Origin of the sequence: Pseudonocardia nantongensis (genome assembly GCF_046546495.1) — a bacterium.
GTDB lineage: Bacteria > Actinomycetota > Actinomycetes > Mycobacteriales > Pseudonocardiaceae > Pseudonocardia > Pseudonocardia nantongensis.
The window spans coordinates 113644-168459 of record NZ_JBKGXT010000012.1 but is presented as its reverse complement, the minus strand read 5'-3'; the positions used below and the strand labels follow the sequence as shown (position 1 = coordinate 168459).

At 72.9% G+C, this 54816-nt stretch carries 58 protein-coding genes, 1 other RNA gene and 3 pseudogenes (1 of these 62 only partly in view); 43 read left to right on the top strand and 19 right to left on the bottom strand.

All coding sequences use genetic code 11. The features are described from left to right. Positions 1-12: 12 nt before the first annotated feature. On the bottom strand, positions 13-1152 hold the full coding sequence (locus ACLFMI_RS15100) for a glutathione-independent formaldehyde dehydrogenase (protein ID WP_410948474.1): 1140 nt from the start codon (positions 1150-1152) through the stop codon (positions 13-15). Positions 1153-1182: 30 nt separating this feature from the next. Beyond that, positions 1183-1752: a type 1 glutamine amidotransferase domain-containing protein gene (locus ACLFMI_RS15095; protein ID WP_410948501.1), complete on the bottom strand. Its 570-nt coding sequence runs from the start codon at positions 1750-1752 to the stop codon at positions 1183-1185. Positions 1753-2229: 477 nt separating this feature from the next. Here ACLFMI_RS15095 and ACLFMI_RS15090 point away from each other — a divergent pair, with 477 nt between their 5' ends. The 3 genes from ACLFMI_RS15090 (at position 2230) to tatC (ending at position 4386) form a co-directional block, all read left to right on the top strand. Beyond that, complete coding sequence (locus ACLFMI_RS15090; RefSeq protein ID WP_410948473.1) at positions 2230-3345, top strand: L-dopachrome tautomerase-related protein; 1116 nt, start codon at positions 2230-2232, stop codon at positions 3343-3345. A 318-nt stretch (positions 3346-3663) separates the two neighbouring features. Continuing rightward, the gene (locus ACLFMI_RS15085) at positions 3664-3789 is read left to right on the top strand and encodes a hypothetical protein (RefSeq protein WP_410948472.1); all 126 of its coding nucleotides are present in this window, start codon (positions 3664-3666) and stop codon (positions 3787-3789) included. A gap of 3 nt (positions 3790-3792) precedes the next feature. Beyond that, entirely contained in the window at positions 3793-4386 is a 594-nt protein-coding gene (gene tatC / locus ACLFMI_RS15080; RefSeq protein WP_410948471.1) for a twin-arginine translocase subunit TatC, read from the top strand. Positions 4387-4809: 423 nt separating this feature from the next. Here the strand turns inward: tatC and ACLFMI_RS15075 are convergent, their stop codons facing one another. Further along, positions 4810-5358: a helix-turn-helix transcriptional regulator gene (locus ACLFMI_RS15075; RefSeq protein WP_410948470.1), complete on the bottom strand. Its 549-nt coding sequence runs from the start codon at positions 5356-5358 to the stop codon at positions 4810-4812. 195 nt (positions 5359-5553) lie between these two features. Between ACLFMI_RS15075 and ACLFMI_RS15070 the strand changes: the two genes are divergently transcribed. After that, positions 5554-5721 carry a hypothetical protein gene (locus ACLFMI_RS15070; protein WP_410948469.1) on the top strand — a complete coding sequence of 56 codons (168 nt, stop codon included), beginning with the start codon at positions 5554-5556 and terminating at the stop codon, positions 5719-5721. 438 nt (positions 5722-6159) lie between these two features. Next, a complete protein-coding gene (locus ACLFMI_RS15065) occupies positions 6160-6360 on the top strand; it encodes a hypothetical protein (RefSeq protein ID WP_075315372.1) in 201 nt (66 codons plus the stop codon). 75 nt (positions 6361-6435) lie between these two features. On the opposite strand, the gene ACLFMI_RS15060 is transcribed toward ACLFMI_RS15065, so the two are convergent. Genes ACLFMI_RS15060 through ACLFMI_RS15050 form a run of 3 tightly spaced genes read right to left on the bottom strand, consistent with a single transcriptional unit; the run spans position 6436 to position 8466 of the window. Next, entirely contained in the window at positions 6436-7446 is a 1011-nt protein-coding gene (locus ACLFMI_RS15060; RefSeq protein WP_410948468.1) for a tyrosine-type recombinase/integrase, read from the bottom strand. Then, positions 7443-7805: a hypothetical protein gene (locus ACLFMI_RS15055; RefSeq protein ID WP_410948467.1), complete on the bottom strand. Its 363-nt coding sequence runs from the start codon at positions 7803-7805 to the stop codon at positions 7443-7445. Before ACLFMI_RS15055 ends, ACLFMI_RS15060 begins: the two co-directional genes overlap by 4 nt. Continuing rightward, entirely contained in the window at positions 7798-8466 is a 669-nt protein-coding gene (locus tag ACLFMI_RS15050) for a hypothetical protein (protein ID WP_410948466.1), read from the bottom strand. The genes ACLFMI_RS15055 and ACLFMI_RS15050 overlap by 8 nt, the downstream gene beginning before the upstream one ends. 172 nt (positions 8467-8638) lie before the next feature. Here ACLFMI_RS15050 and ACLFMI_RS15045 point away from each other — a divergent pair, with 172 nt between their 5' ends. Beyond that, positions 8639-9973 (top strand): coiled-coil domain-containing protein, encoded by a 1335-nt coding sequence (locus tag ACLFMI_RS15045; protein WP_410948465.1) that lies wholly within the window; start codon positions 8639-8641, stop codon positions 9971-9973. Positions 9974-9975: 2 nt separating this feature from the next. Beyond that, a complete protein-coding gene (locus ACLFMI_RS15040) occupies positions 9976-10374 on the top strand; it encodes a hypothetical protein (RefSeq protein ID WP_410948464.1) in 399 nt (132 codons plus the stop codon). A gap of 36 nt (positions 10375-10410) precedes the next feature. Here ACLFMI_RS15040 and ACLFMI_RS15035 read toward each other — a convergent pair. Further along, positions 10411-10836, bottom strand: a pseudogene (locus ACLFMI_RS15035) (response regulator); the annotation flags it as partial. 161 nt (positions 10837-10997) lie between these two features. Here ACLFMI_RS15035 and ACLFMI_RS15030 point away from each other — a divergent pair. Beyond that, positions 10998-12215, top strand: a complete 1218-nt coding sequence (locus ACLFMI_RS15030; protein ID WP_410948463.1) for a threonine synthase — start codon at positions 10998-11000, stop codon at positions 12213-12215. Further along, positions 12212-13753 (top strand): AbgT family transporter, encoded by a 1542-nt coding sequence (locus tag ACLFMI_RS15025; RefSeq protein WP_410948462.1) that lies wholly within the window; start codon positions 12212-12214, stop codon positions 13751-13753. The genes ACLFMI_RS15030 and ACLFMI_RS15025 overlap by 4 nt, the downstream gene beginning before the upstream one ends. 247 nt (positions 13754-14000) lie before the next feature. On the opposite strand, the gene ACLFMI_RS15020 is transcribed toward ACLFMI_RS15025, so the two are convergent. From ACLFMI_RS15020 to ACLFMI_RS15005, 4 genes are all read right to left on the bottom strand, one after another. Next, positions 14001-14891, bottom strand: a complete 891-nt coding sequence (locus ACLFMI_RS15020) for a hypothetical protein (protein WP_410948461.1) — start codon at positions 14889-14891, stop codon at positions 14001-14003. A gap of 187 nt (positions 14892-15078) precedes the next feature. After that, positions 15079-17157, bottom strand: a complete 2079-nt coding sequence (locus ACLFMI_RS15015; protein ID WP_410948460.1) for a type IV secretory system conjugative DNA transfer family protein — start codon at positions 17155-17157, stop codon at positions 15079-15081. After that, positions 17154-18116 (bottom strand): hypothetical protein, encoded by a 963-nt coding sequence (locus ACLFMI_RS15010; protein ID WP_410948459.1) that lies wholly within the window; start codon positions 18114-18116, stop codon positions 17154-17156. The genes ACLFMI_RS15015 and ACLFMI_RS15010 overlap by 4 nt, the downstream gene beginning before the upstream one ends. A 13-nt stretch (positions 18117-18129) precedes the next feature. Next, complete coding sequence (locus ACLFMI_RS15005; protein ID WP_410948458.1) at positions 18130-18432, bottom strand: hypothetical protein; 303 nt, start codon at positions 18430-18432, stop codon at positions 18130-18132. 404 nt (positions 18433-18836) lie between these two features. Between ACLFMI_RS15005 and ACLFMI_RS15000 the strand changes: the two genes are divergently transcribed. From ACLFMI_RS15000 to ACLFMI_RS14990, 3 genes are read left to right on the top strand one after another with little or no spacing between them, the layout of a single operon-like run. Then, on the top strand, positions 18837-19154 hold the full coding sequence (locus tag ACLFMI_RS15000; RefSeq protein ID WP_410948457.1) for a hypothetical protein: 318 nt from the start codon (positions 18837-18839) through the stop codon (positions 19152-19154). Continuing rightward, a complete protein-coding gene (locus ACLFMI_RS14995; protein WP_410948456.1) occupies positions 19151-19732 on the top strand; it encodes a DUF6879 family protein in 582 nt (193 codons plus the stop codon). Before ACLFMI_RS15000 ends, ACLFMI_RS14995 begins: the two co-directional genes overlap by 4 nt. Positions 19733-19751: 19 nt before the next feature. Further along, entirely contained in the window at positions 19752-20615 is an 864-nt protein-coding gene (locus ACLFMI_RS14990; protein WP_410948455.1) for a helix-turn-helix domain-containing protein, read from the top strand. A gap of 90 nt (positions 20616-20705) precedes the next feature. Here ACLFMI_RS14990 and ACLFMI_RS14985 read toward each other — a convergent pair whose 3' ends face one another. Beyond that, the gene (locus ACLFMI_RS14985) at positions 20706-21005 is read right to left on the bottom strand and encodes a hypothetical protein (RefSeq protein WP_410948454.1); all 300 of its coding nucleotides are present in this window, start codon (positions 21003-21005) and stop codon (positions 20706-20708) included. Next, entirely contained in the window at positions 21005-21289 is a 285-nt protein-coding gene (locus ACLFMI_RS14980) for a hypothetical protein (RefSeq protein WP_410948453.1), read from the bottom strand. Before ACLFMI_RS14980 ends, ACLFMI_RS14985 begins: the two co-directional genes overlap by 1 nt. A 404-nt stretch (positions 21290-21693) precedes the next feature. On the opposite strand from ACLFMI_RS14980, the gene ACLFMI_RS14975 reads away from it, so the two are divergent. The 22 genes and pseudogenes from ACLFMI_RS14975 to ACLFMI_RS14870 all read left to right on the top strand — a co-directional run bounded on the left by ACLFMI_RS14975 (position 21694) and on the right by ACLFMI_RS14870 (position 39269). Continuing rightward, complete coding sequence (locus ACLFMI_RS14975; protein ID WP_410948452.1) at positions 21694-22608, top strand: DUF4192 domain-containing protein; 915 nt, start codon at positions 21694-21696, stop codon at positions 22606-22608. Between the two features lie 373 nt (positions 22609-22981). Beyond that, positions 22982-24106 carry a hypothetical protein gene (locus tag ACLFMI_RS14970; protein WP_410948451.1) on the top strand — a complete coding sequence of 375 codons (1125 nt, stop codon included), beginning with the start codon at positions 22982-22984 and terminating at the stop codon, positions 24104-24106. Continuing rightward, positions 24103-24864, top strand: a complete 762-nt coding sequence (locus ACLFMI_RS14965) for a hypothetical protein (RefSeq protein WP_410948450.1) — start codon at positions 24103-24105, stop codon at positions 24862-24864. The genes ACLFMI_RS14970 and ACLFMI_RS14965 overlap by 4 nt, the downstream gene beginning before the upstream one ends. A gap of 92 nt (positions 24865-24956) precedes the next feature. Continuing rightward, complete coding sequence (locus ACLFMI_RS14960) at positions 24957-25733, top strand: hypothetical protein (RefSeq protein ID WP_410948449.1); 777 nt, start codon at positions 24957-24959, stop codon at positions 25731-25733. Continuing rightward, entirely contained in the window at positions 25730-26497 is a 768-nt protein-coding gene (locus tag ACLFMI_RS14955; RefSeq protein ID WP_410948448.1) for a hypothetical protein, read from the top strand. The genes ACLFMI_RS14960 and ACLFMI_RS14955 overlap by 4 nt, the downstream gene beginning before the upstream one ends. Positions 26498-26796: 299 nt before the next feature. Continuing rightward, positions 26797-28512, top strand: coding sequence for a ParB/RepB/Spo0J family partition protein (locus tag ACLFMI_RS14950; RefSeq protein ID WP_410948447.1), 1716 nt, complete (start codon positions 26797-26799; stop codon positions 28510-28512). An 81-nt stretch (positions 28513-28593) separates the two neighbouring features. Continuing rightward, a complete protein-coding gene (locus ACLFMI_RS14945; RefSeq protein WP_410948446.1) occupies positions 28594-29118 on the top strand; it encodes a hypothetical protein in 525 nt (174 codons plus the stop codon). Between the two features lie 58 nt (positions 29119-29176). Next, complete coding sequence (locus ACLFMI_RS14940) at positions 29177-29755, top strand: hypothetical protein (protein ID WP_410948445.1); 579 nt, start codon at positions 29177-29179, stop codon at positions 29753-29755. 71 nt (positions 29756-29826) lie between these two features. Continuing rightward, positions 29827-30447, top strand: a complete 621-nt coding sequence (locus ACLFMI_RS14935) for a hypothetical protein (protein WP_410948444.1) — start codon at positions 29827-29829, stop codon at positions 30445-30447. A gap of 310 nt (positions 30448-30757) precedes the next feature. Next, positions 30758-31180 (top strand): single-stranded DNA-binding protein, encoded by a 423-nt coding sequence (locus ACLFMI_RS14930; protein WP_410948443.1) that lies wholly within the window; start codon positions 30758-30760, stop codon positions 31178-31180. A 125-nt stretch (positions 31181-31305) separates the two neighbouring features. Next, positions 31306-31527, top strand: a pseudogene (locus ACLFMI_RS14925) (WhiB family transcriptional regulator); the annotation flags it as partial. Then, complete coding sequence (locus tag ACLFMI_RS14920) at positions 31516-31683, top strand: helix-turn-helix domain-containing protein (protein WP_458788588.1); 168 nt, start codon at positions 31516-31518, stop codon at positions 31681-31683. The pseudogene ACLFMI_RS14925 and the gene ACLFMI_RS14920, both read left to right, overlap by 12 nt. Before the next feature lie 66 nt (positions 31684-31749). After that, an RNA gene (locus ACLFMI_RS14915) (hammerhead ribozyme type II) lies at positions 31750-31818 on the top strand. 20 nt (positions 31819-31838) lie between these two features. After that, on the top strand, positions 31839-32429 hold the full coding sequence (locus ACLFMI_RS14910) for a hypothetical protein (protein WP_410948442.1): 591 nt from the start codon (positions 31839-31841) through the stop codon (positions 32427-32429). Between the two features lie 338 nt (positions 32430-32767). Next, on the top strand, positions 32768-32869 hold the full coding sequence (locus ACLFMI_RS14905) for an albusnodin family lasso peptide (RefSeq protein WP_410948441.1): 102 nt from the start codon (positions 32768-32770) through the stop codon (positions 32867-32869). 135 nt (positions 32870-33004) lie between these two features. Further along, entirely contained in the window at positions 33005-34705 is a 1701-nt protein-coding gene (locus ACLFMI_RS14900) for an albusnodin/ikarugamycin family macrolactam cyclase (RefSeq protein ID WP_410948440.1), read from the top strand. Beyond that, the gene (locus ACLFMI_RS14895) at positions 34702-35451 is read left to right on the top strand and encodes a lasso peptide biosynthesis B2 protein (RefSeq protein WP_410948439.1); all 750 of its coding nucleotides are present in this window, start codon (positions 34702-34704) and stop codon (positions 35449-35451) included. The genes ACLFMI_RS14900 and ACLFMI_RS14895 overlap by 4 nt, the downstream gene beginning before the upstream one ends. Further along, on the top strand, positions 35448-36062 hold the full coding sequence (locus ACLFMI_RS14890) for a GNAT family N-acetyltransferase (protein WP_410948438.1): 615 nt from the start codon (positions 35448-35450) through the stop codon (positions 36060-36062). The genes ACLFMI_RS14895 and ACLFMI_RS14890 overlap by 4 nt, the downstream gene beginning before the upstream one ends. A 436-nt stretch (positions 36063-36498) precedes the next feature. After that, a complete protein-coding gene (locus ACLFMI_RS14885) occupies positions 36499-37530 on the top strand; it encodes a bifunctional DNA primase/polymerase (protein WP_410948437.1) in 1032 nt (343 codons plus the stop codon). After that, positions 37527-37748, top strand: coding sequence for a hypothetical protein (locus ACLFMI_RS14880; RefSeq protein ID WP_410948436.1), 222 nt, complete (start codon positions 37527-37529; stop codon positions 37746-37748). Before ACLFMI_RS14885 ends, ACLFMI_RS14880 begins: the two co-directional genes overlap by 4 nt. 257 nt (positions 37749-38005) lie before the next feature. After that, the gene (locus tag ACLFMI_RS14875; protein ID WP_410948435.1) at positions 38006-38776 is read left to right on the top strand and encodes a hypothetical protein; all 771 of its coding nucleotides are present in this window, start codon (positions 38006-38008) and stop codon (positions 38774-38776) included. Positions 38777-38813: 37 nt separating this feature from the next. Continuing rightward, positions 38814-39269: a heme-binding protein gene (locus ACLFMI_RS14870; protein WP_410948434.1), complete on the top strand. Its 456-nt coding sequence runs from the start codon at positions 38814-38816 to the stop codon at positions 39267-39269. Here the strand turns inward: ACLFMI_RS14870 and ACLFMI_RS14865 are convergent. Continuing rightward, positions 39242-40357 (bottom strand): alkene reductase, encoded by a 1116-nt coding sequence (locus tag ACLFMI_RS14865; RefSeq protein WP_410948433.1) that lies wholly within the window; start codon positions 40355-40357, stop codon positions 39242-39244. The genes ACLFMI_RS14870 and ACLFMI_RS14865 overlap by 28 nt on opposite strands. Before the next feature lie 191 nt (positions 40358-40548). Here ACLFMI_RS14865 and ACLFMI_RS14860 point away from each other — a divergent pair, with 191 nt between their 5' ends. Beyond that, entirely contained in the window at positions 40549-41277 is a 729-nt protein-coding gene (locus ACLFMI_RS14860) for an SDR family oxidoreductase (RefSeq protein ID WP_410948432.1), read from the top strand. Between the two features lie 93 nt (positions 41278-41370). On the opposite strand, the gene ACLFMI_RS14855 is transcribed toward ACLFMI_RS14860, so the two are convergent. Beyond that, complete coding sequence (locus tag ACLFMI_RS14855; RefSeq protein WP_410948431.1) at positions 41371-41727, bottom strand: hypothetical protein; 357 nt, start codon at positions 41725-41727, stop codon at positions 41371-41373. A 53-nt stretch (positions 41728-41780) separates the two neighbouring features. Between ACLFMI_RS14855 and ACLFMI_RS14850 the strand changes: the two genes are divergently transcribed. Further along, a complete protein-coding gene (locus tag ACLFMI_RS14850; protein WP_410948430.1) occupies positions 41781-42311 on the top strand; it encodes an SDR family oxidoreductase in 531 nt (176 codons plus the stop codon). A gap of 93 nt (positions 42312-42404) precedes the next feature. Here the strand turns inward: ACLFMI_RS14850 and ACLFMI_RS14845 are convergent, their stop codons facing one another. The 3 genes and pseudogenes from ACLFMI_RS14845 to ACLFMI_RS14835 form a co-directional block, all read right to left on the bottom strand. Then, on the bottom strand, positions 42405-44045 hold the full coding sequence (locus ACLFMI_RS14845; protein ID WP_410948429.1) for a Na+/H+ antiporter: 1641 nt from the start codon (positions 44043-44045) through the stop codon (positions 42405-42407). After that, positions 44045-44952: pseudogene (locus ACLFMI_RS14840) on the bottom strand (sulfite oxidase). Before ACLFMI_RS14840 ends, ACLFMI_RS14845 begins: the two are co-directional and overlap by 1 nt. A gap of 204 nt (positions 44953-45156) precedes the next feature. Next, a complete protein-coding gene (locus ACLFMI_RS14835; RefSeq protein ID WP_410948428.1) occupies positions 45157-45702 on the bottom strand; it encodes a hypothetical protein in 546 nt (181 codons plus the stop codon). A gap of 22 nt (positions 45703-45724) precedes the next feature. Here ACLFMI_RS14835 and ACLFMI_RS14830 point away from each other — a divergent pair, with 22 nt between their 5' ends. From ACLFMI_RS14830 to ACLFMI_RS14805, 6 genes are all read left to right on the top strand, one after another. Next, entirely contained in the window at positions 45725-46633 is a 909-nt protein-coding gene (locus ACLFMI_RS14830; protein ID WP_410948427.1) for a hypothetical protein, read from the top strand. 423 nt (positions 46634-47056) lie between these two features. Further along, positions 47057-47305 (top strand): hypothetical protein, encoded by a 249-nt coding sequence (locus ACLFMI_RS14825; protein WP_410948426.1) that lies wholly within the window; start codon positions 47057-47059, stop codon positions 47303-47305. Between the two features lie 92 nt (positions 47306-47397). After that, positions 47398-47913: a hypothetical protein gene (locus ACLFMI_RS14820; RefSeq protein WP_410948425.1), complete on the top strand. Its 516-nt coding sequence runs from the start codon at positions 47398-47400 to the stop codon at positions 47911-47913. A 94-nt stretch (positions 47914-48007) separates the two neighbouring features. Then, positions 48008-48982, top strand: a complete 975-nt coding sequence (locus tag ACLFMI_RS14815) for a DNA-processing protein DprA (RefSeq protein WP_410948424.1) — start codon at positions 48008-48010, stop codon at positions 48980-48982. A 555-nt stretch (positions 48983-49537) separates the two neighbouring features. After that, the gene (locus ACLFMI_RS14810; RefSeq protein ID WP_410948423.1) at positions 49538-49690 is read left to right on the top strand and encodes a hypothetical protein; all 153 of its coding nucleotides are present in this window, start codon (positions 49538-49540) and stop codon (positions 49688-49690) included. A gap of 435 nt (positions 49691-50125) precedes the next feature. Continuing rightward, the gene (locus tag ACLFMI_RS14805; RefSeq protein ID WP_410948422.1) at positions 50126-50944 is read left to right on the top strand and encodes a hypothetical protein; all 819 of its coding nucleotides are present in this window, start codon (positions 50126-50128) and stop codon (positions 50942-50944) included. Positions 50945-51198: 254 nt separating this feature from the next. Here ACLFMI_RS14805 and ACLFMI_RS14800 read toward each other — a convergent pair whose 3' ends face one another. Beyond that, on the bottom strand, positions 51199-51717 hold the full coding sequence (locus ACLFMI_RS14800; protein ID WP_410948421.1) for a translation initiation factor IF-2: 519 nt from the start codon (positions 51715-51717) through the stop codon (positions 51199-51201). A gap of 410 nt (positions 51718-52127) precedes the next feature. Between ACLFMI_RS14800 and mobF the strand changes: the two genes are divergently transcribed. Then, positions 52128-54816, top strand: the 5' portion of a protein-coding gene (gene mobF / locus ACLFMI_RS14795) for a MobF family relaxase (protein WP_410948420.1). It continues 1976 nt past the right edge of the window; the window shows 2689 of its 4665 coding nt (coding positions 1-2689); its start codon is at positions 52128-52130; its stop codon lies beyond the right edge, outside the window.

Below are 54816 nucleotides of genomic sequence, written 5' to 3'. Positions count from 1 at the left end.
CGGCGCGGTGGTTCAGGCGGGGTTGAGCACGACCTTGGTCCAGCCGTCGTCGCGGGCGTCGAAGTGCTGGTAGGCCTCCGGTGCCTGGTCGAGGGTCAGGTTGTGGGACACGATCCAGGACGGTGTGATCTTGTTTTCGGCGATGAGGTCGCGCAGGTGGCGGTTGTAGCGTTTCACCGGGGCCTGCCCGCAGCCCATCTGCTGACCCTTGAACCAGAAGGAGCCGAAGTCGAACCGGGCCTTGCCCTGCTGGGCCAACTCGTCCGGCGCGCCGGGGTCCTGGGGGACGAACACGCCGACGGTGCCGATGCCGCCGGTGAACTTCACCGAGGCGACCAGGTTGTTGAGGGTCAGCGCGTTGTCCTCGTTGCCTTGGGGGTCGTGGGCCTGGTAGCCGACGCACTCGGCGCCGCGGTCGGCGCCGCGGCCGCCTGTCTGCTCCATGACCTGGTCGACCGGGGAGCCCTTCGAGTCGTCGATCGGGATCGCGCCGACCTGCTCGGCGAGCTTGAGCCGGTCGGGGTGGCGGTCGACGACCATCACCTTCGCCGCACCCTTCACCGACGCGGACAGCGCGGCCATCAGACCGACCGGACCGGCGCCGTAGATCACGATGGTCTCGCCGGGCACCAGACCCGACATCTCCACCGCGTGCCAGCCGGTGGGCAGGATGTCGGAGAGCATCGTGTAGTCGTTCTGCTTGTCCTTGGCGTCCTCGGGCAGGCGCAGGCACTGGAAATCGCCCCACGGGATGCGCAGGTACTCGGCCTGCCCCCCGGCCCAGCCGCCCATGTCGGCGAACCCGTAGGCGCCACCGGCCATGTCGGGTTCGTTGGCGGCCAGGCAGTAGTTGGTCAGTCCGTGTTCGCAGTTGCGGCAGTGCCCGCAGCTGACGTTGAACGGGACCGACACCATGTCCCCGACCCGGATCTTGTCGATCCCGTCGCCGACCTCGATGACCTCGCCGAGGTTCTCGTGGCCGAAGATACGCCCCTGATCGAAGTCGGTCCGCCCTTCGTACATGTGCAGGTCCGACCCGCAAATGTTCGTCGCCGTGATCTTGACCAGGACGTCGGTGGGCCGCTCGATACGCGCGTCGGGAACCTCGGAGACGCTGACGTCGCGGGGGCCGTTGTAGACCAGTGCCTTCATGCTCTTCTCCTCTGGCGGACGGGGTTCGACTCAGGTCTGGGTGGGGGCCCGGTGGCGGCCTTCGGCGAACTCTTCGACGATCTTGGAGCAGAACGCGGGCAGGTCGTTCGGGTCGCGGCTGGTGACCAGGCCCTGGTCGGTGACGACTTCCTGGTCGACGACGTTGCCGCCGGCGTTGCGGATGTCGGTGCGGATGCTGCGGAACGAGGTCAACGTGCGGCCGCGGACCACGTCGGCCTCGACCAACGTCCACGGGCCGTGACACAGCGAGCCGACCGGCTTACCGGAGCCCACGAACTCCCGCACAAAACCCACCGCGTCCGGGTTCACCCGCAGCCCGTCAGGGTTGACCGTCCCGCCGGGCAGGATCAGGGCGTCGAAGTCGTCGCCGGAGACGTCGGAGACCAACCGGTCGACGGTGAAGGTGTCGCCTTTGTCGATGTCTGCGTTCATCGATTGAATCTGTCCGGTGTGGATCGACAGCAGCGTCACCTGTGCCCCGGCCTGCTCCACCGCGTGGCGGGGCTGGGTGAGTTCGACCTGCTCGACACCGTCGGTGGCCAAGATCGCGACCCGCCGGCCGCGCAGCTCATCTGCCATGAAATCGCGCTCCTCGAAGTGTGGCGAGAACCAGAGTGAAAGGCCTGCCCGGTCAGTCCGGGACGAAACCGCCCGCCGAGTGGTGGTCAACACGGATCGGCGGGCGGTGCGGACGGTGGCCCGCACCGGCCCGGGCCCACGGTTGCTCGTCCCCTTGCCTGGCAGCGCCGGTGGGATGCGCCGCGCGCCCGGCGGGAGCGCGCTCGGCGGCGCCGAGCAACCCGTCGACCAATTGCAGGTGCAACTGCTCTCAATGGTCATCGGTGATCGTTCTCCCGGAGGCGGACTGTGGGGTGCCACCCTGCGAAGACCCATAGGTGGGCGGCCGCAACCACGGTGTGCCCGTACGCGTCGCCGCCAGGGAGGAAACCAGCCTGTGGCTGCGCCGATTCTGCACTCCTGGCACCCGTGACGGATTGGTGCCGGGCCCATCCGGGTATACGACGGCTCCACATGCGCGCCTGCCGAGGAGCTCCCATGAACACTGCCGCCGCCGATCAGCCGCTGGGCACCCTGGAGACCGTCGCGACCTTCGAAGGGCCGATGCCGACCGGGGTCACGGTGTCGCACACCGGGAGGGTCTTCGTGAACTTCCCGAAATGGGGCGACGACGTCACCGCAACGGTGATGGAGGTCCGCGACGGCGGGTGCGTGCCGTATCCGGACCAGGCGACCAACGATCCCGCCCACGACGCCGACGACCGGGCCCTGGTGTCGGTGCAGAGCGTGGTGGTGGACCCGCTCGACCGGCTCTGGGCGCTGGACACCGGCAGCCCGCAGTTCCAGCGCACGCAGGTGGGTGGACCCAAGCTGGTGTGCATCGACCTGGCCACCGACACCGTGGTACAGACGATCGTCCCGCCGCGCGAGGTGGCGCTCGAGGCCACCTACCTCAACGACATCCGGTTCGACCTGCGCCGCGGCGAGGCAGGCACGGCGTTCATCACGGACTCCTCCGACGGCGGCGCGAACGGGATCATCGTGGTCGACCTGGCGTCCGGGCGGAGCCTGCGGCGGTTGCACGACCACCCGTCAACTAAGCCCGAGGGCCTCGACACGTTCCGCCCGGTGATCGAGGGACGCCCGTGGATGGTGCGCCCGCCGGACGGGCCGCCCCGTCCGGTTGCGCTCGGTTCCGACGGCATCGCGATCTCCTCCGACGGCGCGCGGCTCTACTACTGCCCGTTCGCCTCCCGGCGGCTCTGGAGCGTCTCGGTCGACGCGCTGCTGGACCCCTCCCTCGACGACGACGCGGTGGCCGCCACCGTGATCGCCGAAGGTGACAAGGGCAGCGCGTCGGACGGCCTCGAGACCGACGATGCCGGGAGGCTCTACGCCACGGCCTACGAGCACAACGCGATCCTGCGCCGGCTGGCCGACGGCCAGTGGGAGACGGTGGTGCACGATCCCCGGCTGTTGTTCCCCGACACCCTGTCGGTGGGCGCCGACCGATACCTCTACGTCACCGCCAACCAGCTGCACCGGCAAGCCGCCTACCAGGGCGGCCAGGATCTCCGCGAACGGCCGTACCACGTGTTCCGGACCCCGATCGACGCCGGCCCGGTGCTGCTGCGACCGGCCGCCGGCAGCTGAGCCGGTGCCGCGCGCAGAGGGGCTGCCCGCTCCCCGCACCGTTCCACGGTCGGCACGGTCACGCTGTGCGCCGCGGGCGGAGCATCTCCCTTCTTCGCCGCACGGTGACCGTGCGGCAGCTCGCGCAGGAGGGTCGTCTCCTCGAGGTCGAGTTCGCGCTGCACCTGCCGGAACACCTCGTCCTCCAGCTCCCTCTCGTCCCGCATCCGGACGATCTCCTGCCGAGCGGCGGCGAGCATCTCCCGGCGCACCCCTGCGGTACGCCTGCGTCAGTGACTCCCCGTAACCGTTCCGGGCGAAGGAGGCGAGGGGGGCGCGTTGTTCGGCCTGCCCAGCCTGGGCGACCTGCTCATGGCGCCGTACTGCTCGTTGCCGGCCTCGGCGCGGGCCAGTTTCACCGCCGACGGATCGTGCACGCTGCTCGGTACCGGACCGTTCGACTAGTTCATGCTCCGGCTCAAGGTCGGTGCGACCGCCGGGGTGGTGTTGGCCGCGCCGGTGTGGCTGTGGCAGGTGTGGCGATTCGTCGTACCGGCGCTGCGCCGGGGCGAGCGCCGCTACGCGGTCGCGTTCGTGACCGTGTCGACGCTGCTGTTCGTCGCCGGTGCCTATCTTGCCTCCACGATCGCGCCGCAGGGGCTGGGATTCCTGCTCACCATCGGCGACGAGGTCCAGACCACCGCCCTGACCGGGCAGTCCTACTTCGCTTTCGTCCTCGCTCTACTGCTGGTGTTCGGAATCAGCTTCGAGCTGCCGCTGCTCGTGGTGGCGCTCAACCTCGTCGGCGTGCTCCCGCACGCCACGCTGACCCGCTGCCGGCGCGGGATCGTGTTCGGACTGTTCATCTTCGCCGCGATCGCCACCCCCGGCCAGGACCCGATCTCGATGCTCGCCCTGGCCGCAGCCCTGGTGCTGCTGTTCGAGCTGGCGGTGCTGGTCGCCCGCGTCCATGACGCACGGGTCCGGCGGCGCACTGCACCGACGCCTGAGGACCTCGACACCTCGTCCGAGATCGACACCACACCGAGCCCGCTTCCCTGACCCGCATCACCCCGGGCGGACCTGCCCTGGCGTGCGGGTCGGCTCACCGTGCCCGATCGCGGTTGTTCGCGCCCCGAGGCATACTGCATCCGGGCCGGATCCAGCCCGGATCCAGGAGGCGAGGCTGGGTGCGCGGCGGGCGCGCGGAGAAGGAGACCAGCTCGTCCTCGATGGTTCCGGCGCTGGGGGTGCCGGAAACCAGAACGATCACGCGTCAGCCGTGGCCACCACTATGCCGCGGGGCCCGGGTGCTCGGCCCGGACCGTGCACAGCTCGGGCGGGTGGCGCTCGGCGTCATCGACTGTTCGAGCAGGACCAGCGCGCCTGCTCAGGGGCGGCGATCAGGGGCATTCGCTGAAGGTCGTGGTGGCGGAGTTTTCGTGTGGTCCAGGCGCGGGTCGTGGTGACGCGGCGGTACCTGGGTTACTGGCTGGATTGCTGTGGCGGCTCGGTTGCCGGCTCGGCCACGGCCGGTAGCGCCCCGAGCAGGTCGGTGCGGTTGTCGATCCCGAGCTTGGCGTAGGCGTGTGCGAGGTGGGTTTCCACGGTCCGCACCGACACCATCAGTTGCCGGGCTGTTTCGGCGTTGCTCGCGCCGTGGGCGGCGAGCTCGGCGATCTCGCGCTCCCGCTGTGTCAGCCGTGGCCGGACCAGCCGGTCCAGTGCGGGTGTGCGGGCGCCGCGGGGACCAGCCAGGTCGCTCGCGTGGGCCGCGGAGGCGGCCGATCGGCGTCGTTGCCCGGCCCGGTGGTGCGCGTCGGCGGCGGCCGCGGCGACGTCGGCGGCGTCGAGGCGGGCTCCGGCGGCGGCGAGGTCGGCGGCGACGCGGTCGAGTCGTGTTCCCGTGTCGGGTGTCGTGGCGGTCCTCGCGGCGGCGTGCGCGGCGAAGTGTTGCAGCAGCGGTGCCCGGCTCCGCGCTGCGGCGGTGGCGAGCCGGTCGGCGACCCGATCCGGGCGGCCCAGTCGGGCCACGTCGTGGAGCAGTGTGACCTCGGTGATCAGGTCGCCGCGCGAGGCCGCCGCGCGCGCCTCGGTCAGCAGCGCGTTGATCGGGGCGGCCGTGGTGGTGCGGCTGGCCTGTAGCCAGCTCCGGGCCCGGGTGATGGTGGCTCGCGCCGCGTGGGGGGTCGGTTCGGGCAGTTGGTCGAGCAGCGATTGTGCGTGGGCATGGTCGCCGGAGAGTACGTGTACCAGCGCAAGTGTCGCGGTGCAGTCGGTGTTCAGGGCGAGCGGGTCGCGCCGTGCTGTGCCGGCGCGGGCCTCGGCCAGCCACCGGCCGGCGGCGGCGAGGTCGCCGCGGGCGAGCGCGGCCCGGCCGCGGTGGGGTCCCGGTAGCGCCGGCGGCAGAATCGACGGATTACCAGGTCAGCTCCGTCGGAGACAGCACTGGTGGGCCGCCCTCGTATACCGCGCTGACCTGCATATTCGTCGTTTTCTCGGCCGTTACTGCCGCAACTCCAGGTTGCCGGCGATGGCCACAGCGATGGCCGTGCTCTGCGCAGGCGGTCCCGTCGGTACCGCCGCCGGACAGTTCCTCGCCGGCCTGCTCGTCGACGTTCGCGGGTCGACCGCGGCGTTCGTCATCGCCCCGTTAGCTGCGGTGGTCGGGGGCTCGCAGCGTTCCTGCTCAACGACCTGGTGGCACCCGCCGCGCGGGAGACGACGCTACGGGGTCGACAGCACGGCCGAACGTCACCAGTCGCGCCCCTACAGGAGATAACTGATGCCGCCCGCCGGCGCCGCAGTCGGGACCGGGGTGAGAGGATCGCCGTCGTGGCCACCACCTTCGCCGATCTCGAAGCCAGAGTGCGCGGACTTGAGTCCCGCGCCCAGCGGACCGAGGAGGATGTCACCGCGATCGTGACCACGGTGATCGAGACCCGCGAGGACGTGCGGTGGCTCAAACGCGCCGTACAGGCGCTGCTCGACCAGGCCGGAATCACGCTTGAGCCAGACGAGCACGAAGACGGCTGACCAAAGGGGGCGAGGCAGCCGCCCCCGGCCGGGGGGCCGCCGCGCGGAGCCCCCCGGCAAGTTCGCAGCCGACGGTCAGCTGTCCCGGCGACCGGTCGTCTCGGTGGACCGGCCGGCGGCGTAGAAGGTGGATACGGCGTAGCTGGGGTGGCGGTCGAGGTTGTGCCGGGAGTTGTCGTAGCGGCGTGTCGTTCTCGGGTCGCGGTGTCCGGCTCCATCTTGGACATCGCGCAGTGATACTCCGGCGTCGAGGGCGGCGGTGACGAAGGTGTGGCGCAGGCTGTGCGGGTTGATCCGGTCGGCCTGCGGTAGCCCGGCGCGGTGGGCGAGGCGTCGGATGAGTCGCCAGGCGGCGGGCTCGTCGACCCGGCGCCCGGTGCGGGTGCAAAACAGCGGGCCGCTGGTGCGCCCGGCCAGGTAGACGGTCAGGGCGTGGATCACCGGTGGGGCCAGCGGGGCGGTCGCGGTGTGGCCGCCCTTGCGGCGTAGCCGCAGCACTTGGTGTCCGCGTTCGGTCTGCAGGTGTTCGACGTCGCGGGACAGGGCTTCGTCGATGCGCAGCCCGTTGTGGGCCAGCAGGCTGATCAGGGCGTGGGCGCGCGGGCCGTCGGCGGCCGCGGCTGCGAGCAGCGCGGCGACCTCGTCGCGGTCTAGGCCGGTGGACACCGAGTCGTGCGTGGTCCGGGGGCGGATCACGCCGGTCAGCGGGGACCGGTCCAGGACGTCCTCGGCGACGCCGTAGGCATAGAGCCCGGCCAGTGTGGAGAGCTTGCGCGCGATCGTCGACTCGGCGGCCGGGCGTCCGGTGCGGGGTTGGGGCCCGGCGAGCTCGTGGGCGTAGGCGTCGATGTGCACCCGGCGGGCGTGCAGTGGATTTAGGTCGGCCTGGGCGCACCAGGTGTAGAAGTCGCGGATGTCGCGGGCGTAGGCGCGGCGGGTGTGCGGTGAGCGCCGGGAGAGCACGAACGCCGTGGCCAGCCGCCAGGCCGCATCGTCACGTCGGTCCCCTGGGGCCGTGCCCGGCGCGGGCGGCGCGGCTGCGACGCTGAGCGCGGCGGGAAACTCGGCCGGGCGCGGGCTACTCATCCGAGCTGGCCGTGGTAGACGCAGGTGTCGGTGTCGGTGTCGGCCAGCCAGGCCAGGACCTCGTCGTGGGCGGCGAGGGCGGTCTGCAGCGCCGTCGCGGTGGCCGCGTCGGCCGCGGTGGCCGAGCCCTCGGCCGTCCGGCGGGTGTGCCCGTCGAGTTGTTCGCGGATCCGCGAGGCGAGGGTGTCGATGTCATCGACGCTGAACCCGTCCAGGCTCGCGCGGGTCCGGGCGGCCAGCTTGTCCGTCGCGCGCGGATCGGCCCCGCGCCGGGCGGGCGGTCGGGCCGCCGCGCTGCGCTGCTCGACGGCCGGGCCGGTCGCCGAAGGGACCAGGCGCAGGTGAGAGTGTCTACCCATCGTGGGGTGCTCCGTCGGTGTCGGTGTCGGTGTCCGGGCCGGGGGCCGTGGGTAGGGCCGCAGCGGCGGGCTGGCGGGGCGCGCGCAGCAGTTCCCACGGCGACCCCGCCGTCGGGAGGTACTGCTGGTGCAGGTAAGAGGCTTCGAGTTCGGCCGGTAGCGCCGCGGTCTCGAACCGGATCAGCGCGCCCACCCGCGGGTGCGGGGTCCAGCCCCGGACCGAGCGGGCGGCGACCACGAACCCGGATACCGCGCCCAGGATCGGCAGCGCCAGCCCGACGCACAGATCGGCCACCGCCGGCCCGGTGCGCCACCAGCCCACCCACGCCGCATCGGGGGGCGGGCTCGCGGCATCCCAGCCGGCCATCGCGCGCTGGTTGTCTGGATCGGGGTCCGGGGCGGCCGGGCGCAGGCCCACCGCCAGTGCGACCGGTTCGGTGCCCGGGCCCTGCGGGTGCTGGGGTAGCCGCGGGCGGGCGGCCAGGGCGGCCAGCGCGGCGGGGTCGAGCAGCAGCGTGGCGCCGCGGCCGCGGCCGTGCACCCCGGCGGGCAGCACGTTGGCGTCGATCAGCTTGCGGACCTGATAGGCGCTGCGGCCCAGCGCGCGCCGCGCCTCCGGGGTCGTCGCAAACGCCGGAGAGGTCGCGGCCGCTGGCGTCATAGAACGAAGCTAGCACTCCTGCTCTACTCAGTGAGCAGCTGGCGAAGACATGCTTGTTCAGTGAGCACATAGCAGGATAAGAGGCATAATCCTGTTGCTGATTCGTAGCGTTGTGCAATAACGCAATCAAACGTTGTTGACACAACGTAACGCATGAGCTAGTTTGTTCGGCATGAGCGAGGGCGAGCAGACACGCGACTACGGCATCGGCGAGGGCGGCGGCGCTGTCGCCGCCGCCGGGCTGGAGCGGATCGCCTGCCAGATGCCCGGGCTTCCGGGCGGCTGCCCGAACGTGATGGAGCAGTACGCCGGCACCGGCGGGCGCAAGCCCAAGTACTGCGGCCGGACCGTGGACGGGGTCCCGCACACCCGCTACACCGCCCTGCGAGTGCGCGAGGGCAAGCTGACCCTGCCCACCCCCGGCGCATACCCCGACCGCGACCCTGAGGCGGCCCCGGTCCGGCCGGTGTCCTACGCCCGCGCCTCGATCGAGGCCCTCGGCGGCGAGCTGCGCGACCAGCTCGCCGCGCACCAGGCCTGGGCCGCCGACTTCGCCGCCCGGCTCGAGCAGCAGCTGGCCACCGCCACCGACCCCGACGCCGCCGCCGCCGAAATCAGTGCCGCGCACCGCGACGCCCGCACCCGCATCGACGCCGCCGAGGCCGCCCGCGACGACGCCCACACCCGCGCCCGGGCCGCCGAGAACGCGGCCACCGCCGCGGCCACCGCCCAATCCGAAGCCGAAGCCGCCGCCGAGACCGCGCTGGCCGAGGCCGACGACGCCGCCGCCGACCGCGAGCAGGCCCAGGCCGAGCGCGACCAGGCCCGCCAGCAGCGCGACCACGCCCAGGCCGAGCGCGACGAGCTGCAGCAGCAGCTCGACCAGACCCACACCCGGCTGGCCACCGCCGAACGCACCCGCGACGAGGTCGAAACCGCCCGGGCCCGGCTGACCGACCACCTCGAGCAGGCCCGCACCGAGCTCGAACAGCTACGCGCCGCACACGAACAGGTCACCGCCGAACGCGACCAGGCCCGCACCGAGGCCGCGACCGCGCGCGAGGAGGCCGAGAGCCAGCAGCGTCGGGCCGAGACCGCCGAACACGACCACGACACCGCCGCCGTGGCCCGCGAGGAGCTGCGCGCCGAACGCGACCAGGCCCGCGACCGCGCCGAGCAGGCGGCGCGCGAGGCCGGCGACGCCCGCACCGCCCAGGCCGTCGCCGAGGCCCAGAACGAGGCCGCGGCCCGCCAACTCGCCCACGACATCGCCACCGAACGCGCCCACGCCCAGCAACGCCTCGACGACCAGGCCGCCCGCTACGACCACCAGATCACCGAACTGCGCACCCAACTCGCCACCGATCCCGATCGGCCACCCCGGGGCGAGGCCTCCCCTACCCCGCCGGCCCCCACGAAGAGCCCGCCGCGGCGCACCCGCCGCCGCGGCGCCACCACCCCCGACACGCGCACCGACCAGCGCCACGAACGCGGTGACCAGGAGTGACGGTGACGACTTTCCCCACCCGCCCCGGCCGCGACCCCGGCCGCCCGGCGCCCCACCGCCCCGACGAGCCGCTGCGCTGCAGCTCGTGCGCCCGGGCGGCGACCAACCCCGTCGAACGCGCCGAGCTGGCCACCGACTGGCTCGTCACCACCGACACCGGGCCCCAACGCCGCCGGTTCTGCCGCGACTGCGTCCCGGCCGGGCCGATCACCGACCTGACCTGCATCCGCTGCGGCGACGGCCCGCTGCTGGTCGGAGACCTCGCCCACGAGCACGACGGCGACACCACCGACATCACCGGCGATCTGCCCGGCACCACGCGCGGCTGGCTCACCGGCGCCGGCTGGCAGCTCACTGGCCCGATCTGCCCGGACTGCATCCACGAGCTCCGCCGCCGATGACCATCCGCAACGACGGCGCCCACCGGCTATCAGCGGAGCCATGCGCGTGCGGCCTTCGGCCATCAGCGCCAGCACGGAGTATTCGCGTTCGGTGAGGGACTCGAGGGGGTCCCGGGCCCGGCGTCGGGTGAGGAGCTGGGAGATCACCTCGGGGGCCATGGCGGTGCCGCCGCCGGCGACGTGGTCGACGGCGTCGAGGAACTGCTCGACGTCCATGACACGGTCTTTGAGCAGGTAGCCGACCGCGCCCGCGCCGTCGGCGAGCAGCTCGCGGGCGTAGAGCTGCTCGACGTTTTGGGACAGGATCAACACCGGCAGGCCCTCGTCGGTGAACGTCGGAGGGAGGCGGACGTCGACGACGGCGATGTCGGGGTGGTGGTGGTCCCTGGGCGTCGACGGTGCTCGATGAGCTCCGGGCCCTGATCCGCGCCCTGCAGGCCGGACCCGCGCGGTGCTGGTCAGGGTGGCGGCCCAGGACCGCTCCGCTCGCCAGCGGTCCGGCCAGCGACCTGACGAAACGCCGTTGCAGTATCAGGTTAGGCGGCGTGCGCGGACTCGCGCGTGCGTCACCTGGGCCCGCGTTCCGACTTGCGAGACGACACGGGCCGGGATCATCTGTGCGGGTGCACGACTCGTTCTCGACGCTGTCCCATCTCGAGTGCTCCCGCGAGGCCACCCTGCACGACGCGGACGTCGTGCAGGGCACCTCGCCCACCGGTGCCCCGTTGCTCGCCCGCTACGATCTCGAACGCGCCCGGGACACCGTGACCCGGGACGAGATCGCGGCCCGGCCGCCGACCCTGTGGCGCTACCACGAGGTGCTGCCGGTCCGGGATCCCGCGCACGTGGTGACGATGGGCGAGGGCATGACCCCGCTGCTACCGCTCCCCCGCGCCGGTGGGCGGTTGGGCCTGCCGAACCTGTTGCTGAAGGACGAGGGCCTGGTCCCGACCGGCGCGTTCAAGGCCCGCGGCGCCGCGGTCGGCGTCTCCCGGGCCGCCGAGCTGGGCGTGCGGGCGGTCGCGATGCCGACCAACGGCAACGCCGGGGCCGCGTGGGCCTGCTACGCCGCCCGGGCCGGGATCGGCGCGCTGATCGCGATGCCGGTGGACGCCCCGGAGATCACCCGCCGCGAGTGCGTCGTCTCCGGCGCGGAGCTGTACCTGGTCGACGGCCTCATCGGTGACGCCGGCCGGCTGGTCGCCGACGCCGTCTCCCGCCGCGACGGCTACCAGGACACCTCGACGCTCAAGGAGCCCTACCGGATCGAGGGCAAGAAGACGATGGGCTACGAGATCGCCGAGCAGCTGGGCTGGCGGTCTCCGGACGTCATCCTCTACCCGACCGGCGGTGGCGTCGGGATCATTGCGATCCACAAGGCGCTGCGCGAGATGCACGAGCTGGGCTGGCTGACCGGGCCGATGCCGCGGCTGGTCGCGGTGCAGGCCGCAGGCTGCGCGCCGATCGTCGACGCGTTCGACGCCGGTCTGCGGGAGTCCGTCGCGCCCGCCGACCCGCGAACCGTCGCGTTCGGGATCACGGTGCCGAAGGCGCTCGGCGACTTCCTCGTGCTCGACGCCGTGTACGAGACCGGCGGCACCGCCGTCGCCGTCACCAACGACGAGCTGCTCGCCGCCGAGCACGCCCTGGCCCGGGACGAGGGCACCTGGATCTGCCCGGAGGGCGCGGCCTGCGTGGCCGCGGCCGGCCGGTTGCGGGAGAGCGGCTGGTTGGACGGCTCGGAGGAGGTCGTCGTGCTGAACACCGGGACCGGGCTGATCTACCCGGACACCGTGCGGGCCGACCCGCCGGTGCTCGCGGCCGGCGGGCGCATTCCGTGACCGCGGCGGGGACCCAGCGGCCCGGGCCGGTGATCCGGGCGATCGAGCGGGTCGGGAACCGGGTGCCGCACCCGTTCTATCTGTTCTGGATCCTGCTGCTGGTACTTGGCGTGGGCAGCGCGATCCTGGCCGCGAACGGGGCCACCGCGCAGCTGCCCGGCGCGCCGGAGGCACAGCCGGTCCGCAACATCCTGTCCACCGCGGGCCTGCAGGAGCTGCTGACCGGGCTGGTCGACAACTTCATCGGTTTCCCGCCGCTGGGTGTGGTGCTGACGGTGCTGCTCGGCGTCGGCATCTGCGAGCGGACCGGGCTGCTGCGGACGCTGGTGAACGCCGCGCTGGCGCGGGTCCCCGCCCGCTGGATGCCCTACGCGGTGGTCTACCTGTGCGGGCAGGGCCACTTCATGGGCGACGCGGCGATGGTCATCCTGCCGCCGCTGGCCGCGCTGGCGTTCCGCTCGGTCGGCCGGCACCCGGTGGCCGGGGCGCTCGGCGCCTTCGCCGCGACGGCCGTCGGCTACGGCTCGGGCGTGATCGTCGGGTCGCTGGACGCGAACCTGTCAGCGCTGTCGGAGTCGGTGCTGCCGCCCGGGACGCCGCCGGGCGTCGAGACCTCGGTGCTGATGAACTACTGGATCCAGGCGGTGTCGGCGTTCGTACTGCCCGGCGTCGTCGGGTGGATCCTGGTGCACCGGGTCGAGCCCGGGCTGCCGCCGGTGAACCCGCCGGACCCGGACGACGGCGGCGCCGACGACGAGCCGGACACCACCGTGATGCCGCGGCAGCGCCGGGCAATGGCGATCGCTGGGCTGGCGCTGGCCGGCTGGCTGGCGCTGGCGTTCGCCGCGTGGCTGGTGCCCGGCGGGCCGCTGCGGGGCGCGGACGGGGCACTGATCGACTCGCCGTTCCTGGACGGCGTGGTCGCGCTGATCACGATTAGCTTCCTGGTGCCGGGGATCGCCTACGGCATCGCCGCCGGGACGATCAACACGCCGTCCGACGTGCCCGAGATGATGGCCCGGTCGTTGCAGGGGATGCTCGGCTTCGTCGTCATCGCGTTCTCGGCGGGCCAGTTCATCGCCATGTTCACCTGGAGCCGGGTCGGGACCTGGCTCGCCGTCGAGGGCTCGGCGGGGCTGCGCGCGATCGGGCTGACCGGTTTCGGCGCGCTGCTGCTCGCCCTGGTGCTGTGCTCGGTCCTGGCAATGGTGATCTTCTCGGGGTCGTCGCTGTGGGCGGTGCTCGCTCCGGTGCTGGTCCCGGTGTTCGTCGGGCTCGGCCTGCACCCGGCCGTCATCCAGGCGACGTATCGGATCGGCGACGCGATCACCAACCCGATCTCGCCGCTGAACCCGTACCTGTACGTCCTGCAGCTGACCTGTCAACGCTATGACCGGGAGTTCTCGCTCGGGATGGTGTTCTCCCGGATGGCGATGTTCGTGCTGCCGACCTTCGTGCTGTGGGTGGCGATCCTGGGCGCGTTCTACTTCCTGAACGTCCCGGTGGGGCCGGGCACCACCATCCGGATCGGCGGCTGAGCGAAGCGAGTTACGAGATGGCAGGCTCCCCGTCCGCCATCTCGCAACACTCGACGGGTCCACCGCTTGGTACGGCCGAGTGAGTCCAGGACACGGGCGTAGATGTCCTCCAGGCGCTCGACCAGCTCACCAGCCGCGGCGCCGGGTCGGCGCACAGACACCAGCCACACCCGTCGGTGACCTTGGTCTGCTCGACCAGCCCGCGATACGCGGCCGGGCGGGCGCCCTCGACCGTGCCTCACCGCACTTACCTGTCCTGGCTCGGGTCGCGGCCGTCGGAGTCGGGCCCTATGTCGGCCCGGCGGGCCTCGAGGAAGTACTCCCACCAGCAGTCCCGGCTGCTTGCCGGTGCCGGGGTGGCCTCGTCGAGCAGCAGCGGACCGTTGCCGGCGGCACCGAGGTGAGCATCCTGGTCGTAGCTGCGCCGCGGCGGGAACCGATCGGGCAGATACCGCGGCCGATCGCTACCGCTCTCGCTGGTCAGCGGCGGAGCCACCTCACCGCGGCGTTCCGCCTCGGCGAGCTGCTCGTGATACTGGCGGCGTTCCTCCTCAGTGAGCCGGTGCTTACCCGGGGCGCACTCACGTCCGTCGATCGCCGCGGCCAGGTTCGTCAGTGCCGCGGGCAGCCACCGCACATGCCACTCCGCGACCAGATCCGGGCGGGTATCGGGGGCGCTGGAGTCGACATGCAGGGTGCGCAGCCACGCCAGCTCCCGCACCGCCCGCGGATGCACCGGCCAACAGTCCGGCAGCTCCGCGCGCGAGAGTCGGTAGTCGCGGTTGAGGACCTCGGCCACGAAGCCGCCCAGCGCATCCCACGCCGCATGCTTGTCGCCCGGCTCGAGCTGCGACCAGCGCAGCGCCGGCGTCAGCGACAACGCCTCATCCTCCGGCTCTCCATCACCGGCGCCGGTGGCCTCGACCGCCCCGGCCAGCGACGCCACGCTGATCTCGAGCTCGTCGACCCGCGGGCTCAGCCGCGAGAGGTGATCGGCGACCTCAGCGACGTTCCCCGAGGTCTGCCCGACCTCCCGGCGCAGCTCGCGCAACTCCTGCCCGACCTGCACCGCGAACGGGCGCCCCCGACCGGCTCCACTGGCTCCGGTCGGGGGCGGGCCCGGTCCGTCACTGGTCACCGGCTCGTTCCCTTCTCATCCGATTCTCCGATCTGAGGTGCTCGCTCCAGGTAGATGGACCTGGAGTTCGTGCGGTTCACAGGGGGCCAGGGGGCGGCACGACGACTGGTCGCGTGTGGACACCCGTTCACCTTGCCACCGCGGTGGCGGGGGTGGAACCGGTCACCGAACGGGGTGATCACGGGGCTCACGCGGCGGCCTGCCCTGTGTCGTCCACGACGGCGGGCCCGGCAGCGTGCGGGACGGGTACGGCAGGAGGCGGCAACAGATCCGTGCGCGACCACACCGGGGTGATCCGCACGACCGTCGCCGGGGTCGCGCGATGGATCAGCACCGCGTGCCACTGCGGTAGGCGACGCACCCGATCCGGCGGGCACACCCGCACCCGGGTGTAATTCTCGGTCCCGTCGCCGGTCGGGGCTGGTTCCCACCGGTCCCCACACAGTTTGGAGACCTTCTCCAGGTCCTCGTCCAACGTCAGTCCGCCATAGACCAGCTTGGCGTTGGTGGCGTTCCAGATCGTGTCCGCGCCGCGGGCGCCCCAGCGCTGGGCCAGCTGTGAAGGCGACTGCACCGCCCACTCGATGTGCACACCGCGGCCACCGGCATCGGCCACCCAGCGATCCAGCGGCACCGGCGTGATCAGCGCGGCTTCGTCGAGGAACAGCCCCAGCGGGGGGTCCAGGCGGCCCTTCGGGCGGGTGGCCGCGACCCGCTTTGCGGTCTCGAACACGTGCCCGGTCAACGCCGCCAGCAGCGGCGCCACCGTGGCATGCGCGCGGTCCGAGCCCACCAGGAACACCGCGCCCTGGCCGGTTACGAATTCCTCCGCGTCGAACTCCACCGCTCCCGGAGTCGGTGCCGCCAGCGCAGCGATCTGCGGATCGGTCATGAACTGCACCGCCCGCGAGAGCGTCATGAAGATCGAATCGCGGGTCTTGCGGGCATCGGTGGACAGCACTTGGCGTAGCGACTCCACCGTGCCCGACGGCACGCGGCCGGCCGGGGCCCGCTGCAACAGCGCCAGGGCTTCGGCTGCGCCGCCCTGGCGGGCGTCGCTGGTCGGGTAGAACACCCAGTTCGCCACCGTGGTCATGTCCCGGCCGCCCAGGTCCGCGGCCATCAGCAGTGCGGCCAGCACGCTGGCCGACCAGTCGTCCCACCGGTCACCGTCCTCATCAGAGGTGGTCGCTCCGACCATGTGCCCGGCCCGCTCGGTCGCGGTCTGCGGGTGCGCACAGCCGGCGACCGGGGACCACCACACCGACGACCCCAGATCCCCGAGGCCCTCCGGGTTGAACAACCACACCGGCCCGCGCTGCGCGCGGCCCCCGGCGCAGTGCTCGAACAGATCGACCTTGGTCGAGGTCGCCAGCACCGGCCCGCAGTGATCCAGGATGTGGTGCCCCATCAGGGCGGTCTTCCCGGTCTGCGGGGGCGCGACCTGCCCGATCACGTCCCGGTGCGCGGCATAGCAGTCGGTGCCCAGCACCGGGCCGACCACCGAGCGGCCGAGCCAGGTGCCGCACCGCGCCAGCGCCAACCGCTCCATCCGACCCGGGGACGGTCGACCATCCTCGTCCGATGCGCGGACCTCCGCTGCCACGCTCGGTCGCGTGGCGACCGCCGCGGCCCGCACCGCGTGCGCGGAGAGGTGCCGGTACAGATCCCACCAGCCCGCCCAACCGTCGGCGCCGAACCCGGTCCGGACCCGCCCCCGCATGCTGTGTGGATACGCCAGCCGCGCGATCGGCACCGCCAGCACCGCGACGGCGAGCACGATCTGCAGAGCGCCGACGATCGTCGTGGCCCACGGCGGCAGGCACCACAGGCACACACCGACCACTAGGCCCGCGGCCGCCACAGCACCGCCGATGCCGCGCATTCCCAGCACCGCACCGCACGCGAGCAGGACACCACCCAGCACGATCGCCGTCACCGACGGCCAGCACACCAGCCCGATCCCCATCGTCAGCCAGACGAGCGCGCCGAACTGTGCCCGGCCCCGGCACAGCACCGGTACGGCTCGTTGGACCAAGTGCGCCCAGCCGGCCGAGGACACCATCGCGCGCAGCACCGGCAACGCCGCCCACCACCACGCCGACGACGACCATCGACCGGCAATCGCCCGGACCTGCGCCCCGGCCACCCGGCCACGGCCGGTGCTGGTCCCGGTATCCGGGGCGGGGGCGGGTGTGTCCTGCTCGGATCCGGTGGCCGCAGGGGACCCGGCCGGGTCCACACTGCGCAGCTCCGCCTTGGTCATGCTCCCACCTCCAGCCGGCGCTCCGCGCTGAGTAGCACCAGTGCGCCGCCCGAGGTCGACACGACGTCGTCGTCGACCTCGCCCGGGCTGGCGGGAAGCTGCCCGAGCCGGCGGCGCGCCTCCTGCAGATCACGACGGCCCTGCCGCTGGGACTGCCCGAAGATCACCCCGACCTGCTCGCCGGTGAGATCCTGAGCGGGCACCAAGCCCGCCCGGATCAGATCCAGAACCTGCGTCACACGGGCCTCCGGCCCGGCATCCAGGAGCTCCGTGCGCTCCCACCGTCGCGCGGCCCGCGCGCCGGGAACGTTCCCCGCATCCAGGTGCTCGGCCGGGGCGGTGGCTGGTTCCTGACCGACCTCAACGAGCTCCGCGGCCGGTTCCTCCAGTTGCTCGGTTGCGGCCACTGCCTCCCCCACCGTGACCGGTGCGGTGCGCAGCGCCGGATCCGCCGCGGCCGCGGCATACACCGCGGCGGTCAGCCGATCCCGTAGTCCCGGGGCAGCCTCCGAGGCGACAAACACCACCAGCGGCGGCACCGAGTGCAGCACGATCAGCGCCGGATTCGCCTGCGACCACGCCTCCCAGGTGTTCATCGCATAGGTCGCACCCAGCGTGGCCCAGCGCGTCCGCCGGGCCCACGCCGTGCTGGCCACCTGCCAGCGCGCGGTCACCTGCTCGGCGCGGATCACCGCGATCAGCACCAACGACACCATCGGATCCAGCAGCCACGCCGCCAACCACGGCAGCGACCACGGCAACGACTCCCCCGCGGCGAAGTCCTGCACATTGGTCATGCAGAACGCCATCCCGAGGATGATCCCGGACCACATCAGCCAGTCCACCTGCGTTCGGACCCGCTCGACCTGCAGCGCAATCACATCAGGATTGGTGGCCAGCGCCCGCACCCGGGCCGCCTGCTGCGCCTCGAGCGCGAGCTGCTCGGCCTGCCCGCGCACCTTCTCCGCTGACCTACGCGGCGACATCGCCAGGCTCCACCATGCGCCCCGTCAGATCCCGCCGGGCCGTACGGGCACGTAGCCCCCGCAGCCACGACGCCGCCGCCCGGCGCGAGCGCCGCGCATCCGCTGCCACCGGCTCCGGGCCGGGGGCAACCTCCACCGCGCAGCTCCGGCACGGCACGCCAGCCGGCACCGTCAACGCCACCGGGTCGATCACCACGCCACACAACGCCCGATACCGGCCAAACACGCTGCCAGCGCGCAGATCCTCGGCAGCGACCTCGTGCTCCATCCCGTCCTCGACCGCCGTCATCGGCGCGGTGTCACCCGCTGCGGTCGTACTGGGCAGCGCCCGCCGCGAGGAACCAGCCTCAAGCGGGGCCGAAGGCCCCGCAGCGCTGGGCGCAGCGACCGTCAGCTGCAGTCGCGACGGCGGGGGGAAGCCGGGCCGCGGAGGGCCCCCTGGAATCCTGGACATGGGTCGTACTCCTCGGAACTCGAAGGCTGGGTTGTGCGATCCACGCCTCGGCCGGTGCAGCAACACCGGCCGAGGCTCCTTCAGGCTAGCGAATATTCCGAATATTCGCTAGCCTTCGGACTGCACTCACGACCTTGAAGACGCGAGCGGCCAGCCACGGGGCCGTTTCGCGGCGCTGCTGGGCCAGCTACCCTCCACCGTGCGTCTGGAATATTCGGCATGAGGCACGTGGAGGCGGAATGCTGGTGCAGAGGATCGCGAACCTGACCTGCGAGGGCGGCAACTGCCCGAACACTTACGCGACCGACCGCGGGACCGTGGTCGTACAAGGAGACCTCGTGAAGGACAACTCCCACGCGGTTGTCGTCCCGAGCGAACTGCTGCGGCGGCACGCGGCGGCGATCGGCCGCGAGAGCTGGTCCGGGCCAACAGAGCAGCTTCCTGGCGATCGCGTTCTCGTGCGTGGCCGTCAGGTGACCGACTCAGACGTGCTGCGTGCGATCGGTGCGCCTGCGCACGAGAACCTGATCGAGATCGGTGAGGTGGTCGCAGCATGAGCACTGAGGAGCTCGGCCGGATGTACGGCCGCTTCACCGACTACGCGTGGCGCTACGAAGGTCGCGACGTCTACACCGTCGACGGCGAGCAGGAGCGCATCGATGCGTTTCTGCGTAGCGGGGTAGTACCTCGCAAGACGCGGGACAACAACGGCTGGATCCGGATCGTCGAAGACGTGTGTGCTCGCGGCGCCTCGATCGGCCGGGTCCGCGCCGTCGGCCGCCCCGTTACCGACTACACGCGGTTCGAGTTCGCCGCCTACCCCGACAACATCGCCGCAGGGGAAGACGTGCAGGTGATCGAGCGCCAGCAGCTCGATCGTGCCTGGGACTCTGTCCCCGACTTCTGGCTCTTCGACGACACGACGGCATTCGTTCAACACTTTGACGAGGCCGGGCGCTTCCTCGGTGCCGAGCGCGTGGACAACGTCGCGCCGTTCCTGGAGATCCGCAGGATGCTCACCGAACCTGGTCGTACCGTCGGCGCTGAGCACTACGCCCTGGACTCCGTCCCCCAGCAGCGCCGGAGCCACGTGCCCGCGCCACCGGCGCTGCACGTGCCCTCACTGAGCCACTAGCCGAGAAGGGAACCCGGGATTGCAGAAGGCCAAGCAGCAGCTCGGTGCGCGGTTGCGCTCGCGGCGGAAGGCCGCGGGCCTGACCGGCACCGAGCTTGGTCAGCTGCTCGGGATCTCTCAGGCCACCGTCTCGAAGTTGGAGAACGGACAGGCTCGCGTCGACGAGGAACTCGTACGCGCATGGATCAAACACAGCGCGGACACGGAGGGCGCGGACGCGGAGTCTGTGCTCGCAGCGGCCGTCGACTCCGCCGGGATGGTCGATTGGCCGACGTTGCATGGCACTGGCTGGCGTGAGCACCAGCAACGCTACGACGAGCTCGAACGCAAGGCTGCGCTCATCAAGGTGTTCCAGAACGCGCTGATACCCGGTCTGTTCCAGACTGCCCGCTACGCGCGTTTCCTCATGAGGGAAATCGTCGGGCTCGACGCAGAGTCCGCCGACGCGGCCGTCATGGCCCGAGTCAGTCGGCAAGACCTGCTGTACCGGCCCTCAACCCGATTGGAGGCCGTCGTTACCGAGGCGGTTCTTCGTCACCGCCTCGGCGGGCCGGCCGTGATGGCTGAGCAGCTGCTCTACCTCGCCGACGTCGCTGACCTGCCCACAGTCTCGTTCCGGGTCATTCCCATCGACACGGATATGTCGAGCCGGTATGGAGCCAGCTTCGATCTATTCGAGTCGGGCGCGGACGATGATCGGGCAACCGTCATCGTCGAGCTCGAGGCCAGCGAGTACCGCGAGGATGACCCCGATCGCGTCGAGCGCTACCGCCGCCGCCATCACATCTATCGCGACGCGGCACTCAGCGAGGACGCCTCGCGTGATCTCGTCCGGCGCCTTGCGCAAGACCTGCGTAGTGAGGTTTTCCCTCGCTCCTCCTGACAGGCTGGGTGGTCACGGATCTCCGACCCCCAGTGGTCGCTGTCACTGGGCGTGTCACCGCAGGCTGGCACGCCCAGCCGACATGCATCGTCAGTGACCGTCCCCGCTGGTCAGGCCCTTTCGGTTCCGTCGGGGGTCGTTCGGGCCGTCCGGTCCGTCCCGGTCACAGCGGGCAGCGGCGACCGCGTCGCGGCGAACCTGATCGGGGATCTGGTCCAGGACTAGGGAGACGCTGTCGAGCATCGCGGCCAGCGCGAGACCGACATCTTGGCCGCGGAGGCCGGCGTAGGAGTCCATCACCGCGCGCTTGCGCAGGCGTCGCGCGAACTCGGCCACCAACATGTGCTCGTCCCGGAGGCGGGCCGCGGCTCGTTCCTTCTCGGCCCGCATCAGCGGTCATCATTGCCGCGCCGGCCCGGGTCGAGTAGGCCACGGACCGTGTCCGCGGTACGTCGAACGGCGCAGCGCACCTGTAGCGGAACCGGGCGACCCGCGGACAGCTCCACCGCTGTCGCCCGGAAGATCTCCGCGATCCGGGAGGCCAGTCGAGCGTCGGTGATCAACGGGGTGCCGGTCTCGAGGAACCCGGCGATGGTGCGCAGCGCAGCCGCTTCGTCCTCGGTCTCGCGGTCCACTGGGCGCGCGTAGCGCTCGTAGCGACGGTTCTCCCCCATACGCCCCGCCCTCCTGATCGCCGCGAGGTGCTCGTCGGGGGTGCTTCCCCCACCCCCGACGAGCCCGGGGGCACCGTAGCCGATCGTCGAACGTGAGTTCGACTGCTGGGTGGGTGATTGACGCCCCACTCGTGCGGCCGCGGCAGCGACGGCCACCGGCCGGTGGCTGGATCGGTGAGGGGCCGCGGGCAGGCGAGCAGACCCGGGTGAGGCTTCGGCGCCGATAGCGACCGGCCCCGATCCGGGCGGGTGGGACAAGCCTCGCCGGGGGCTCGGACCCGCAGGCGGGTTCCCACGCCGCCGCGGAGGAGCCGCGCGCTCCCGCCGCTCCCCTGCGGGGACCCCACCCGGGCCCGCTCGTGAGGGCCGCGTCCCACCGACCAGCCCCTCGAGGAGGCCTTCCGATGACTGCTCCTGCCATCCGACTCACCGCGCACGGTGACCTGGTCAGCGCCGTACCGGCCCTGATCGGGTATCACCCCACTGACTCACTTGTGCTGATCGCCTTGGGGGCCGGCAGCTCCCGGGTCGGACCGGTCATGCGTGCCGACCTTCCCCCGGTGGGCGAGGTCGAGGTACACGCGGCGCGGATGCTGGCAATGATCCCGGCCGAGTACCACGACCACGCGATCCTGGTGACGGTCAGCTCGAGCCCGCGCGAGGACGCCGCCCGGGATGCCGCCCTGGTGCTGACTGCGGCCGGGGTGCGGGTGTCGGCCAGTGTCCACACCGCCGGTACCCGGCCCGGGGATCGGTGGTCCTGCCTCGATCCCGGTTGCGCCGAGTCCGGCACGGTGCCGGACCCGCCCGCGGAGCTCGCCGCACGTGTGGCCCGCAACGGGCGGGCCACGCTCAAGAGCCGGGAGGCGATCGAGCAGGCCCTGGCCCCGGTCGACCCCGAGGCCCTGACGCGCCGGGCACGGCAGCTCACCGCCGGTACTGGGCCCCAGCCCGCCCGGGTGGGTGCGATCGTGGCCGACTACCTGGCTGACGGTGTCCTCGACGACGACCGCGTCCTGGCGCTGGTGGCCGCGCTGGCCGATCAGCGAGGGGTGGTCGAGCAGCTGCGCGAGCGCAGCGCGGACCTGAGGGTGCTGCTCGAGGCCCTGGTGCCCGCCACACCGGCGCCGTGGTCGGCCCGGCCGGCGGCGTATCTGGCCCTGGCCGCGCTGCTGCACGGCGACGGCGCTCATGCCGCCGCCGCGGCGGCGCGCGCCACCCGCGCCGATCCGACGTCGCTGCTGGCCCATCTGGTCGCCGCCGTTGTCGACCGGGCCCCTAGCCCGGACACGGTGCGCACCCTGCTGACCCGGTTCTAGAAACACCCCGCCGCTGAGGCATCGCTTGTGCAGGTGGTGCCGCAGCGGGGCGGGACCGGTCGCCTCGGGTGGCAGGCCGGCGCACGCTCCGTCGGGCGGGTGGGCCGTGGTGACTCTGCAGTCCGTCGGGCGGCTTTCCCGACGATGCCGCGCCTGCCCACCCGACGCGGGTGACACCACCAGCTCCCGAGGACGCCTCATCTCTACGCGGAGGGGGTGGTGTCACGCCGGTCGGGCGAGCGCGCGGCCCCGCCGCGCCGCCCGCCGGGCTGCGGGCGAGTCACGTCCCACCGCGACCGGCGGTGGGGCTCCCGCCGGCCCCACTTCCCCGGGGCCGGTGGGAGCGGTTGATTCGTCTGATCGGAGCCCGCCAATGGGACAGACCACCCGCCCCCGCACGCCCGCGAAGAGCCGCACGCGCAAGCGCTCGCGTCCGGCGCCGACCGCCGAACAGCAGCAGGCGCGCCGTGAGGCGATCGACGCCGCGCACGAGGACATGATGGCCCGCCTCGAGGCCTTGGCCTCGGATCCGGTCGAGTGGCTGGAGTTCCTCAAGACCGTCGCCGAGTGGGGTGCGCGCTACTCGCTGGGCAACCAGATCCTGCTCATGCTCCAGGCCGCCGCACGCGGTGTCGAGCCGCAGATGTTCATGGCCTACGGCGCCCGCGACGGGAGTTCGGGCTGGCGCAAGCACAAGCGCACCGTGATCGCCGGCCAGACCGGATTCAAAATCTGGGCACCAGTCAAGCGACGGCTGCGCGAGGACGAACGCGAGGCCTACGAGCAGCGCACCGGGCGCAGGGTCGTGCGCGACGCGCAGAACCGGCTGCCGGTCATCGTCGCGAATTGGAAGTTCGAGCGGACCTTCGAGCTGTCCCAGACCGCGCCGCTTCCGCCGTGGGCGGACAACTACGTGGTGCCCACCGTGCAGGTGCGCCGGCAGGTGAAGCTGCACGGCGGCAAGCAGGCCGTCCTGCTCGACGGGGACGACCCGACCGGGGTCTACGACGACGTGGTCGCGATGATCCGGGCCGAGGGCTACGACTACGCGCTGGCCGAGCCCGGCAGCGAGTACCTGGGCCGGGCCAACGGGGTGACCGTGGCCGGAGCAGGCACCCGGCTGGTGCGGGTGCGCGACGACGTCAGCCACGCCCAGCGGATCAAGACCGCCATCCACGAGCTGGCCCACATCCGGTGCGGGCACCTCGAGCAGTTCGGCTACGTGGCTCCGGTGGCCCACCGCGGCCGCGAGGAGACCGAGGCCGAGTCGGTGGCCCACATCGTGTGCAAGGCGTTCGGGCTGGACTCCGAGCCCTACACCGACGCCTACGTGATGGGCTGGGCCGACGGCGACATCGACGTCGTGCGCGCCGCCGCGACCACCGTGCTGCACGTGGCACGCGACATCGTCGACGAGCTCGCCCCGATCGCGCCGTTCGACGGCAAACGCGACCCGCAACCCGAGGACCACACCCCGGCACCGGCGGTGGCGGCGTGAGCGCGGTGGAGTTCGCGGTGACCGTGGTCGACCTCGCGGCTGCGGAGGCGACCCCGCTGGCCGTGGTGTTCGACGAGCACGAGCTGGTCTGCGTCGACGACGACCCGACCGCGGCGCGGGCCGGGATCTATCTCGGCGCCACCTACACCAGCACCTGGGGTGGGCACGGGGCCGTGGCCGACGAGCACTTGCCGGCGTTGCTGCGCGCGGTCGCGCCGGGCGCGACCTGGCTGGCCTGGGACGACCCGCACGAGGAACACCTCGGCACGGTCGCGCTGTATGCGCCGAACCTGGGCCTCTGGACCGGGGAGTGTGACAGCTCCGGGGAGGTCTACGTCCCGGCCGCCGCCCTGGGCCGGCTGGAGGACCTGCTGGCCGACCCGGCCGCGCTGGACGCCGTCACCGGACTGTCCTGGCGGGACCGGATCAGTACCCGGTGCTCCCGAATCGCCGCCGAACCCGCGGTGGGGTTCGTTCCCACCGGCGCACCGGTGTGGGCGGAGTGGAACCGACCGACCGGGCTGATCTACATCGACGACCCGGTTGAGGGCACCCAGGTCGTGCACGCCGCACCCGGTCCGGTGCTCGGAGAGACCAGCGAGCCGACCGCCCGCGGCGCCGCAGCCGCGCTGCGCCAAGCCGGATGGCAGCTGATGCCCACCGCGATCTCGGGCGAGCCCTGGCAGCGGGCCGGGCACGCCACACACGTCGCGCAGCTCCACCGTCTCGCGGCTCAGGCCACACCGGCCGCGTCCTGACCTCGAACCCCCCTTGCGGTGCCCCGAGCCCAGACACCGGGTTCGGGGCGCCGCTGTCTACCTGCTGGCCTGCAGAGATTGGATTATTTCCGATGACGACCCTGGCTGACCTTCGTCGCATCTTCTCCGTCCGGGGCATCGACCCGGACCGGATCACCCAGCCCTCCGCCCCGGGCGAGGCCTCGTTCTTGTTCACCACTGCCCTGGGTGGGCAGGTGTGGTTCGCCCCGACCGAGCAGGACGGGCAGCGCACCGGATGGGCTTACAGCGGGTGGAACCGCCACGGCGAGCTGACCGAGGCCGGGCACACCGCCACCACCATCCCGGAGGGCCTGGCGCCGATGCTGCACCGCCACCAGAAGCCTCACACTGCGCCGGTCAGCTCACGCCAGCGTGACACCCTGCTCGCACTGGCCACCCCCGCCGAGCACACCCCGTGGCAGATGAGCACCACTGCGGCGTCGGACCGGTGGATCCTGGGGCTGTTCGTGGCCTGGACCCGGCTGCGCGAAGCCGACGCCGGCAGCATCTGCGGCGGCGATCTGATCCAGCACCTCGGGCTGGCGTTCGAGGCGATCGGGCTGGCCGACGCCGATCTCGACGACGACGAACCGCTCGACGGACAGCCGCTCGACGAGCTCGCCGCCCGCGTCGATCCCGGGCCCGACCCGACTGGGCCCGACCCGGTCGTGCCGGTGATTACGGCCGACCTCGAGCAGGCTCTGGAACAGGCACTGGCCGGGGCGCTCGACCGGCAGCGTGGCGTGCTCACCCTGGCAGGTCTGGCCACCGAGCTGGCCACCGAGCTGGCCGCCGCCCTGCGCCGGAACGGGGTGCTCGCCCCGGGGCCGGGGGCGGTGAACGCGTGAACCGCCCCGAGAGCGTCGGTGAGGTCGGCGCGCGGGTCGCGGCCGCGCTGAGCGCCTGCGACGAGCAGGCCTGGCGGGTCACCGAGCCCGGCGGGCGGGTGTTGCTGGTCAGCGCGGGCGGGGACCGCCTGGCGCTGCACCTTCGCGGCTACGGGCCGCAGGCGGGACGGATGATCGTGCGCTGCAGCGATCCCGACGACGCCCGCGATGTACCGATGCCCGAGCTGGGCACGACCATCACGGTGTCCCCCGCCCGGCCGGCCGAGCAGCTCGCTGCGGACGTGCGGCGGCGGCTGCTGCGGGCCTACCGGGCGGTGCGGCCCGCCGCGCGGGAATGGCGGGCCGCCGCCGATGCCCTCGTCGCGGCCGAGGGCGCTCTGGTCGACGAGGCCGCGCAGCACCTGGCGCGGCTGCCCGGCACCGTCACCAGCTCCGGCTCGCCGCACCTGCCCGAGCTGACGCTGGCCGCCGCGCACCCGTATCGGGGCGCGGTCCAGGAGGTCCGGATCAGCGACGTCCGGCTGGGGCACGAGGTCACCGGCCCACCGGAGCAGGAGGTGCGGCTCGGTGGCGGGCGGTGGCCGATGTATGCGCGCGTGCAGCTGCGGGTTCATCCACGGCTGCTGCCCGCGCTGGCCAGGGCGCTTGCCGATGTCGCGGCCACCACCGATGTGGACGTGGTGGCGGCACACCAGTGCCCGCACACCCACCAGTCGGTCTGCCCGCACGGTCACGACCACCTCCCGGGCCTCAGGTCGGGGTAGGAGGCCAGTGGGTGTGTCCGCCCCCCGGCCACGGGGGGCGGACACACGCTGGCAGCCGGGGGCCCGGGTCCTGGCGATGAACCTGCCGCGGGATCCCCCCGGGTGAACCCGCCACAGCACAACCGGGCCAGTGGCCGTCAACAGGGGCGGGTCCACGCCGGGGTGACCACGGCAGAACCCCCGCCGGCCCGGGCCCTCGGCTGCCCGAGCCACGTGGTGCGCCCCCGGGCTTCGCGGGGCGCACCGCCCCCGCTCACGTGTGTGACCGGGGGCGGGTCGCTTAACCGTGGGAGGTCTTGATGACCGCAGAACCGACCCCGACCCCCGAGACGGCCGCGGTCGACGCGGCGGCGTTCGGCCGGCTGGCCCTGGTCGACCCGAACACCCTGGAGCTGGAGGTCAACACCCGCCTCGCTGCGAACCTCGACCCGCACTTCTGCGCCTCGATCCGTGACCGCGGAGTGCAGGAACCGATCACCGTCCGCCGCCGCGCCAGCGACGGGACCCTCGTGGTGCGCAAGGGGCAGCGACGCACCCTGGCCGCTGTCCGCGTCGGCTTGACCCAGGTGCCGGTCATCATTACCCCAGAACCGGCCACCGAGGACGGCGACGAGGTCGACACCGGCAGCGATGACTACCGGGCCGGGCAGGCCGAGCGGATCGTCGACCAGCTCGTCGAGAACCAGCACCGCGCCGGCATCGGCGACGCCGAGGAAGTCGCCGCCCACCAGCAGCTGCTCGGGCTCGGATTCAAGCCGGCCGAGATCGCCAAGGTCGTGCGCACCAAGGCCGACCGGGTCCGCCAGACCACCCAGGCCGCCCAGAGCAAGCGGGCGGTCGCGATCGGGTCCCGCTACGAGCTGGACCTGATGCAGATGGCGGTGATCGCCGAGTTCGAGGACGACGACGAGGCGGTCACGCTGCTGACCACTGTCGCGGTGCGGGAGCCGGAGCGATTCCGCCACTTCGCACAGCGGCTGCGCGACGACCGCGCCGAGAAGCAGGCGCACGCGGCCGCCGTTGCCGAGCTCACCGAGGGCGGGGTGACCGTCATCGACCGCGACGACGACCGCTACGGCGCCGCGACCGAGCTGTACCGGCTGCGGCCCAGCGCCGACGATCCGGAAGAGACCGCCCTGGAGGAGCAGGCCCACCGCAGCTGCCCCGGCCACGCCGCGGAAGTGATCACCTTCCGCCACTACCGCGAGGGCCCCCAGGCCCGGGTCCACTGGCTGTGCCTGGACCCGACCACCCACGGGCACGCCCCGCTACGCGAGGGCATGCGCGCCCACACCGGCACCACCAGCGCAGTGGAAAACGAGGAGGAGCGGGAGGTCCGGGAGGCCCGGGAGAAGGAGGCGGCACGCCTCGAGCGCCGGCGGGTGGTCGAGAACAACAAGGCGTGGGCCTCTGCGGAGACCGTGCGCCGCGAGTGCCTGGCCGAGCTGCTGGCCAAGAAGGCCGCGCCCAAGGGCGCGGCGATCTTCGTTGCCGCCGAGCTCGGCCAGGGCGCCCACGCCCTGCGTAAGGCGATGGAGTCGGGCAACACGCTGGCCTGCGAGCTGCTCGGCCTCGACGCCCCGGACGGGGGTGGCTACTACAGCGGGCGGGTCAATCCGCTCGCCCAGGCCGCCCGCGCCACCAGCGCGGCTCGGGCCGGGATGCTGTCGCTGGCTTTCGTGCTGGCCGCCTACGAGGCCAGCACCCACCGCGGCAACTGGCGCAACGCCGACCCGGCCACGCAGCGCTACCTCGCCCAGCTGCGCGACTGGGGTTACCAGCTGTCCGAGGTCGAGCAGCTCGCCCTCGACCCCAATGGCGCCTCCACCACCGCCGCCGACCCGGAGGACGACTCCGCCGGTGGCGGCGCCGGCGAGGTCGGGGAGGACGAGCCCGGCACCGCCGCCACCGAGGACGAGGACGAGGCCGAGGGGCCCGCCCCCGACAGCGAGCCAGACACGGCGGACCCCGACAGCGCCGATGCCGGCGACCACTCGGACGCCGAGTCCGACTGACCCAGCACTCCTCACACCCAGGGCGGGGGGCGGCAGCGCCGCCCCCGCCCTGGGTGTGCGACCCCTTCCAAGGAGGCCGAGATGACCCACACCGAGCAGGACCACGACCAGCTCAACCGCAGTGCCCAGTTCCTGCCCCAGACCAGCGACGACGAACGCCCCGCGCTGCGCGTCGGCGAAGTCCTGGTCAGCGTCTACTGGAAGCCCGGTCCGCTGCTGCGGGTCGCGATCGACACCAGCGACCTGGCCGAAGAGTTCCCGAACAACCCGCCACTGCAGGTCGCGCTCAACGACGGCCTCGTCTACCGGCGCCCTGCCCCCGACAGTGGTGGCGCGGTGCGCGGGCTCGGTGACCGGACCTTGTTCCAGCAGCTGGCACTGGCCGAGTACGCCGAGCTCTACGGCGGGTCCGGGTTCGACTACCCGATCGACGACCTCGTCGAGGAGATCCAGTGCCGGATCCCCGGCGGGCTCGACCGCCTCGGCGCCCACTTCGCCAAGCACGACGCCGTCGACGTCGTACGCGCCTGGTTCACCAGCCCGGACGCGCTACTGCCCATCGCCCGCGGACCCGGCTCCGAGCCGGCCCGCCCGGCGACCAACTGACTATCACCGCGGGCCGCTGCGCCCGCCTCCAAGGCGGATCGAAAGGACGGTGTGAACTGTGGGTGTCACGTTCATGCCCGCTCCCCCGGCCGAAGGCCCGGTGGAGCAGGGCGCGTGCATCGTGTGTGCGGCGCAGCCGCCGCAGGACCGGCGCTTATTCGCCGACTACGAGACCGCCCTCGCTGGTCTGGCGGACCATCGCCGGTTCTGCACCGACACCGACTGCGGCGAGCACGCCTACCGCCCGTTCGTGGTCGTGCACTCCAGCACCGACACCGAACCGAGCCTGGACGTCAGCGTTCGCAACGCGATGCTGCTGCTGCGCGCGCTCGGGCTGGTCCCCGAGTTCGGCGCCGACGACGTGCACGAGCCCCCGCCCGGCGGCCCCCCGGCTCCGGCGCCGGGCGAAGACACGCCCCTGGGCGGGGAGCTACCGGCCGAGCAGATGCTCGGCCGCGTCGAACTGGCCCTGGCTCTGGCCCCGGCCGATGCCGGCGTCCCGGGCCGAAACCTCAACGCGGCCGGCACGGTCGTGGACTTCGGCCGGCCCGCGGGCTACCTGCAGGACCGGCTCAGCGTCCTGCGCGAGCTCGCCCTGTTCGCCCGCGACCAGGCCCGCGACGTCATCTGGCACTGACCACCACTCCCGACGGGGGCGACACCGCACGCGGTGTCGCCCCCGTCGTCGTTCGTGAAGGGACATCAGCCATGCGTGAGATCCAGATCGCCGAGGTGCCCGGTGGGCGGGTACGGGTCCTGCCCGACGACGCCCCGCAGTCGCCGCGCGACTGGGGCACCGTCGGGCACCTGGTGCTCGACGGTGCCCGGCACGTACTGCCGTGGGAAGACCACACCGACCGGCTACGGCAGCTGTGCGAACGCGGCGGCTGGGCCCTGGCCGGCCGCTACCTGTCGGTGTGTCACGACGCGGTGGTCGTACCGGTGTGGGGCTACGCGCACGGTGACCTCGCGCTGCGCGCAGGCGCCCGGGCCGGGTGCTTCGCCGACCCATGGGACTCCGGGCAGGCCGGGTTGGCCTACCTGCTCCGCGACGAGCTGGCCTCGGCGTGCGGGGGCAGCTATCCCGGGGACGAGCAGGCCCAGGCCTACCTGCGCGGCGAAGTCGAGACCTATGACCAGTGGGCCGGCGGGCAGGTCGTGGGCTACATCGCCGAGCAGCGGACACGGTGTCCCGCCGGGTCGGCGTGCGAACACAGCTGCGGTGGCGGTGACTGGACCGAAGTCGAAGCCTGCTGGGGCATCTACGGCATCGACGACGCGATCACGCAGGCCAAGACGGTGCTGGCCGGCGTGCGGCACCCCCGATAGCGCCGCCGTCAGGACGGACCAGGGCGGGCGGGTGTCGGCAGTGGCAGAGCTCGCCGCCCGGGGGTGCCTCCTGAGGTGTCGGTGCTCGGTGTGGAGACGCCCGAAGGTCAGCACACCGCGGTGGGGGTCGCGGCGATGAACCGGCGCCGACACCGAGCGGGTGGGACAAGCCTCGCCGAGGGCTCGGACCGCTGACGCGGTTCCCACCCGCTCGGGCCAGCCCGAACCCCCGCCGCCCCTACGGGCCCCACCACGGCGCACTGAGGCAGGGCCGCGTCACCAACCAGCCCGACACCTCAGGAGGCACCCCATGAACGAGATCACTCTCGTCGGGAACATCGGCAAGGACGACCCCAAGCTCGTCTACAGCGAGCGGACCGGGGAGGCAGTGCTGAAGTTCTCCTTTGCGCAGAACGATCGCTACCGCGACCGCCAGACCGGTGAGTGGCGCGATACCAAGCCGGTCTGGACCGACGTGGTCGCGTTCGGCGACCTGGCCGACAACGCGGCCGAGTCCCTGCACGCCCGGGCCGCGGTGATCGTGATCGGCAAGTTCGTCGACAACTCCTTCCGCCCGGTCGGCGAGGACGGTCAGCTCCAGAGCGAGGTCCGGCGTACCGAGTTCCGGGCCCTGGCCATCGGCCCGGACCTGCGCCGCGCGACCGCCACGGTCACCCGTCAGCCTCGGCGCGAGCGCACCGGTTCGACCACCGCTCCCCAGCCGGCCACCTAACCCCCGGCGGCTACCGGGCGGGCGCCCAGCCACAGCGGCGGCGTCCCGCCCGGTCTCCACTCCTCCCCCGGCCCCTGTCCGGGGCGCCGGGCCCTGTCTGAGCCCTGAATGCGAGGTGAGCAGAGATGGATTTCCTGGACCACGACCTGCCCTGTAGGGCTGAGAACCCGGAGCTGTTTTTCCCCGTCGGCACCGGCTCCCCTGCGGCCCGCCAGGTCGAGCAGGCCAAGGCGGTGTGCCGGCGCTGCCCGGCGACCGCGGCCTGCCTGGCCCAGGCACTCGAGCTCGGAGCCGACGGGGTGTGGGGCGCCACGACCGACGACGAGCGCCGCCACATGCGGCCACGCGGCCCGCACCGGCCTGCTGCCGAGCACACCCCGAGACAGGCCCGGCGGGCCGCCGCGGTGGCCCTGGTCCGTGAGGGCAGCCGGCGTGTGGCGGTGGCCGCGCAGTACGGCATCAGCCCACGCACGCTCGACCGCTGGTGCGCCGCCAGCGCCTGAGCGCCGGTGCCCAGCACCGCGCACCAGCGGACCACCCCCTGACGGGCGCGAGCCGACCGACACCGCAGCCGAAACGCCGCGCTCCGCGGCGTCCGCCGAGGACTGATCCTCCCGGCGCTGACGAGGCAGATCACAACTCCCCCGGGAGGTATCCGATGACCATCACCGTGTGCGGGCCCGCCTGCACCACAGAGATCAAGAACAGTGGTCGGGCCTGTGGCGACCCGCAGCGCTCCTACATGGGCGCGGTGCTGGCCACCTACGAGCGCAACGGCTACGACGACAGCGACTTCATCGCCGTCATCTGGGACGGCGAGCGCGTCAACGCCCGCGAGTACGCCAGCACTCGGGGCTGGACCTACCACAACGGGGCCTCGGTCGACGCGACTGCGTGTGTCCAGGCCGCGGCCCTGGCCTGGTACCGGGCCCGGCTGGTGCCGCACCTGCTCGAAATCGAGCAGACCGAGACCACCGAGCCCCGCGTGGGCCGCCACGTTCGTTCGCTCACCCGGCGCGGCAAGAACGTCGGGATCACCGGAGAGGTCCGGTGGATCGGCCCGGACCGCTACGCCCGCGACGGCGGCGAACGCGTCGGCATCGCGATCCCGGGCGAGGACACGCTGCGCTTCCTGCCCGCCCGCAGCGTCGCCGTGCTCGACCCGGAGCCGATCGACGAGCAGGTACTGCGCGACTACGCGGCGACGGCCCGACCCGAGACCTGGCGCTGCGCGCTCGACATCGACTGACCAACCGCGGGCGGGTTGAGCCCGGACGCAGCGGCAGGAGGGGCTGGAGACCGGCCCCGACCGGCGCCGATGGGCCGTGGTGACTCTGCAGGCGTCGGGCCCGGCTTCACCGATGCCGCGCCTGCCGCACCCGACACGGGTGACACCACGACTCCCGCTCGCGGGTTCGCCGATCGCAGGACCGGTGGTGTCACACCGGTCGGGCGAGCGCGCGGCCCCGCCGCGCCGGGCCCGCCGCCTGCGGGCGAGTCACGTCCCACCGCGACCGGCGGTGGGACCGCACCGGCCCCACTTCCCGGGGTGCGGGTCGATGTTTGTACAGAGAGGAGGTGAATGGCATGTCGAGTGAGACCGAGCTGGTCGAGCTGGGCGACGCAGCGGCCCTGACCGAGGGCGGCGGGTCCGGCACGTCGGAGGACAAGCGCTACATCTACTCCTGATCGACAAGGGGTAGCGCGGGCCCGGTGGACGCACGTCGTCCACCGGGCCCGCCCCGTTTCTGCACCCAATCGCTGTCGCACCCCAGTGGGCGGCCGCGCCGCAGTTGTCCCACACCAGAAGGGGGTTCGATCTCGATGGACATGCGTTGGTTCGGCGGCTGCGTGGTCCCGCACGACCGCCCGGAGCACGCCCGCCCGGTCCCGGTCGGGGCCCGCCCGGTGGGGTGGTCTCGGCGAGCGTGGTTGTGCGGCGCCTGGCCCACCGAGCAGATCACGCTGGCCTCAGCGGGCGAGCGCACGGTGGCCGTGGTGGGCCGCACGGTGTGTGACCCGACCGTGCTGGCCCGCTGGGCCGGCGCGGGGGTGCCCGATCACGCCGGCTCGGTGTTCCCCGGCGCCTACACCGTGATCGAGATCAGTGCCGATGCCACGGTGCTGTTCACCGACCACGGTCTGGTGCAGCCGATCTACACCGCGACCGGCGCCGACGGCGCCGTGCTGTGGGGGTCGAGTTCGCTGGCGCTGGCCGCACTCACCGACGCGGACGTCGACGAGGACTGGTTGCGTGCCCAACTCGACCCGGCCACCACGGACGAGGCCAGGGCACGCTCGGCGTTTGCCGGGGTCACCCCGGTACCGCCGGGCACGCGCCTGTCCCTGCGGCACGGCGGCGGCATCGCGACGCGGCCGGTCCCGAGCCCGGAAAGCGCAGGCGGATATCGGTCGTCGTGGGCGCTGCGCGTCGCGTTGGCCGATGCCGTGGCCGGGGTCGGTGGACCACGGGTGGCCGCTGACTGTTCCGGTGGGCTGGACTCGACATCGCTGGCGATGCTGCTGGCCCACCGCGCCCGCGGGCGGGATCTGCTCGCGGTCACCGTGCATCCAGCCGGGGTCGACCGTGGCGGCGACCTGGACTACGCCCGGGCCGCCGTCGCCCACGCCAACCGGGCCGGGCGTGATCCCCGGCTGGAGCACCTGCTGTGCCCGCTGGCCGACCAGCACGTCCCGTACGGGCGGATGCTCGATCTCGTCGCGGCCACGGACGAGCCCGCGCCGAGCACGATCGCGATCGCCCGCTTCGACGCCGAGCTCGCCGCGCTGGCCGAGCGCGGGGTCACCGATCTGCTCACCGGAGACGGCGGCGACACCCTGCTCGGGCCGCAGCCGGGCTATCTGTCCGACCTGGCCGCCGCGCCGGGGCTGTCCGCCCGGGCGCTGCTGGTCCGGCATGTGCTGGGGTGGGCGCGGCTGCGGCGCACACCCGCGTGGCCGCTGCTCGCCCAGGCCCGGCGGGGTGGGCCGGGCGAGGTCACCCGCACCAGCGCCGGGATGCAGCTCGTGGCGCGCACCGCGCGTGCAGATGCCCAGATCACCGAGCAGCGCTACGGAATCAGCCTGCACAACCCGTTCACCGACCCCGCCGTGACCGCGGCGGCACTGGCCCTACCCGGACACCTGCGGGCCGGGCCGAGCGACTACAAGCCGCTGTTACGCCACGCGATGGCCGGCCTTCTGCCCAGCGTGGTTGCGCAGCGGCGCACCAAGGGCGACTTCACCGTCGACCAGTACCGCGGCCTGCGCGCCCACCTCGAGGGCCTGCACCAGCTCACAGACGGACGCCTCGCCGAGCGAGGACTGCTTGACCCCGACCGCTACCGCGCGCTGCTCACCCGGGCCGCCGCCGGCGCCCCGGGCATCGGTTTCCACCAGCTCAACCCCGTCCTCGCCGCGGAGGTCTGGCTACACGCCATCGCCACCCGGCCGGCGGTGGCCCGCTGGGCCACCGACACCGCCACACCGGCCACCGCCGGTGCGACTGCAGGAGGCCCACGATGAACCAGTACCTGACCCGGCCCGCCGACGTGCGGGCCGTCGACCTCGGCCACGCGCTGGTGCTCCTGCACGAGCGCACCGGCGCGGTCTGGACCCTGATCGGTACCCAGCGACAGACCTGGGTCGAGCTCGCCGCCACCGGCGCCACAACCAGCGCCGCGGCCGGCGACCTCGCCGAGCGGCTGCGCACGGCAGGGCTGCTGGCCCCCACCGAGGTTGACGAGCCTCGGCCCTGGCCCGCCTACGACGCCCGCATCGGCCCGACCCGCCCAAGCTGGGGAACCCAGGAAGCCCCTGGCGCCCTGCCCCCAGCACCACGGTTCTCTCGCGCGTGGGCGCCGGCCGCCGTACTCGCCCTGCTCACGGTGCACCTCGTGCGCGTGACCGGGCGCCGCAGCCGCGGCTTCGCCCGCATGCTGCGCCTCGTTCACGCCACCCGGCTCGCACAACGCGCAGCCAGCCCCACACAGGCCTCCCGCGTCCTAGAATGCGTACGCGTCATCGGGCGTCTGTCTCCGTTCCGCACAGCGTGCTTGGAGGAAACCGTCGCGGCGATGCTCGCCCTGGCCGTGACCGGCCGGCGAGCTGGGTGGTGCCACGGAATCGCCGCGGACCCGATCAGGCTCCACGCCTGGCTCGCCCTCGACGGGCACCCCGTCGGCGAGCCCACCTCCACCCTGCGCTTCACACCCGTGATTCACCTGCCCGAACCCGACCACGTCCGGGCAGGGAAAGGAGCCACCCCATGACCATCACCAGCACCACCACACCCGCCGCCGACACCGACGCGACCGACAACGGCAGGGGCCCGCTGCTCTGGCTGCGCGGTGACCGCGCCGCGCTGGGCCCGTTCACCCGGGCGCTGGCCGAGCTGTACTGGCAGTGGGAGAACGAACCCGCCGTCATCGCAGGCATGGGCCGCCAAACCCCTGAATCGCTCGAAGCTCGCTTGGAGGGCTACGACGCCCAGGCCCGCAGCATGGGCACGATCCCGCGTTTCACCCTCTACGACCTCACCCGCGCCGGGGACCCGGCGCCGGTCGGGACCAGCGCGCTGCGCATCGACCACTACGTGCGCACCGCCGAGTTCATCATCCTGCTCGGCGCCGACGGCCGCGGCCGCGGCCTCGCACCCGAGGCGACACAGCTGACTCTCGACTACGCCTTCAGGATCTGCCAGCTCCGATCGGTCTGGCTCAAGGTCCTCGCCCCGAACACCGGCGCGATCAGCGCCTACGAGAAGGCCGGATTCCGTCATGCCGGGCGGCTACGCCGCGCCGGCTACTGGAACGGCACCGAGGCTGACGAACTGATCATGGACGTTGTCGCCGACGAGTACCTGGACCCCACCGGATCCTGACCCAGCGAGGGCGCTGCTCCCGAGGCAACGATCGGCGCCATCTGACCGGGCGGCGACCGCCTGAGTAGGCCGTCTGCCCGGTCGAGGAAAACCGCGACGGTGCGGCTGCGCCGCGCTGTCCACCCTCGACGGTGTCGGGCCGAGGGTGCGGGTGTGCTCCTCCCGCGTCCAGGGCGCATCCGCGTCGCTGTCGCGACAGCCCTGCGGGCTGCCCTGGACCCGCGAGCCTCTGCACCCCCTTCGGCGCGCCCCAAGGGGCAGGCGCACAACGGCCTGCCCCCACCGGGCGGCCCGACACCACCCCGCTCGCCTACCGCGCGCAGCGGCCCACGAAGGGAGACCAGCTCTCATGACGACCCCGACCAGCACTGATGTGTCTTGCACCCGCACCGATCGGTGCGATGCTGAGCCCCGGAGCCGGGAGGGAGAGCACCGCATGCCACGCACCCGACGCCGCGGCCGGCGCCAGGATCCGGAGGTGGCGCGGCTGCGCCGGGTCGCGCTCGACGCGGCCGCCGCCGGGCTTTACGTGTTCCCGGTCAAACCCGGGGGGAAGTTCCCGGCCGTGCCCCGCCACAGCGCCGACCGCTGCCGGGAGCGCGGGGTGTGCGCCGCCGGGCATCAGGGATGGGAGCAGCGCGCCACCCGCGACCGCGCCCAGATCTGTCGCTGGTGGTCCGGCGACGAATCGGCCCGGTTCAACGTGGGGATCGCCTGCGGCCCGTCGGGCATCGTGGTCATCGACCTCGACACCAGCACCGAACCGCTGCCCGACTGGGGCGGGGCGACCACCGGGCGCGAGGTCCTTGACCAGCTCACCGCCGGCCACGGCCAGACATTGCCGGAGACCTACTCGACGATGACCCCGACCGATGGGGAGCACCTCTATTACCGGCTGCCCGAGGGCCTGGAGCTGCGCAACACCCACGGCGGGCACGGACACAGCCTGGGCCCGCTGATCGACACCCGCGCCGGGGGCGGGTTCGTCGTCGGCGCCGGCAGCGTCCGCCCTGAAGGGGCCTACCTGGTCGCCGAGCACGGCCAGATCGCCGAGCTCCCGGAATGGCTGACCTCTGTGCTCACCCCGCCCCCGCCGGCGGCGCCGCGCCAGGGCGAGCCGCTGGCGCTGCCTACTCGGCGGGCGAATGCCTACGTCGCGGCGATCCTGGCCGGTGAGACCGCTGCGGTCGAGCAGGCGCCGAAGGGACAACGCCAGATCACCCTGCTCAACGCGGCCCGCACCCTGGGCCGGCTGGTCGGGGGCGGGGAACTCGACGCCGACAACGCCCACGCGCTCCTGCTCGACGCCGCTGCGGTCCACATCGGCGTCGACGGGTTCACCGCGGCCGAAGCCGAACGCACCATCACCCGCGCCCTGGCCTACGGCGCCCGGGCGCCGCGGCGCATCGATCGCCGCCACAGCACCGCCGACGCCCAGGGCCCCGCCGAGGGCGGGGAGGCGTCGTGACCCGGCGCTGGCACCGGGTGCGCATCCACTGGCCCGACGGATGTACCCACGACGACCAGGTCCGCGGTCGCACCACCAGCGAGGCGATCGCCGCCGCGATCGGGAACTGGATCACCGAGAACCCGCACGGGCGGGCGGAACGGATCGAGTACCTGTCCGACATCGACAGCCCTGTGGCCGACCACGACCTCGAACCCGCGGGCGACGAGCTCACCTGACCAACCACAGGCCAGTGCGCCGCCAGCGTCGTGGCCGGTGATGACCGCCTGCACGATGCCCGCCCCGGGCGGGCCGGTAGGCGATGAACCGCTCGCCGACGCCATCCGGGCGGGATCACCACCCGGTAGGCCGGCGCCTGGTGGTCAGGCACGTGATCCCACACCGGAGGGGCCAGCGGCGAACCTCCGCCCCGACCCACCCGTGCCGGGGCCGCACGGCGCTGTCACCACCGGCCTACACGACCTGGAGGCAGCGCATGAGCACCACGAACCACCACGCCCGCGGCGGCGACGAGCCGCTGGGCCAGTTCATCCCGGACCGGGTCACCGTCCACCGGTGCCCCTGTTCGCCCACGTCCGAGGCCCTGCAGGTCGCCGACCGGCAGGGACGGATGGTGCCCGACCCCGACTGGAGCGAGCACCAGACGGTGGCCTGCCGGCGCTGTGGCCGCTTCGGACAGCTCGACCCCGACGACCCCGATAACGGGGCGGTGACGGTGCTCGGGGTGGCGCCGCTGCCCGCGCGCTGCACCGAGTGTGGCGCCGAGCGCGGCGAGCCTTGCCGGGAGCCGTTCTGCCCCGGCCAGGACATCCTCGACCCCCATCCCGGCTACGAGCCGATCCCTGCCACGCACCAGGGCAGCGAGGCGTTCACCGGCCCCTACGCCGCCGAAGCGCTGCGGTCACAGGTGCCCTCGACCACCCGGATCTGGCGGCACTGGGCCAGCCGGGCGATCGACCCATCCCTGCGGGCGTGGGGGCGCCCCGCGCTGCGCTCCGCGGTCCAGGCCACGGGTGAGGCCCGGCGGCTGCGGCGCGGGCTGCGCTGCGGCCCGGCCACAATCCAGACCAGGGCCGCTGCCGACGATGTCGACATCGAGGAGCTGCTGGAGTTCCTCGGCGGCATCGGCGACCAGCAGCAGGCGGTGTTCGCGCTGCGCGTGGTCCAGGGGTGGGGCGACTCGGTGGCCGCGGAGCTGCTCGACGCGGCCGCGATCTGGCACGTCGACGGCCGCGCACCCTTCTGACCAGCCAGGTATAGGACTGTTCACTGACCCGTGGGAGGTGGTGCGTGGTGTCGCTGACGTCGCAGCTGCGCGCGGGCGCGCTGGCCCGCTGGTGCGCCACGCACCTGCCCGGCACCACCGGGCTGGCCCACCAGATCGCGGGCGCCGCCGCGAGCGGCGCCCCGGTCCGGGCCACCGGCCCGGCCGGGGCGGGACAACCGTCGGTGGAGGAGACCCGGTTCCTGCTCGAGGTTTGCCGCTGCACGGGCACGACGGGAACGTCGTCGGCGGGGTCGGAGTCTCCGGGGGCACCGGCGAGCAGGACCAGATCGTCGTCGAGGCTTCAGAGCATGGCTGGTCGGCAAGCCTGCTCGGTGCCGGGCGCCGCCTCCGCTGTCGACGTCGCGTTCGTCGGGTTCGGGCGCGGCCGACGCGGGTGCGCCGGAACAGCCGAGGCGGCGGGTCAGGCGGCGGGCAGGCGGCGGGTCAGGCGGCGTCCTGGAGGAAGGGGTAGTCGGTGTAACCCCGACGGTCCCCGCCGTACAGCGAGCTCTGGTCGGGTTCGCTCTCGACGGCTCCCTCCCGCCAGCGGCGCACCAGGTCCGGATTGGCGATCCACGGACGTCCCACCGTCACGGCGTCGGCGACACCGTCGGCGATCAGCGCCGACATGTCCTCGCGGGTCGAGTACTCCTCGAAGTTGGTGTTGAGGACATAGACGCCTGGCCACGCCGCGCGAAGACGCGGCACGAAGTCCTGCTCACGGGTGCCGACGACGTGCAGATAGGCCAGGTCCATCCGGGCGAGAGCGTCGACGAGCACGTCGTAGACCTCGTCGTCGTTCTCGACGATGCCGTTGAACGGATTGAGCGGTGAGACACGGATACCGAGGCGGTCGGCCCCGATCTCCTCGGCGCACGCCTGCGCGACCTCGACCGCGAAGCGAGCCCGGTTCTGCGGGGAGCCGCCGTAGCGATCCGTCCGGCGGTTGATGCCGTCGGCGAGGAACTGGTGGATGAGGTACCCGTTCGCGCCGTGCAGCTCGACGCCGTCGGCGCCGGCGTCGACGGCCAGACGCGCCGCGTGGGCGTACCCGGCGACGACGTCGGGGATCTCGGCGAGCTCCAGCGCGCGGGGGGTCACGTATTCGAGCGTGGTCAGTTCCCGCTCGGCGCCCGGGTCGGGCGAGGACCAGGTGACGATCGAGCCCTCGGGGCGCACGGCGGAGGGCGCGACGGGGGTGGCGCCGTCCAGCGTGTGGGGGTGGGAGATCCGCCCGGAGTGCATCAACTGCACGAACAGGTGACCCCCGTGGTCATGGACGTGGCGGGCGATACCCGCCCAGCCCGCCTTCTGCCGGACCGAGTGGACGCCGGGGACGTTGGGATAGGCCTGACCCATCCGCTGGGGCTGGCTGCCCTCGGAGAAGATCAGTCCGGCCGACGCCCGCTGGGCGTAGTACTCGGCCTGCATCTCGTTCGGAACGTCGCCGTCGGCCCGGTTGCGGGTCAGTGGAGCCATCAGCACGCGGTGGGGGAGCTCGAGACGACCGACGCGCAGGGGCGCGAGGAGCGGACTGTCGTCGGGCAGAGGGGTGGACACAGCGGGCGCCTCTCTCGTTCTCGGCGATCGGACCCAAGAATGACAACGACGGTTGTCGCTTCAACTACAGAGTCGCCGTCCTGTGCCACCCGCAAACGTCGTCGTCGCCACGAATCTCCCGCCCCGCCGTCGGGTAGGTCACCTCCGGACGCGCCGAGCCGGCCGTCCACACCGACGGACGAGGAGGCCTCATGACGAACGTCGCCGACAAGGTCGTGGCCATCACCGGAGCCAGCAGCGGGCTGGGAGAAGCGACGGCACGACGGCTCGCCGACCAGGGCGCGAAGGTCTTCCTCGGAGCCCGACGCGAGGAGAACCTGAAGCGGATCGCCGACGACATCGGGGACGACGCGGCCTACCGCACCCTCGACGTCACCGACCGCGACGACGTGCAGTCGTTCGTCGACGCCGCCGAGAAGCAGTTCGGCCGCGTCGACGTGCTGCTCGCGAACGCCGGCCTGATGCCGCTCTCGCCCCTCGAGGCCGCCAAGGTCGACGAGTGGGAGCAGATGATCGACGTGAACCTCAAGGGCGTCCTCTACGGGATCGCGGCCGTGCTCCCGAAGTTCCGGGCCCAGGGCGGCGGGCACGTCATCAGCCTCGCGTCGGTGGCCGCACACACCGTGTTCGCCAACTCGGCCGTCTACTCCGCGACGAAGTTCGGGGTCTGGGCGGTCATGGAGGGTCTGCGCCAGGAAGTGGGCGAGGACATCCGCGCCACGGTCATCTCCCCGGGCGCCGTGTCCACCGAGCTGACCTCGAAGATCACCCACGCCGACAGCGCCGAGAGCGCCGAGGACCTCTACTCGGTCGCCATCGACGCCGATGCCGTGGCCCGGGCCATCTCCTACGCGATCGACCAGCCGGCCGACACCGACATCAACGAGATCGTCCTTCGGCCGACCGCACAGTCGCTCTGACGGCGGGGTCCGGCACGGCGGCGCTCGACGGAGAGAGCGCCGCCGTACCGGGGCGAAATCCGATCACCGACCTCGATCACACCCGGTCGGATCTCAGCGCACGAGGAGCGCGGCCTGCTCGAGGTCGAGCTCGCGCTGGATGCGCACGAACGCGTCCTCACCGAGACGCCCGCCGTCGCGCAGGGCGAGCAGACGGGCCCTCTCGGCGACGATCATGGCTTGGCCGAACCGCCGGTAGGTGTCCCGGGGGAGCTCCTGCTGCCCGGCACCGGGCGCCCCACGAGGCTCGAGGTAGGCACGCGGATCGCCCTCGGCGATGTCGGCCTGCGTCCCGATCGCGGCGAGCTGTTCGTCGGCGGCGCGCACACGGTTCTGCACCCGGCGACGGAGCTGATCGACGATCTCCTCCCCGCCGGGAGCGTCCCGCTGCATCTCCTCCAGGCGGGCCATCGCGGCGTCGGCGGCTTCCCGACGCGCCTGTGCCTCCTGCTGTCCGCGACGACGTGCAGTCGTTCGTCGACGCCGCCGAGAAGCAGTTCGGCCGCGTCGACGTGCTGCTCGCGAACGCCGGCCTGATGCCGCTCTCGCCCCTCGAGGCCGCCAAGGTCGACGAGTGGGAGCAGATGATCGACGTGAACCTCAAGGGCGTCCTCTACGGGATCGCGGCCGTGCTCCCGAAGTTCCGGGCCCAGGGCGGCGGGCACGTCATCAGCCTCGCGTCGGTGGCCGCACACACCGTGTTCGCCAACTCGGCCGTCTACTCCGCGACGAAGTTCGGGGTCTGGGCGGTCATGGAGGGTCTGCGCCAGGAAGTGGGCGAGGACATCCGCGCCACGGTCATCTCCCCGGGCGCCGTGTCCACCGAGCTGACCTCGAAGATCACCCACGCCGACAGCGCCGAGAGCGCCGAGGACCTCTACTCGGTCGCCATCGACGCCGATGCCGTGGCCCGGGCCATCTCCTACGCGATCGACCAGCCGGCCGACACCGACATCAACGAGATCGTCCTTCGGCCGACCGCACAGTCGCTCTGACGGCGGGGTCCGGCACGGCGGCGCTCGACGGAGAGAGCGCCGCCGTACCGGGGCGAAATCCGATCACCGACCTCGATCACACCCGGTCGGATCTCAGCGCACGAGGAGCGCGGCCTGCTCGAGGTCGAGCTCGCGCTGGATGCGCACGAACGCGTCCTCACCGAGACGCCCGCCGTCGCGCAGGGCGAGCAGACGGGCCCTCTCGGCGACGATCATGGCTTGGCCGAACCGCCGGTAGGTGTCCCGGGGGAGCTCCTGCTGCCCGGCACCGGGCGCCCCACGAGGCTCGAGGTAGGCACGCGGATCGCCCTCGGCGATGTCGGCCTGCGTCCCGATCGCGGCGAGCTGTTCGTCGGCGGCGCGCACACGGTTCTGCACCCGGCGACGGAGCTGATCGACGATCTCCTCCCCGCCGGGAGCGTCCCGCTGCATCTCCTCCAGGCGGGCCATCGCGGCGTCGGCGGCTTCCCGACGCGCCTGTGCCTCCTGCTGTGCCTCCACGGCCGTCTCCGCGTCGCCGGCGACCAGCCGGCGCGCCAGGAGCGGCAGGGTCAGTCCCTGACCCAGCAGGGTCGCCACGATGACCACGAATGTCAGGAAGACGATCAGGTCGCGCTGGGGGAAGGCTCCCCCGTTCGGCACCACGACCGGCAGGGTCAGCACCGCGGCCAGGGACACCGCGCCGCGCATCCCCGCCCACGCGGTCAACGTCGACTCCCCCCACGTGGCCCGACGGCGCCCGACGACGGCAGGTACCGCCTGCTCGGTGAGGGCCAGCCAGACGACACGGACGACGATCAGGGTGAGCACGACCGCAGCGGACGACACCACCACGACGCGCAGCGGGGTCGACGCGAGCCCGGCGACCACCTCACGCAGTTCCAGGCCGACCAGCAGGAAGACGACGCCCTCGAGGAGCCACGACACCGCGGTCCGCACCGACCCGGTCACGACCCTCGCGCCCGGCTCCATGATCGCCGTCGCGCGGTGGCCGAGGTAGAGCCCGGCGGTCACCACCGCGACCAGGCCGGACGCGCCCACCACGTCGGCGGGGAGGAACGCCGCGAACGGAGCGACCAGGAAGACCATGACGTCGGTGTAGGGGTTGAGGACGCGACGACGCACCCAGGCCACCACCAGTGCCACGACTCCACCGATGACGAGCCCGCCGAGGGCGCTGAGCAGGAACTGCCCCGTCGCCCGGGCGAAGGACAGGCTCTCGCCGGTAGCCGCGCCGACGGCGACGGTGAGCACGGTCAGCGCCGCGGCGTCGTTGAACAGGCTCTCGCCCTCGAGCAGCGCCTCCACCCGGCGCGGCAGGCGGACCCCGCGCGCGACGGCGGTCGCGGCCACGGCGTCGGGTGGCGCGACGGCGGCTCCGAGCGCGCACGCCGCGGCGAACCCGAGGCCGGGGACGACGGCGGTCGCCACCACACCGACCGCCAGCGCCGAGACGATCGTCAGGCCGACGGAGAGCAGCAGGATCGGCCGCACGTGACGCCGGAACGCCGGCAGCGAGGCGGCGAACGCCGCGCAGTACAACAGCACCGGCAGCAGGACGACCAGGACCAGGTCCGGGTCGATGCGCAGCGGCGGGACCCCCGGCACCCACGACACCGCCGCGCCCACCACCAACAGCGCGATCGGGTCGGGGACACCGAGCTGACGTGCGCCCGCCCGGACCCCCGCCGTCAGCGTCACCAGCCCGACCACCACGGCGACGATCTCGACCACTAGGACGCGGTCACGGTGACGGAGGGCCAGGAGTTGTTGACGTAGCCCTTGGGGTTCCACACGGTGGCGGCGTGCTCGGGCTGCACGGCCGCGGTGCTGTCCCAGGCACGCGCCATGATCTCGACCCGGCCGGGCGGGACGTCGACACGGGCGTGCAGAACCGCCAGGTCCAGGGCGTGGGCTGCGCGTCGAGATCGGCCTGGACCCAGGTGCCGCCGCCGTCGGTGGTGACGTCGACGCGGACCACGGTGCGGTCGTCACCGGCGAAGGCGTAGCCGGCCACCCGGGTCGGCCCGGCGGGCAGCTCGTCGCCGTCGTCGGGGACGAGGATCTCGGAGTCGAGCGCGACCGCTCCCAGCGCTACGCCGTCTCCCGGGCGCGTCCGTGCCGTGTCGGTGTCGGCGGGCAGCAGCCGGTAGGCACCCTGCTGGAAGAAGTTGTCCGACGGGTGGTCCTGGGCGGTGATCCGCTCGACCCACTTGACGCTGCGGGCGCCGATGTAGCCGGGAACGACCACGCGGACGGGCCCACCGTGCGCGGTGGTCAGCGCCTCACCGTTCATCTCCCAGGCCAGCAGGACCTCCGGCGCGGTGGCCTTGTCCACCGGGATCGACCCCCCGAAGGGCTGCGGCGGGTCGGCCTCCGGCGCGACGTCGGGGGCGTCGAACGCGATGTCCGTGACGTGGGCTCCGAGGCCACAGGCGTGCAGGACGTCGGTCAGGCGAGCTCCGCGCCAGCGGGCCGTCGACGTCGCGCCCGCTCCCCACGGGTGCTGCCCGGGGATGTCGCGGTAGGCCATCAACCCGGCGCGACGGTTGCCGGCGCACTGGAGGGTGGCGGTCACCTCCACGGGCGCGAACCGGTGCTGGAGCTCGGCCAGCGAGAGCTCCAGAGCGTGCTCGACCATGCCGCCGACCCGCAGCCGCCACGCCCGCGGGTCGATCTCGGGCACGGTGCCGTGGTTGCGGCCGTAGAACACCTCCACCGGGGTGATCACGTTCTCGGCGAGCGCCGCCCGGGGCGGCTCGGCGTTGTACGGCTCCTGCTCGTGCACGATCATGCCGGCGCGCTTGGCCGGCGCACTCGTCATCGGGACCTCTCTCGTGATCGCTCACCAGCGGGCAGCGAGGGCAGCAGCGGTGAGCTGTTCGCGTGTCACACCCTCGTCGAGGAGGCGGTCGGCGTCGGCGCGTTCGATCGCGACGCCGGTGTCACAGGCGCCGTGGCGCTCGCGGGCCAGCGCGACCAGTCCGTCGAGGATCTCCTGCGGGGACCCGGCGAGCGGGGCGAAGGGGTCGGCGGTCGTGATCAGGGTGACCCGGTGGTCGGCGTCGAACCCGACGACGAGGGTCGCCCAGACCTCGCCGCCCTCGAGGACGGCGACGGCCGCGCTCGACCCCGCCGGCACGTGCTCACGGACCGCGGCGTGGAGCTGGTCGTACCTCACACCCGGGCGCCACTGCAGCCCGAGCTGCGCCGAGGCCGGAGCGGGGTGGGTGACGATGCCGTCGTCGTCGCGGTCGAGGTTCCCGTAGAGGCGCCGCACCCAGGCGTCGAGGTCCTCGTCGGGGTCCCACGAGGCACCCATCGCGGCGAAGTGCTCGTCGACGGCGTCCCGCTCGAAGACCGCGAATGGGGCCGCGGTCGGCTCGGTCACCTCGGCCCGGCTGGCCGCGCTGGTGCAGGACTCCCCGCCCTATGCGGCGCTCGATGGCCTGGTCGCCGCCGGGCTGCTCTCGGCCTGCGCCGCCCACCGGATCGCGGCCGGATACCCGGCCATGCGGCCCGTGCTCGAGACCGAACCCGACCTGGCCGCCGTCGCGGCCGGGGTGCGACCCACCCCGAGCGACATCCTGGCCATCACCAGCCCGGCCCCGGCTGCGCCGGCGCCACGCTGGGGCGACGCCGCCTTGGCCGAGCTCGCCGAGCGCGGCCGCCGCTTCCATTACATCCACGCCCCGACCGGCACGATCGGCAGCCACGGCGCCGAGACCGGGCTGGCGCGCGCCTACGGCGCCTGGGCGGCCGGTGAGGACCGCTACCGCGGCGGCACCACACCACCCGGGCTGGCCGCACTGGCCGAGACCACCACCACGGCGACCGTGGAGCAGCTACGGGGCCTGTGCCCGCCGGCGGTCGTCGACGATGCCGCCGCCATCGCCCGACGCCTCAAGGAATCCGGCACCCTCACACGCTGGCGCCGCTGGGCCGACAACCCGGCCCCCGGCGCGGGCCTCGGCTACGCCAGCCCCCTGCTGATCCCGCACTGGGCCGAAGCCGACCTGCTCATCGGCGACACCCTCGTCGAGGTCAAGACCGTGCAGAACGCACAGCGGCCCGCGCGGATCGCGCGCTGGTGCTGGCAGCTGCTCGGCTACGTCTGGCTCGACACCGGCGACCGGTGGCAGATCCGCCGGGTTGCGCTCTACCTCGCCCGCCACGGCCTGACCATGACCTGGACCGTCGACGAGTTCGCCGCCGGACTGGTCGGCGACCCCGGGCAGGTCGAACAGGCCCGGGAGTCGTTCCGACGACTCGCCCACCAGGCCGCAACCCGCGAAGGCGCCACACTCCTGCCGCCACCCTGACCACCCTGGCCCACGATGTGACCGGATCCAGCACGCCGGGGTCCGGTCGTGTGCTCGGTCGGTGCGATTGGACCGCCCGAAGGTCAGCACACCCCGGGGCGGCTGCGCGCCGATAACCCGGTGCCGACCCGCCCGGGTGACACCGCCCCTGCCGGTTGCCGTGCCACCGCGGGGCCGGCGCGCCCGTCCCCGAACAGGGCTAGCGCGGCCCTGATTCACCTGTTGTCGCCCTCGCCCGGTGCCGGACGGGATGCCCGCGGCGCCGCTGGCGTGGCGGTGCGGGGTTGTCGTGGCCTGGGGGCGGTCTCACACCGGTCGGGCCAGCACCGGGTTCCCGCCGGGCCCTACGGGCCCCGCCCCGGGCCGTGCTGAGGCTGCGCCGCGTTCCAGCCGCACCGACCGAGCACACGGAGGTACCCCGAGATGGCCGAGAAGTTCTACATCAACGCCGACGGGCTGCTGCTCAGCGACGACAACACCCTGGTCGAGTTCACCGACGGGTGCACCGACGGCGGCGGGATCATCCCCGGCGCCCACGAGGCCGGGGAAGTCGTCCCCTGCCCAGACTGCGCCGGCGAGCACCGCATCACCAGCGCCCTGGTGATCCCCACCGCGCACAACATCACCATCGACCGGGCCGAGTCCGAGCCGGAGAACGAGCCCGAGCCCTGACCACCCGCACCTCTCACGGCCCGGCCCTCCCCACGGGCCGGGCCAATCCTTTGCACAGGGCCGGTGCCGCCACGACGAACAGGAGTCACATGATGATCGACACCAGCGCAGCCGGGTGGGACGAGCACGGCGAGAAGATCGACGCCCGCATGCTCGAACTCGGGATGGCCGACAGCGAGGAGACCAGCCCCGGGTCGGGCTTCTACTACGGCGACATCATGCCGCCGGAGCACTACGAGGCGAACGCGGTGAACGACCTCGGGCTGATGCCCGACGGATCGTTCCGGGCGCCGGCCGTCGGCCGCGCCGCGGCCGCGCTCGACGAGGCTCTCTTCGAGCAGATGGCCGCCCGCGACAAGCGCGACTACTGGGGTGACCGGTCGCTTCCCACGTTGAACGCGATCTGCCACGCCAACGTGGCAGTGCACCGCGCCGAGCAGGCCCTCGCCGCCGCCGAGCAGCGCGAGGCCGCCGGGGAGCTGGGCCACGGCGACGATCCCCGCCGCCAGCTCGCCGACGACGAGCAGATCCTGCACCACAGCCTGGTCGTGCGTGAGCTGGCCGAACGCGAGGCCGCGGACGACCTCGACCACGAGCCCGAGCACTGACGCGCTCGACGAAGAACCTGGTCGTGTGCCCCCGGGAGACATCACTCCCGGGGGCACACCTCTTTCCCCACCCACTGCCTGAGAGGTGCCCCTGATGCTGACCCACACCCGCCCGTCGATCCCTGCCCCGACCCGCGGCCCGGATCCCCTGGCCGAGCTGCGCGCGGCGCGCGCGTTCCTGCTACGGCTGGCCGACCGAGGCCGCCCCGCCCTGGACCAGCTCATCCTCGACGTCGGGGCTCTCGCCGCAGCCGAGCAGCTCACCGGCGGTGACATTCCCGAGGAGCTGCGCGGGCACGTGACCCCTGCGCGGGTGCAGGCCGCGGTGGCCGGGGCCGCCGGTGACGGTGAGGCCGCGGCCCGGTGCGGGGCGCGGTTGCTGATCCCCGAGGACGCCCAGTGGCCCGCCGCCGCGGCCCTGACCGGGACTGTGGGGCTGTGGGTGCGTGGCCACGCTGGTCTGGAGATTCTCTGCGCGCCGTCGATCACGCTGACGGGGTCGACCGCGGCGTCCGGATACGGCGCTCACGTGGCCGCCGACTTCGGCGGCGAGCTTGCCGCTGCCGGGCGCACGGTCATCTCCGGGGCCGGGTTCGGGGTCGCCGCCGCCGTGCACCGCGGCGTCCTGGCCGCACACGGCGCGGCGGTGGCGGTGCTCGGCTGCGGTGTCGACCGGGCCTACCCGGCCGCGCACGAGAACCTGCTCGAGCGGATCGCTCAGAGCGGGCTGGTCGTGTCTGCGCTGCCGCCCGGCACGACACCGGGTCGTCACCGCATGCACGGTTGTGCTCGGGTGCTTGCCGGTCTTGGGGAGGCCACCGTGGTTGTCGAGGCCGCGGCCCGTTGCGCGGCGATGCGGGTCGCTGCGGCCGCACGTGATCTGGGCCTCCCGGTGATGGGGGTGCCCGGTCCGGTCACCTCGGCTGCTTCGGTCGGGGCCCACCAGCTGATCCGGCAGGGGGCGACGCTGGTCACCAGCGGGTCCGACGTACTCGCCGCGCTCTCTGAGAGAGAGCGTCTCGCCGCTGACACCGCGGAGGCGTGGGGCCTGACCCCCCAGGAGCTGTGAGCGGGGAGCCGCCGGTGCCGGCCGGGCAGCGGCCGGTCACCCGCCCGGTGCCGGTGGACAGGACCCCGTCGCCAGCTCGGTGCCGGTGGGCAGGGCGAGGTCACCAGCTCGGTGCCGGTCGGTATGGCCTGGTCGCCAGCTCGGTGCCGGTGGGCACCGTCGGTGGTCGGCGGTGCCTGGAGCGGTGCGGGTAGGGCCTCCGGTGGTCGGCACGGCTGGATCGCCCGAAGGTCAGCACACCCGCGCCGGGCGAGCACCGATGCTCCGCCGCCGACCCGTGCGGGTGATACCGCCTCGTGGGCGTCGCGCGGGGTGCGGGTCGGCTGCGCTGCGGCCCGACCGGGCTCGGCAGCTCGCCCGGTTGGGTGGTCACCGTCGCTGATCCCGGCCGGGGCGGGCGGGCCCCGATTGGGCTGGCGGGCCGGGAAGTTCGGGGCCGGTCGGCGGTCTCACCCGCACGGGCCAGCACCGGATCCCCGGCGTCCCTTCGGGACCCGGCACGGGTGTGCTGAGGCTGCGCCGCGTTCCAGCCGCACCGACCACCGGAGGCCCCAGATGAGCGCGACCACCTACGACATCGTCGACGGCTACACCGAGCGCGACACCCTGATCGTCGACGAGTTCCTCCGCTACGACTGGGAGGACGCCGGCCCGGTCCCGGTCCCCGAGTCGGAGGTCGACCTGGACGACGAGGAGCCGCCCTTCTAAGGGCGGCCCGCCCGGGCACGGGGGGCCCCGCCGCCGGCGGGGCCCCGTCCTTTGTGCCGCGGTGCCCGACCGCGGCGGCATCCAGTGATTCGGCGCCGGGCTCAGCTGGTTGTCGGGCGGTGTGCGGCGGCCGGCCGGTGGCGTAGGGCCGCTCAAGGCCGCGGCAGGCCGAGAACCCTCGAGGACCCGCCTGGCGGCGGGGCGGATGGGCCTGTCGGCCCTAAAGCTTGAGCACGGCCTCACTCCACATCAAGGGCGCTCCGCAAGCTCCGCGTCGCCTTCGGCGACAGCCCTTCGGGCTGCCCTTGACGTCGAGCCTCGGAGGCCGTGCGACCGCCGCGAAGCGGCAGCGGGGACGACGCCCGCTGCCCCTCACGGGCCGACAGGCCCACCCGCTTGTGCGAACACACCGGCCAGCAAGGGAGCGCAGTCTCGATGGACACGATGACCGACACGACGACGGTGGACGCGGCCGAGGAGATGGGCCAGGTGGCCGACCTGATCGCGGCAGGCGCGACCCGCGAGGCGCGGCGCCGTACCGCACGGGTCGCCGACACGACCGACACCGAGACCCGCGCACTGCTGGGGCAGATCCTCGTCGCCCTGGAGCAGCACCCGACGGTGGCGGTCCCGCGGCTGCGGCACCTGTGGAAGGTCAGCGATGCCGCCGGGCGGGAGTTGGTGGAGGCGTGCGCGCCGCGGTCGGAGCGCCACACCGAGGCCGCACAGCAGGCCGAGCGCGCGGCGCAGGCGAACCGGGCGGAGCGCCGCGAGTACGCCCGCCGCAGGCCGAGCGCGGTAGCTACCCGTCGGGGCACCCCGCAGGCGCGGCGGAGCCAGCGCGCCACGGACAACGACACCGCGACGCGGCGCTACTTCGCCGAGCGCGTGGACCCGGCCGAGGTCACCGACGAGCAGTCCGACTACGACCAGCTCGACTACGACCGCGCGGCCGTGCCGCCCATGCGTGGCCTGCCGTGCGTGGCGTGCGGAGTGGAGCGGGCGACCCGCGACCGGCAGCGCACCCACGACGACGGGATGTGCGAGGACTGTCGCGACAGCGGCACCGCCGGGATGCCGATCCTGCCCGCCACCACCAGCCGCGCCGATGTACTGATCGCCCGCTGCGACCACATCGCCGCCACGTCCGCGACGGCCGCCGAGCGGAACGCGCGCCTGAACCGGGACTGGCGCTGCCTGCAGGCCCGCGACAAGTTCGTCGTATCCGACTGGCACGCCCGCCAGCCCGCCTGACCCGACCAACAAGAAGGGGCCCCGCCACCGGCGGGGCCCCTTCTTCGTGTGTCCGGCAGGCCCAGCGAGTGCGGCTCACACCCGCCACCGGTCCCGCGACCGGATCACGATGCGAGGGCGCCGGCGGACGCGGCGCGGCCGGCGCGCGAGGCGCTCAGGGACCGCGCCGGGCCGAGCGTTCGGCGGACCCGCCTACGGCGGCACAGTGCCTCCCGCGGCCACGGCGACGGGCGACCTGGGTAGCGCGGGCCGGCTCAGGCGGTCGCCCGAGCCGCCGAATCTGTGACCGCTGCGGTGGCCGCCGGATCGGTCGGTTCGGCCGGCGGTGCCGCTGGAGTGGCCGCATCGGTGGCGACGCGCGCCTGCGGCGCGGCCGCGGGGGCGGCAGCCCCGACCGGGGGCCGGGCCTGCCGCAGAAGCGTCCGCACCCGTTTGACCGCGAGCCCGAACATCGCGGCAAGGTCGTCGGCCTTGCGGCCGCCGGCGTGGAACTCGGCGAGGATCTCGCGCTGCCGCGCCTCGACCTCCCCGAGGCTGGCCGTGGCGGCGTCGCGGGCGCGCTGCGCCTGCGACTCGAGGTCCGCCAGTGTGGCGTCGCGCTCGGCGACGATCTGGGCGGCGTCGGCGTCCGCACGCGCGTAGCGCTCGAACGCCTCGTCCTCGCGCCGCCGGCGCTCGGCTTCCTCGGCGTCGAGCCGATCCCGAGCCGCCGCCAGCTCCGCGACCCGGTCCCGGACCTGCCGGTCGTTCTTGGTCCTGTTCTTACCCGCCACTGTGGGCCACCCCCGAGGTTGTCTGACGCTTCCAGCCCGACCGTTCGGCATCCGATCTGCGGGCACATGAACTCTCTGCCCGGCCATCAGATGGTGACCCATGTGCCGCAGTGAAGGCCACCGGTCGGTGTCCCCGAACTACACCCGGCTGCAGCCATCAGCTGACCCGCTCAGCCGTCACTCCAGCTACCTGAGCACTTCCCTGCTCAGTTCTTCCTTGCTCCGATCATCTCAGCCCTCCTCTCTCCACTCTCTGCTCAGTCCACCACGTCCTCACCACTGACTTCTAGATCCTCTTCTTGCTTCCTCTCGTCCTCATCCTAGATCTTCCTCCCATCACTTTCAGGTCATCACACCTATGCATCAAATGATCTTGCAGGTGACGCGGGCCCTCCCGTAGCCTTCTCGCCATGGGCGTCGTGCGAGTGACCGCGATGGCGCCCGGGTCTGTCGAGTACCTGCTCCACGGCTGCGATTCGCGCCCGGAGCAGGCTCCGGAACAGGGTGTCGACTCCCCCGCTGTGGAGGCCGACGGACCCGGTCTCGAACGCTCTCAGGTCCACCACGGCGGCGCCGAATATCTGCAGTCGGCGACCGAACGCGGGGAGCCGGACGGGGTGTGGTTCGGATCCGGTCTCGAGGCACTGGGCCTGCCGGTGCAGGCCGGTGACACGGCCTCTGCGGGGGATGTTCGGGCCATCTTCGGGCAGCTGCGCTACCCCGCGCACGTGGTGCCCGGATCGACCGAGAAGAGCCCGATCTACCTGGGTTCGAAGCCGCGGAAGTTCCGCACGGCGGCGCAGATCGTGGCCGATGCGCTCAAGGCTGAGCCCGAAGCCACAGCCGAGCGCCGGTTCGAGATCGAGACGTCGGCGAAGAAGAACACCCGCACCCCGACGGCCTACTACGACGTGACGTTCTCGCCGGTGAAGTCGGTGTCGCTGTACTACACGGCGCTGCTCGCGGCCGGTGACAACGAGGGCGCGGAGACGGTGCGGGCGGCACACGAGCAGGCGGTGCGGATCGCGCTGGCCTCGGCCGAGGGCGACGTGGCCTATGTCCGCTCTGGCCGCCACGAAGGCCGCGGCCCGTCGGGGCGGACAGTCGGCGAGTGGGAAGCGGCCACGGGGTTGGCCGCGGTCATCTATGGCCACCACACCAACCGGGACGGGGAGCCGCAGCTGCACTCGCACGCCGGGGTGCTGAACCGGGCGGTCACCGTCGATGGCCGGGTGTTGGCGCTGGACGGTCAGGCGTTCCGGCCGGTCAAGGATGCGATGGCCACCGCCTACACCCGCGCCTATCAGCAGCTGCTGACCGAGCAGCTGGGCGTGGTGTTTGAGCTGCGCGCCGACGGTGTCGCCCGCGAGATTGCCGGGATTGACCGGGAGTTGATGGCCGCGGCCAGTACGCGTACGCACGAGAAGGTGCGGCCGCGGGTGGCGGAGCTGGTGGAGGCCTACACCGGTCGGCACGGGCGGGCTCCGGGGTCGCGGGCGAAGCGGGCGCTGGTGGAGCAGGCGGTCAAGGACACCCGCAGGCCCAAGTCCGGGTTGGCCGGTCCGGTCGCGGTGGCGGCGTGGGCGGCCGGGGAGCGTGGCCGGGCGGCCAAGCTGGCGGCCGCGCTCGACGCTGTCGACGAGCAGGTGATGGCCGCAGCGGCCACCGGCGGCCACCCCGGCACGGCCACGATGACCGCCCCGGACGGGATGACCGGCCACACCCCCGGCCGCGAGGCCGCCCGCCTGGTGCTGGCCGAGATCGATGCCTTCCACACGGCCACCGCGCAAGCCGTCGACGGTCACCCGGCCACCGCTCGGGTGGCCGCGGTCGGCGAGATGGCCGTCGACCGTGGCCTGTCAACGCTGGGATCTACCGTCGACCAGGCGCTCGTCGCCGGGGTCGCCGACGTGCAGGTCAAGTACGCGACCTGGACGGTCGGGAACCTGACCGCGGCCATCGACGAGCGCCTCGGCGACCACGCCGGGATCGGGGTGGCGGCCGAGCAGCGGCCGGCGTTCGTGGCCGCGCTGGCCGGCGCGGTGCTGGATGCACCCGGCCGCTACGGGCTCGTGCAGGTCTCGGCCGGGGACCCGGTACCGGTACCGGCCGCGCTGCGTCGCATCGGGCCGGGCGGGGACGGTCGGTCGATGTTCCGCGCTCACATCGACGAGCGCTACGCCACCACTGCCGCGATCGCCGGCGAGGAACGACTGCGCGCCCTGACCCACACCAAGGGGGCTGTGACCGTCGACCCCGAGCGGATCGAGGCGGCCATTGGCGGCCTGAGGTCGCGGGGCCTGTCGGCCGACCAGTCGGCGGTGGTGGCCGGGGTGCTGGGGTCCGGGCGGACCGTGGATGTGCTGGTGGGGCCGGCCGGGACGGGTAAGTCGCACACCGTTGGTGCATTGGCCGGGGCGTGGCGGACCGAGATGGGTGGCCGGGTCCTCGGGCTGGCCACGGCGAAGATCGCGGCGCAGAACCTCGACGGGCTTGGCCTGGAGGGGATGACCACCGCAGCGTTCGGGATGCAGTTCCTCGAGCAGGACACCCGGACTGGGCAGGTGCGCCAGCGGCTACAAGCCGGGGACCTCGTCGTGGTCGACGAAGGCGGCATGAGCACCACCGCAGAACTGATCGAGATCGCCGACCTGGCCGCCGCCACGGGGGCGAAGGTGCTTCTGACCGGGGACCATCACCAGCTGCAGCCCGTCGGGGCCGGGGGCATGTTCGCGCACCTGGCCGAGCAGCCCGGCACCTTCGAACTCGACACCGTGCACCGGTTCACCAACGAGTGGGAAGCTGACGCATCACTGCAGCTACGCGCCGGGGACGTGTCCGCGGTCGCGGCCTACACCGACCGCGGCCGGGTCCGGACCGGGTCGCTGGAGGAGATGGCCGAGCACGCGGTGCGCGGGCATTTGGCCGACATGCTCGACGGCAAGTCCGCCCTGCTCATCGTCGACACCAACCAGATGGCCGCCGAGCTGTCCACGAAGATTCATAAGGAGCTAGTCCGCGTCGGACACGTGGCCCCCGAAGTTCTCACTCGACTGCCCGACGAGACCGAGATCGGGGTCGGGGACCTGATCCAGGCCA

Coding starts and splice junctions, on each gene's coding strand:
- ACLFMI_RS14855 (WP_410948431.1), bottom strand. CDS start 41,727: ATGGCCCGCCTGGAGGAGATGCAGCGGGACGCTCCCGGCGGGGAGGAG.
- ACLFMI_RS14985 (WP_410948454.1), bottom strand. CDS start 21,005: ATGCGGGCCGAGAAGGAACGAGCCGCGGCCCGCCTCCGGGACGAGCAC.
- ACLFMI_RS15045 (WP_410948465.1), top strand. CDS start 8,639: ATGAGCGAGGGCGAGCAGACACGCGACTACGGCATCGGCGAGGGCGGC.
- ACLFMI_RS14875 (WP_410948435.1), top strand. CDS start 38,006: ATGAGCACCACGAACCACCACGCCCGCGGCGGCGACGAGCCGCTGGGC.
- ACLFMI_RS15050 (WP_410948466.1), bottom strand. CDS start 8,466: ATGACGCCAGCGGCCGCGACCTCTCCGGCGTTTGCGACGACCCCGGAG.
- ACLFMI_RS14805 (WP_410948422.1), top strand. CDS start 50,126: ATGGACACGATGACCGACACGACGACGGTGGACGCGGCCGAGGAGATG.
- ACLFMI_RS14975 (WP_410948452.1), top strand. CDS start 21,694: ATGACTGCTCCTGCCATCCGACTCACCGCGCACGGTGACCTGGTCAGC.
- ACLFMI_RS14820 (WP_410948425.1), top strand. CDS start 47,398: ATGATCGACACCAGCGCAGCCGGGTGGGACGAGCACGGCGAGAAGATC.
- ACLFMI_RS14825 (WP_410948426.1), top strand. CDS start 47,057: ATGGCCGAGAAGTTCTACATCAACGCCGACGGGCTGCTGCTCAGCGAC.
- tatC (WP_410948471.1), top strand. CDS start 3,793: ATGCTCCGGCTCAAGGTCGGTGCGACCGCCGGGGTGGTGTTGGCCGCG.
- ACLFMI_RS15000 (WP_410948457.1), top strand. CDS start 18,837: ATGCTGGTGCAGAGGATCGCGAACCTGACCTGCGAGGGCGGCAACTGC.
- ACLFMI_RS15060 (WP_410948468.1), bottom strand. CDS start 7,446: ATGAGTAGCCCGCGCCCGGCCGAGTTTCCCGCCGCGCTCAGCGTCGCA.
- ACLFMI_RS14970 (WP_410948451.1), top strand. CDS start 22,982: ATGGGACAGACCACCCGCCCCCGCACGCCCGCGAAGAGCCGCACGCGC.
- ACLFMI_RS15090 (WP_410948473.1), top strand. CDS start 2,230: ATGAACACTGCCGCCGCCGATCAGCCGCTGGGCACCCTGGAGACCGTC.
- ACLFMI_RS14945 (WP_410948446.1), top strand. CDS start 28,594: ATGACCCACACCGAGCAGGACCACGACCAGCTCAACCGCAGTGCCCAG.
- ACLFMI_RS14930 (WP_410948443.1), top strand. CDS start 30,758: ATGAACGAGATCACTCTCGTCGGGAACATCGGCAAGGACGACCCCAAG.
- ACLFMI_RS15055 (WP_410948467.1), bottom strand. CDS start 7,805: ATGGGTAGACACTCTCACCTGCGCCTGGTCCCTTCGGCGACCGGCCCG.
- ACLFMI_RS14980 (WP_410948453.1), bottom strand. CDS start 21,289: ATGGGGGAGAACCGTCGCTACGAGCGCTACGCGCGCCCAGTGGACCGC.
- ACLFMI_RS14885 (WP_410948437.1), top strand. CDS start 36,499: ATGCCACGCACCCGACGCCGCGGCCGGCGCCAGGATCCGGAGGTGGCG.
- ACLFMI_RS14920 (WP_458788588.1), top strand. CDS start 31,516: ATGCGGCCACGCGGCCCGCACCGGCCTGCTGCCGAGCACACCCCGAGA.
- ACLFMI_RS14810 (WP_410948423.1), top strand. CDS start 49,538: ATGAGCGCGACCACCTACGACATCGTCGACGGCTACACCGAGCGCGAC.
- ACLFMI_RS15100 (WP_410948474.1), bottom strand. CDS start 1,152: ATGAAGGCACTGGTCTACAACGGCCCCCGCGACGTCAGCGTCTCCGAG.
- ACLFMI_RS14935 (WP_410948444.1), top strand. CDS start 29,827: ATGCGTGAGATCCAGATCGCCGAGGTGCCCGGTGGGCGGGTACGGGTC.
- ACLFMI_RS15095 (WP_410948501.1), bottom strand. CDS start 1,752: ATGGCAGATGAGCTGCGCGGCCGGCGGGTCGCGATCTTGGCCACCGAC.
- ACLFMI_RS14995 (WP_410948456.1), top strand. CDS start 19,151: ATGAGCACTGAGGAGCTCGGCCGGATGTACGGCCGCTTCACCGACTAC.
- ACLFMI_RS14910 (WP_410948442.1), top strand. CDS start 31,839: ATGACCATCACCGTGTGCGGGCCCGCCTGCACCACAGAGATCAAGAAC.
- ACLFMI_RS14950 (WP_410948447.1), top strand. CDS start 26,797: ATGACCGCAGAACCGACCCCGACCCCCGAGACGGCCGCGGTCGACGCG.
- ACLFMI_RS14960 (WP_410948449.1), top strand. CDS start 24,957: ATGACGACCCTGGCTGACCTTCGTCGCATCTTCTCCGTCCGGGGCATC.
- ACLFMI_RS15015 (WP_410948460.1), bottom strand. CDS start 17,157: ATGACCAAGGCGGAGCTGCGCAGTGTGGACCCGGCCGGGTCCCCTGCG.
- ACLFMI_RS15005 (WP_410948458.1), bottom strand. CDS start 18,432: ATGACGGCGGTCGAGGACGGGATGGAGCACGAGGTCGCTGCCGAGGAT.
- ACLFMI_RS14900 (WP_410948440.1), top strand. CDS start 33,005: ATGGACATGCGTTGGTTCGGCGGCTGCGTGGTCCCGCACGACCGCCCG.
- ACLFMI_RS14905 (WP_410948441.1), top strand. CDS start 32,768: ATGTCGAGTGAGACCGAGCTGGTCGAGCTGGGCGACGCAGCGGCCCTG.
- ACLFMI_RS14895 (WP_410948439.1), top strand. CDS start 34,702: ATGAACCAGTACCTGACCCGGCCCGCCGACGTGCGGGCCGTCGACCTC.
- ACLFMI_RS14815 (WP_410948424.1), top strand. CDS start 48,008: ATGCTGACCCACACCCGCCCGTCGATCCCTGCCCCGACCCGCGGCCCG.
- ACLFMI_RS14890 (WP_410948438.1), top strand. CDS start 35,448: ATGACCATCACCAGCACCACCACACCCGCCGCCGACACCGACGCGACC.
- ACLFMI_RS14860 (WP_410948432.1), top strand. CDS start 40,549: ATGACGAACGTCGCCGACAAGGTCGTGGCCATCACCGGAGCCAGCAGC.
- ACLFMI_RS15070 (WP_410948469.1), top strand. CDS start 5,554: ATGGTCGCCGGAGAGTACGTGTACCAGCGCAAGTGTCGCGGTGCAGTC.